This is a genomic window from Sporosarcina ureae (assembly GCF_029267015.1).
GTDB classification, from domain to species: Bacteria; Bacillota; Bacilli; order Bacillales_A; family Planococcaceae; genus Sporosarcina; species Sporosarcina ureae_D.
This window is the reverse complement of the sequence record NZ_JARIEA010000081.1, coordinates 57,672-98,260: the sequence shown is the minus strand read 5'-3', so window position 1 is coordinate 98,260 and position 40,589 is coordinate 57,672. Positions and strand designations below refer to the sequence as shown.

At 41.3% G+C, this 40,589-nt stretch carries 44 protein-coding genes and 1 rRNA gene (1 of these 45 only partly in view); 10 read left to right on the top strand and 35 right to left on the bottom strand.

All coding sequences use genetic code 11. The features are described from left to right. The 5 genes from Q7P97_RS14555 to rpmG form a co-directional block, all read right to left on the bottom strand. A 16S ribosomal RNA gene (locus tag Q7P97_RS14555) occupies positions 1–127 on the bottom strand; the annotation flags it as partial. A gap of 792 nt (positions 128–919) precedes the next feature. Then, positions 920–2,815: an LTA synthase family protein gene (locus Q7P97_RS14550; RefSeq protein ID WP_303970176.1), complete on the bottom strand. Its 1,896-nt coding sequence runs from the start codon at positions 2,813–2,815 to the stop codon at positions 920–922. Positions 2,816–2,941: 126 nt separating this feature from the next. Then, a complete protein-coding gene (locus Q7P97_RS14545) occupies positions 2,942–3,106 on the bottom strand; it encodes a YqgQ family protein (RefSeq protein ID WP_335696131.1) in 165 nt (54 codons plus the stop codon). A 13-nt stretch (positions 3,107–3,119) separates the two neighbouring features. After that, the gene (locus tag Q7P97_RS14540; protein ID WP_303970174.1) at positions 3,120–3,704 is read right to left on the bottom strand and encodes a 5-formyltetrahydrofolate cyclo-ligase; all 585 of its coding nucleotides are present in this window, start codon (positions 3,702–3,704) and stop codon (positions 3,120–3,122) included. Between the two features lie 56 nt (positions 3,705–3,760). Next, positions 3,761–3,910 carry a 50S ribosomal protein L33 gene (gene rpmG, locus Q7P97_RS14535; protein ID WP_029054517.1) on the bottom strand — a complete coding sequence of 50 codons (150 nt, stop codon included), beginning with the start codon at positions 3,908–3,910 and terminating at the stop codon, positions 3,761–3,763. A gap of 172 nt (positions 3,911–4,082) precedes the next feature. On the opposite strand from rpmG, the gene Q7P97_RS14530 reads away from it, so the two are divergent. Both Q7P97_RS14530 and Q7P97_RS14525 read left to right on the top strand, forming a co-directional pair. After that, positions 4,083–4,442 (top strand): hypothetical protein, encoded by a 360-nt coding sequence (locus Q7P97_RS14530; protein WP_303970172.1) that lies wholly within the window; start codon positions 4,083–4,085, stop codon positions 4,440–4,442. Next, complete coding sequence (locus Q7P97_RS14525) at positions 4,439–4,888, top strand: hypothetical protein (protein WP_303970170.1); 450 nt, start codon at positions 4,439–4,441, stop codon at positions 4,886–4,888. Before Q7P97_RS14530 ends, Q7P97_RS14525 begins: the two co-directional genes overlap by 4 nt. Before the next feature lie 53 nt (positions 4,889–4,941). Here Q7P97_RS14525 and Q7P97_RS14520 read toward each other — a convergent pair whose 3' ends face one another. From Q7P97_RS14520 to Q7P97_RS14505, 4 genes are all read right to left on the bottom strand, one after another. Next, positions 4,942–7,092: a peptidoglycan D,D-transpeptidase FtsI family protein gene (locus Q7P97_RS14520; protein ID WP_303970168.1), complete on the bottom strand. Its 2,151-nt coding sequence runs from the start codon at positions 7,090–7,092 to the stop codon at positions 4,942–4,944. Between the two features lie 99 nt (positions 7,093–7,191). Further along, positions 7,192–7,800, bottom strand: coding sequence for a superoxide dismutase (locus tag Q7P97_RS14515; RefSeq protein ID WP_029054514.1), 609 nt, complete (start codon positions 7,798–7,800; stop codon positions 7,192–7,194). Between the two features lie 87 nt (positions 7,801–7,887). Next, a complete protein-coding gene (locus Q7P97_RS14510) occupies positions 7,888–8,370 on the bottom strand; it encodes a DUF456 domain-containing protein (protein WP_085426051.1) in 483 nt (160 codons plus the stop codon). Between the two features lie 19 nt (positions 8,371–8,389). Continuing rightward, positions 8,390–10,021, bottom strand: coding sequence for a Na/Pi cotransporter family protein (locus Q7P97_RS14505; protein ID WP_303970165.1), 1,632 nt, complete (start codon positions 10,019–10,021; stop codon positions 8,390–8,392). 241 nt (positions 10,022–10,262) lie between these two features. Between Q7P97_RS14505 and Q7P97_RS14500 the strand changes: the two genes are divergently transcribed. The 4 genes from Q7P97_RS14500 to Q7P97_RS14485 are packed head-to-tail and all read left to right on the top strand — an operon-like array spanning position 10,263 to position 12,926. Then, complete coding sequence (locus Q7P97_RS14500) at positions 10,263–10,766, top strand: DUF1189 family protein (RefSeq protein ID WP_303970163.1); 504 nt, start codon at positions 10,263–10,265, stop codon at positions 10,764–10,766. A 43-nt stretch (positions 10,767–10,809) separates the two neighbouring features. Further along, positions 10,810–11,157: a protein YqfZ gene (gene yqfZ, locus Q7P97_RS14495; RefSeq protein WP_303970162.1), complete on the top strand. Its 348-nt coding sequence runs from the start codon at positions 10,810–10,812 to the stop codon at positions 11,155–11,157. Between the two features lie 54 nt (positions 11,158–11,211). Then, a complete protein-coding gene (ispG, locus tag Q7P97_RS14490) occupies positions 11,212–12,339 on the top strand; it encodes a flavodoxin-dependent (E)-4-hydroxy-3-methylbut-2-enyl-diphosphate synthase (protein WP_303970160.1) in 1,128 nt (375 codons plus the stop codon). After that, positions 12,336–12,926 (top strand): hypothetical protein, encoded by a 591-nt coding sequence (locus Q7P97_RS14485; RefSeq protein WP_303970158.1) that lies wholly within the window; start codon positions 12,336–12,338, stop codon positions 12,924–12,926. The genes ispG and Q7P97_RS14485 overlap by 4 nt, the downstream gene beginning before the upstream one ends. Before the next feature lie 352 nt (positions 12,927–13,278). On the opposite strand, the gene Q7P97_RS14480 is transcribed toward Q7P97_RS14485, so the two are convergent. The 3 genes from Q7P97_RS14480 to Q7P97_RS14470 are packed head-to-tail and all read right to left on the bottom strand — an operon-like array spanning position 13,279 to position 15,318. Next, entirely contained in the window at positions 13,279–13,695 is a 417-nt protein-coding gene (locus tag Q7P97_RS14480; protein ID WP_303970156.1) for a Fur family transcriptional regulator, read from the bottom strand. 25 nt (positions 13,696–13,720) lie between these two features. Then, complete coding sequence (locus Q7P97_RS14475) at positions 13,721–14,551, bottom strand: metal ABC transporter permease (RefSeq protein ID WP_303970154.1); 831 nt, start codon at positions 14,549–14,551, stop codon at positions 13,721–13,723. Further along, entirely contained in the window at positions 14,548–15,318 is a 771-nt protein-coding gene (locus Q7P97_RS14470) for a metal ABC transporter ATP-binding protein (protein WP_085426043.1), read from the bottom strand. Before Q7P97_RS14470 ends, Q7P97_RS14475 begins: the two co-directional genes overlap by 4 nt. A 99-nt stretch (positions 15,319–15,417) precedes the next feature. Here Q7P97_RS14470 and Q7P97_RS14465 point away from each other — a divergent pair, with 99 nt between their 5' ends. Then, complete coding sequence (locus Q7P97_RS14465) at positions 15,418–15,660, top strand: hypothetical protein (protein WP_303970152.1); 243 nt, start codon at positions 15,418–15,420, stop codon at positions 15,658–15,660. A 35-nt stretch (positions 15,661–15,695) separates the two neighbouring features. Here Q7P97_RS14465 and Q7P97_RS14460 read toward each other — a convergent pair whose 3' ends face one another. After that, positions 15,696–16,598: a deoxyribonuclease IV gene (locus Q7P97_RS14460; RefSeq protein WP_099693256.1), complete on the bottom strand. Its 903-nt coding sequence runs from the start codon at positions 16,596–16,598 to the stop codon at positions 15,696–15,698. Continuing rightward, complete coding sequence (locus tag Q7P97_RS14455; protein ID WP_303970149.1) at positions 16,595–17,890, bottom strand: DEAD/DEAH box helicase; 1,296 nt, start codon at positions 17,888–17,890, stop codon at positions 16,595–16,597. Before Q7P97_RS14455 ends, Q7P97_RS14460 begins: the two co-directional genes overlap by 4 nt. Before the next feature lie 110 nt (positions 17,891–18,000). Here Q7P97_RS14455 and vrrA point away from each other — a divergent pair, with 110 nt between their 5' ends. After that, positions 18,001–18,450: a VrrA/YqfQ family protein gene (gene vrrA / locus Q7P97_RS14450; RefSeq protein ID WP_303970147.1), complete on the top strand. Its 450-nt coding sequence runs from the start codon at positions 18,001–18,003 to the stop codon at positions 18,448–18,450. A 69-nt stretch (positions 18,451–18,519) separates the two neighbouring features. Beyond that, the gene (locus tag Q7P97_RS14445) at positions 18,520–19,485 is read left to right on the top strand and encodes a 4-hydroxy-3-methylbut-2-enyl diphosphate reductase (protein ID WP_303970145.1); all 966 of its coding nucleotides are present in this window, start codon (positions 18,520–18,522) and stop codon (positions 19,483–19,485) included. 43 nt (positions 19,486–19,528) lie between these two features. Here Q7P97_RS14445 and Q7P97_RS14440 read toward each other — a convergent pair whose 3' ends face one another. From Q7P97_RS14440 to ccpN, 9 genes are all read right to left on the bottom strand, one after another. After that, positions 19,529–20,650, bottom strand: a complete 1,122-nt coding sequence (locus tag Q7P97_RS14440) for a Nif3-like dinuclear metal center hexameric protein (protein ID WP_303970143.1) — start codon at positions 20,648–20,650, stop codon at positions 19,529–19,531. Beyond that, positions 20,637–21,344, bottom strand: a complete 708-nt coding sequence (locus Q7P97_RS14435) for a tRNA (adenine(22)-N(1))-methyltransferase (RefSeq protein WP_303970141.1) — start codon at positions 21,342–21,344, stop codon at positions 20,637–20,639. Before Q7P97_RS14435 ends, Q7P97_RS14440 begins: the two co-directional genes overlap by 14 nt. 117 nt (positions 21,345–21,461) lie before the next feature. Continuing rightward, on the bottom strand, positions 21,462–21,839 hold the full coding sequence (gene cccA, locus Q7P97_RS14430; RefSeq protein WP_198166190.1) for a cytochrome c550: 378 nt from the start codon (positions 21,837–21,839) through the stop codon (positions 21,462–21,464). 138 nt (positions 21,840–21,977) lie between these two features. Further along, entirely contained in the window at positions 21,978–23,117 is a 1,140-nt protein-coding gene (locus Q7P97_RS14425; protein WP_303970138.1) for an acyl-CoA dehydrogenase family protein, read from the bottom strand. Between the two features lie 126 nt (positions 23,118–23,243). Continuing rightward, complete coding sequence (locus tag Q7P97_RS14420; RefSeq protein WP_303970136.1) at positions 23,244–23,810, bottom strand: hypothetical protein; 567 nt, start codon at positions 23,808–23,810, stop codon at positions 23,244–23,246. 80 nt (positions 23,811–23,890) lie between these two features. Further along, positions 23,891–25,060, bottom strand: coding sequence for an RNA polymerase sigma factor RpoD (rpoD, locus tag Q7P97_RS14415; protein ID WP_085426033.1), 1,170 nt, complete (start codon positions 25,058–25,060; stop codon positions 23,891–23,893). Between the two features lie 15 nt (positions 25,061–25,075). Then, entirely contained in the window at positions 25,076–26,884 is a 1,809-nt protein-coding gene (gene dnaG / locus Q7P97_RS14410) for a DNA primase (protein WP_303970133.1), read from the bottom strand. 168 nt (positions 26,885–27,052) lie between these two features. Continuing rightward, on the bottom strand, positions 27,053–27,871 hold the full coding sequence (locus tag Q7P97_RS14405; RefSeq protein ID WP_303970131.1) for a pyruvate, water dikinase regulatory protein: 819 nt from the start codon (positions 27,869–27,871) through the stop codon (positions 27,053–27,055). Between the two features lie 11 nt (positions 27,872–27,882). Next, positions 27,883–28,521, bottom strand: a complete 639-nt coding sequence (ccpN, locus tag Q7P97_RS14400) for a transcriptional regulator CcpN (protein WP_303970129.1) — start codon at positions 28,519–28,521, stop codon at positions 27,883–27,885. Positions 28,522–28,837: 316 nt separating this feature from the next. Between ccpN and Q7P97_RS14395 the strand changes: the two genes are divergently transcribed. After that, positions 28,838–30,217, top strand: a complete 1,380-nt coding sequence (locus Q7P97_RS14395; RefSeq protein WP_085428927.1) for a glycine--tRNA ligase — start codon at positions 28,838–28,840, stop codon at positions 30,215–30,217. 27 nt (positions 30,218–30,244) lie between these two features. Here the strand turns inward: Q7P97_RS14395 and recO are convergent, their stop codons facing one another. The 12 genes from recO to Q7P97_RS14335 all read right to left on the bottom strand — a co-directional run. Next, positions 30,245–31,039, bottom strand: coding sequence for a DNA repair protein RecO (gene recO / locus Q7P97_RS14390; RefSeq protein ID WP_303970127.1), 795 nt, complete (start codon positions 31,037–31,039; stop codon positions 30,245–30,247). A gap of 30 nt (positions 31,040–31,069) precedes the next feature. Further along, positions 31,070–31,978, bottom strand: coding sequence for a GTPase Era (era, locus tag Q7P97_RS14385; protein WP_303970125.1), 909 nt, complete (start codon positions 31,976–31,978; stop codon positions 31,070–31,072). Further along, positions 31,959–32,372, bottom strand: a complete 414-nt coding sequence (locus Q7P97_RS14380) for a cytidine deaminase (RefSeq protein WP_303970124.1) — start codon at positions 32,370–32,372, stop codon at positions 31,959–31,961. The genes era and Q7P97_RS14380 overlap by 20 nt, the downstream gene beginning before the upstream one ends. 28 nt (positions 32,373–32,400) lie before the next feature. After that, complete coding sequence (locus tag Q7P97_RS14375) at positions 32,401–32,751, bottom strand: diacylglycerol kinase family protein (RefSeq protein WP_303970122.1); 351 nt, start codon at positions 32,749–32,751, stop codon at positions 32,401–32,403. A 4-nt stretch (positions 32,752–32,755) separates the two neighbouring features. Then, positions 32,756–33,229, bottom strand: a complete 474-nt coding sequence (gene ybeY, locus Q7P97_RS14370; protein WP_303970120.1) for an rRNA maturation RNase YbeY — start codon at positions 33,227–33,229, stop codon at positions 32,756–32,758. 18 nt (positions 33,230–33,247) lie between these two features. After that, entirely contained in the window at positions 33,248–35,362 is a 2,115-nt protein-coding gene (locus tag Q7P97_RS14365) for an HD family phosphohydrolase (RefSeq protein WP_303970118.1), read from the bottom strand. A gap of 78 nt (positions 35,363–35,440) precedes the next feature. Beyond that, on the bottom strand, positions 35,441–36,352 hold the full coding sequence (locus Q7P97_RS14360; protein WP_085429124.1) for a PhoH family protein: 912 nt from the start codon (positions 36,350–36,352) through the stop codon (positions 35,441–35,443). Positions 36,353–36,408: 56 nt separating this feature from the next. Beyond that, positions 36,409–37,500 (bottom strand): sporulation protein YqfD, encoded by a 1,092-nt coding sequence (locus Q7P97_RS14355; RefSeq protein ID WP_303970115.1) that lies wholly within the window; start codon positions 37,498–37,500, stop codon positions 36,409–36,411. Continuing rightward, the gene (locus Q7P97_RS14350) at positions 37,490–37,747 is read right to left on the bottom strand and encodes a YabP/YqfC family sporulation protein (protein ID WP_303970113.1); all 258 of its coding nucleotides are present in this window, start codon (positions 37,745–37,747) and stop codon (positions 37,490–37,492) included. Before Q7P97_RS14350 ends, Q7P97_RS14355 begins: the two co-directional genes overlap by 11 nt. Before the next feature lie 47 nt (positions 37,748–37,794). Continuing rightward, entirely contained in the window at positions 37,795–38,322 is a 528-nt protein-coding gene (locus Q7P97_RS14345; protein ID WP_303970111.1) for a YqfB family membrane protein, read from the bottom strand. Positions 38,323–38,358: 36 nt separating this feature from the next. Then, complete coding sequence (gene floA, locus Q7P97_RS14340) at positions 38,359–39,348, bottom strand: flotillin-like protein FloA (protein ID WP_303970179.1); 990 nt, start codon at positions 39,346–39,348, stop codon at positions 38,359–38,361. Further along, positions 39,348–40,589 carry the 3' portion of an NfeD family protein gene (locus tag Q7P97_RS14335; protein ID WP_303970108.1) on the bottom strand. It continues 93 nt past the right edge of the window, so 1,242 of the gene's 1,335 nt are visible here — the last part of the coding sequence; its start codon lies beyond the right edge, outside the window; its stop codon occupies positions 39,348–39,350. The genes floA and Q7P97_RS14335 overlap by 1 nt, the downstream gene beginning before the upstream one ends.

The following is a 40,589-nucleotide window of genomic DNA, read 5'->3' as shown; positions in this document are numbered from 1 at the left end:
TTGCCCACGTGTTACTCACCCGTCCGCCGCTAACTGAAGGAAGCAAGCTTCCAACAGTTCGCTCGACTTGCATGTATTAGGCATGCCGCCAGCGTTCGTCCTGAGCCAGGATCAAACTCTCCATAATACTGACCGCCGATTCGCAGCGAATTGCGTCGTCAGTTTCACTCGCTTAGTCGGTCACGTACCTAAGTACGCTCCCTTCTTCGCTCGATCACTTCCTAGCACTTCACTACTACTCGACGCTCAGTGACATGAAAATTCGATTAGCTCGAGTTTCATTTGCTGGCATCAATTAAGATACTCATTTTGTTTGTGTCACTAGCAAGCCGGGCACAAACTGTATTTCGTTAACGTTTTGCTGTTCAGTTTTCAAGGTTCATAAGGTTGGTTTCTCGTAAGAGGCAACTTTCTAATACTAACATCTGTTTGCTACGTTGTCAACACTTTCACTTAAAAAGTTTTTCTTATTAAGTTTGATGTTTTCGCAACTGCTTCGATGCGACGCTTATAAATATACCACCATGTTTAAAAGAATGCAAGTTTATTTAATGTTTTTTATAAAAGAATTAGTAATCCCCTTATCCTTGCGATAAAAGTACTCATAACATGTAGATAAAGTCACATTTATACAAACTTGCAAGCGAAATATTAAAGTGAAGTAATCACCTACTATTCTTAAACGTTAAACCTAATGCCACAAATTGCACTTTACTATTAATCTCCATTAACCAATTCTTCAACGGTTGTACAATTTTCAACAATGTGTGCATTTACGTTTCTTCTATATAGAACGGACTTTATTAGCTAACCTTTTAGATGTATCCATCATAGAGCTTCTATGAGCGCCATCTACACAATTAATTTCGCCCATAAAAAAACTGCACGGCTTAGACAGCCGTGCAGATCATCACTTAATTCATTTACTTTCTTTGATTTCTGGACTGCCATCAGGTCTTTCTTTGAAACGAAGTAAGTCCCCATTGATAATCGTATCTGAATAGTTTAATTCAGTATTGGCACGCTCGATATATGGCTCACACTGCGATTCGTCTAATGATGGTTCTCCTGTTTCGATGTCATAGCAAACTTCTTGCGCATAAATATTCTTATCTGTAACTAGGCGTCCGTCACGGAAGATGACGAATGGTTCGTGATCTGGTGAGAATAGATCGGAACCGAATTGCATATCTGCTTTTGTATCAATACCTAGTAAGTGAAGAATAGTTGGACGTAAGTCTACCTGTCCACCAAGTTCATGCATTTCTTTACCTTCGCCAGAACCTGGCATATGGATAAACAACGGAACTTTTTGAAGCTCTGCGTTGTCAAACGGCGTAATCTCTTTGTCCATATACATACCCATTGCTTTATTATGATTTTCTGAAATACCATAATGGTCTCCGTACATTATAATGATTGAATCATCATACAAACCACTTTCTTTCAAGTCATCAAAGAATTCTTTTACTGCTTCGTCCATATAACGAACGGTCTGGAAATACTTGTTCAACGTGTTCGAATTCGATGTATATTCAGGAATTAATTTATCCTGTTCATCTAAATCAAATGGGTGGTGATTGGTTAATGTAATCATTCGTGTAGCAAATGGTTGCTTTATATCTTTCATCAAATCAACTGACTGATGGAAGTATGGAATATCTTTCATTCCCCAGTTCACCGCTTCATCTTCTCCGATTGTGTAACTATCTACATCATAGAACTTCTGAACGTCGAGTGCTTTGTACATAATGTCACGGTTCCAGAAACTCTTGCTGTTAGCGTGCATGACGCTCGTAGCGTAGCCATTCTCACCTAATCGTTCAGAAAGTGAGTTATATGTGTTACCGCTATGCGTAAAGAAGACTGCACTACCGTTACGTCCATAAAGCGAGTTTTCTACTATAAACTCAGAGTCGGAAGTTTTTCCTAATCCTGTTTGCTGATAGAAGTTATCGAAGTAAAATGTATCTTTGTCTTTTGTTAGTTGATTCAAGAATGGCGTGATTTCATGTCCATCCATATCATTGTTAATGACAAAGTTCTGTAATGATTCCAGCGAGACAATAATTACGTTTTTGCCTTTAGCAGAACCGAACATCTTTGGATCCGGTTGTGCGTGATTGGCTTTTACGTAGTTTTCAATTTCCGTCAATTCCGTACCATCCGCGAATGTACGCTGTGCGTGCGATTTGGATTGAACGAACAAATCATATAGATGGTAGTTATACGTACCAATATTCTTTACAAGTAATTCACGATCAAAACTTCTCGTCAACAACTGTGGGCGTTGCGCTTCTGCAAGCGCTAAGTTAAACATCATTAACGTAGCAGCTGCTGCGAAGTACACTTTACGTCCCATTTTACGGTTTGACTCTTGAATTGGCTCCTGCTTAGAAAAACGAATAGCCAATAAAATAATCACTACGTCAGAGAAAAAGAATAGATCTAGGAAGCGTAGATTTTCCGTGATTGAAGAACTTAAATCTGCAAAGTTACTTGTCTGGAACAATAGAGGCAGTGTAATAAAGTCTGTAAAGAAACGATAAAACACAGCATTGGCGAACATGATAAATGAAGTTATTAAACTTACCGTTATAATATACCGGTTACGCGTTTTAGTCTTTTTAATAAATAAAGCTACCCCGTAAATAAACATTAGAAAAGCCAGAGGGTTAATTAATAGTATAAATTGTTGCATAGCATTATCGATTTTCATATTAAAACTGGTGAAATACCCGATGTAGGTAGTCAACCAAGTTGCGATTACTGCGATAATGAGTACGGAATGCTTAGGCCATGAAAATTTTCTCATTCCATCTCTTCCTTTCGTTTCGTATGGATAGTGCTTTTTTAGTCATCATATATTTAGACGTTTGATTTCGTGAATAGTTTCACATGAGATGAGGAATGAGTAGTTAGAATACTATCATCTACTAAATTAACTCGTTTGTTCCCTTCTCAAAACAAGCAATGCTTGAATATATGTTTGCTGGTCAATAAATTGACGGTCATACAGTTCTTTGACTTCCGACTCCATCACTAAGCTGTCTTGCATTTTGTTGCCTGTATAGATGATTACTCCAAAACGTTTTAGTAGTTTCATCACGTCATAAAACTCATTCATTCTTTTCACGTGCTTTCTGACAATCTATAATATGTTCGTCCGTATATATATAGGACACCGGAATATCATGTTCCTCTATATCTATATTATCGCGGATTTGACAATCAAATGCCAGTGATATAGTTTCAAATGGAAAATTTATCAAATATCGATCGTAGTAACCGCCACCAAATCCAATGCGGTAGCCAGTCTCTGAATAAACAACTCCAGGCACGATTTGCAAGTCTATTTCTTCCGGTTTTACAGATTCCGTCAATTCGATCTTCGGTTCTTTTAAATCCATATATACTACTTCTGTCTGGTCGAATGAATCAATTAAACGAAAATCCATTTCTCTTGTTGAATCAATACAACGTGGAATCGCAATTCGTTTTCCGGCTTGCCAAGCGACTTCTATCAAATGATGCGTATCCACTTCCGGAAATCTTGATAATGTGATCCCGATTGTCTCTGCATACTTAAATTCATCCGAAGCAAGAACTTTCTCTACTATACTAGCTGATTTCCGTTCGTGATCAGATGGAGTTAATTGATGTAATTGCTGTATAACCTGTTTTCGAAGTTTCTGCTTTTCCACTGTACTACCTCCCGTAAGAAAAAAACCAAAACCGAAGCAGGTTTTGGTTTTACTAATTATTTCGTTTCACGGTGCAAAGTTTGCTTTTTTTCACGTGAGCAATATTTCATCATTTCAATACGTTCTGGATTGTTACGCTTGTTTTTCTTAGTAATATAATTACGCTCTGCACATTCTGTACAAGCGAGTGTTACGTTTACGCGCATTACTGTCCCTCCCACTCAATAGCTATAGATATAAGTAAAACATGAGCATGATCTATACGACTAATATATTGTACCATAGATTTACACTTTGTACAGCAGAAAGTTTCAAATATCATTCATCATTCGCTTATGGTATTATGAAGGAAACTCTAGTTATTTTGGAGGGAAAAGTATGGATATCCCCTTAATTTTACTCATCATTGGTGTATTGGCTGTCATCGCTTCCTTTTTTGTTGGGAATAGAAGACACACAATGAATGATGAGCTGGAAAATGTTTCGATTAGTCTACATCAAGAAACGAGTAATCTTAAAAAAAGAGTGAGATTACTTGAAGAAGAATTGATGGTTGCGTCACCAGGTACTGAATCTATCGTACCTACACCTCAAAAAACCGTTCACGCAATTATCGTCAATCAAATTACTTCACTTCACAAACAAGGCTATACAATACCAGAGATTGCAAAGCGCGCTTCACTCAGCGAAAAGGAAGTAACGGAAGTGCTACATTCTAAAGGAGTGCGGTTGTCATGATCAAGGAAGTATTGCGTGGCATTGGAATTGGTTGTTTACTAGCTGGCGGTATTTTGTATTTTGTTCAGCAGCAAACAACTGACGGTGCTTTGCAAAAACAATTGGCCGACTCTAAAGAAGAAGTGTCGATTCTAAAAAGAGAATTGGCGATTTCTCAAACATTAACAGGAAAAGAATCGATTCGTAAACCGGAGGCTGAACAGGAAACAATTCCTGACGTAAATGAGGCAGATGAAATTATTACAAAAAGCTTCACGGTTAAAGCCGGCATTACGCCTGCTAAGTTATCACGTGAATTAGAAAATGAAGGCTTAATAAAAAATGCTGAAGAATTCGAACTGTATATAATCGAAAATGACTACACACGTAAAATCAAAACAGGTACATATGAATTGCGTTCCGATATGCGATTTCCTGAAATCGCCAAGATATTTTTACACTTATAACAAAAAGACGAAAACCATTGGGTTTTCGTCTTTTTTATATGCCTTTCTCACTGTTATTTCTGTATTTTCACATCTGGAGTTGCACCGTCTGCTTGTGAGTTTCGCTGTCTTTTCTGTTCAAAGAAAACATCCAGCGCTTCTTTCGCTATTTCACTTGCGGTGGCAGACGGATAGCGTTTCGTATTTGTCGAAATGTATGGGACGATTACGGAATACGCGACTTCCGGCTTGTCTGCAGGAGCAAATCCTACATGGGACAAGTTGATCGTAGGAATAACTGGGTTGGATTTATTACCCGTATAGTAAAACGATTCAGCTGTTCCAGTCTTCCCTGCTCCCGTATAAGGTGCGCCTGCCAGTAATCCTGACGCAGTACCATTTGCACCATAGTATACATAATGCATACCTTTCTTTACTTGATCGATTTCAACTTGAGAGTTTTTCAGGTGATTCAACACTTGTATAGGCGTTTCCTCGACCAACTCACCAAGTACTTCCCCGTCTGGAGAAGGCTCACGGATTTCTTTCAAGATTTTCGGTGCTATTCTATTCCCGTCTGCAGCAATGGTTGCAACATATTGTGCCATTTGCAGTGGCGTATACGTATCAAACTGCCCAATCGAAAAGTCGAGCAGTTTTCCTGGGATGGTTTCTGTACCGGTCACCCCCGTATATTCACCAGGTAAATCAATACCGGTCTTGACCCCTAAACCAAATGCGGCAAAGTTCTCACGGAATGTATCAAATGCTTTTACATCTATTGGCAACCCCTGTCCCGGGCGATAGTTTGCATTACCTAGCCCCATCGCAATGCGGAACATGTAGACGTTAGAGGAACGACCAATAGCAGAGATATCATTTAGCGCCACTCGACCATTAGGATTAAATAGCGACCGCTTGTATCTACCGCCAATATTGATCGGTTGGTCAATTTTCACTTCGCCGATTTTTGCAACACCTTCATTATAGCCTGTCAGCATCGTTGCTAATTTCACTGTGGAACCCATTTCATACGCTGAAGTAAATGTTCCGAACGTGTAATCCTGTATTGCCCATCGTCCTGTGGATTCATCTTTTACAACCTTCTTACCTACTAGTGATAGAATCTCACCGTTATTCGGATCTAACATGACAAGAAACGCCGATTCCAACGCGCCTGTATTCGGACCTTGTTTCAAGCGCAATAATTTATTGGATACGACATCTTCAAGTGCTGTTTGTAGATTGGTATCCGTAGTCAAGACTAGATCTTTTCCTGGTATTCCTTCTTTCACTGTCTTCGTCTCAACGACTTTTCCTGTACGGTCTTTGATGTTTTTCACGATGGTCTTTTGACCTTTCAATAAATCTTCATAATACGACTCTAAATAACTTCTTCCTACCCGATCATTACGCGAATAATCTCTTGCTAGGAAATAGTCTAAGTGGGTACGTGGAATTCCTTCTCCTGAGCTAGTTGTAGAACCGAGAATCGCACTATCTGATTTCTTCACACGATCCCAATCAGTGGTCGTATTGACACCAGGTAATTGATCTAATCTTTCAGACACAACAGCAAACTCTTTATCGGTCACACCGTCACTTTTGATGATTTGAGGTGAATAAGCATACCCTGCCATCATTTCACGATAAATTGCGAGCACTTCTAGATCTTCTGCGGATAACGTAGCTAGTTCTTCATCTGTGATTCGATCTCGTGTTAGCTGGTTAATCTGTTGTTGAATCTCTTTTTGAGATTTCTTTTCATCTTTACTTAGTGCTGTTTGCTCTTCCTTAGGTACTTTGTCAGCTGCTTTTACAGGATTCAATAAAATCCAGAAATCTCGTTTGTCGCCTGTTGTTACACGTCGAGTATCTTGATCGATCAGCTTAGCAAGTTTTCTTGCGAGCGCTAGCATCTCTTTAGTCGTTGTAGAGGATGTTTTCGTATAGGTGATGGCATTTTTCGCATCATTATCTATAAGCACTTTCCCCGCACGGTCGAAGATTCTTCCACGAGGTGTACTCGTATTAACCGCGATTTCCTCTGTTCGTTCAAGACTTCGCGTATAATCTTCTCCTTTAACGATTTGCATATAACCTAAACGGAATATAAGTAAGGAAAATAGGACAAAAATCGCTACAAATAAAAAATTCATTCGAAATGCAATATGTTGACGTTGACCGGTTTTTGGCGGCTCCGTCTTTTTCTGGTTTCTCTTCAACAGGAATCTCCTTTCTCAAGTTATATATGTAGTAGAATTATAGCACGAAAATAAAGAATGGCACACATCTAGACGAACTAGATGTGTGCCAGGTTTCAATTATTTATTGTCTTGGTAACGCTTTTCAACTTCATCCCAGTTTACTACGTTCCAGAATGCTGAAATATAGTCAGGACGACGGTTTTGATAGTTCAAGTAGTATGCATGCTCCCAAACGTCCAAACCTAGCAATGGTGTTTTACCATCCATATAAGGTGAATCTTGGTTAGGAGTTGATGTTACTTCAATTTCACCGTTGTTTACAACAAGCCAAGCCCAACCTGAACCGAAGCGAGTTGTTGCAGCTTTAGCGAACTCTTCTTTGAAAGCGTCAAAGCTACCGAACTTCTTGTCGATTGCTTCTGCAACTTCTCCAGTTGGGTTGCCGCCACCGTTTGGTGAAAGGATTGTCCAGAACAATGAGTGGTTAGAGTGCCCACCACCGTTATTGCGGACTGCTGTACGCTTGTCCTCTGGAACTTTGTCCAAGTTTGCAACTAATTCGTCAACAGGCATGTTAAGAAGTTCTTCGTGACCTTCTAGTGCGTTGTTCACGTTTGTTACATACGTGTTGTGGTGTTTCGTGTGATGGATGTTCATCGTTTCTTTGTCGATGTGTGGCTCCAACGCATCGTATGCGTATGGTAGTTCTGGTAATGTATAAGCCATTTTCCATTCCTCCTCTAAATTATCTCTGTTTTGCCCTACCACTTCACATTATCAAAATATGAGTCAGCATTCAAAGAAAATGTACTGTTAACGGAGAAAATATAGAAAAATAACAATCATAACGACCATAAGTACGCCTTTCACTGCAACCGATGTCAAAAATCCAACAACCGAGCCTACTCCTGTTCGGAAAGCCTGTTTAATTCCCGATCTGGTGAAAATTAATTCTGCAATGATCGCACCAAGAAAAGGTCCAGCCAAAATACCAACGACCGGAATAACAAAAGGACCGACAAGCAAGCCGATGGTACTTCCCCACATACCCGCTTTGCTGCCCCCGAAGCGCTTGACGCCCACTAAATTGGCGACTGTATCCGCTCCGAACAATAACACAACGAATAATATCTGAATTACCCAAAACAACCACGTTAACTCTTCAAATGAAACGAACGCGCCGTACAACAAGAAGCCTGCCAATATAAATACAACAGAAGGAATGACAGGGTAGATCAATCCAACAAACGCGATCGCGAACATGAGTATTGCCAATGTCCAACCGATCCATAACATAGCTGTCACTCCTCATTCATTATGCGTGCTTTCCTAAAATCGCTTCCGCAATATTTACTGCATGGTCACCAATTCGCTCGAGGTTCGAGACGATATCGACGAATACCATGCCGGCTTGCGCACTACAACTTCCTTCGTTTAAACGAACAATATGATTTTTACGGAAGCGACGTTCCATATTGTCAATTAAATCTTCTTTTTCAGAAACGACTCTCGCTAAATCTGTATCATCTTGATCCAGTGACTCAATCGCTTTTTGAACTGTTTCAATCGTCAATGTAAACATTTCTGCCAAATCGTCCATCGCATCATCTGTCAACTTTAATTTATTCGTTTCGCGTAAATCTATTAGCTCGATGATGTTTTCGAAATGGTCACCGATTCGCTCGATATCCCGTACACTATCCATTAATAAAACGTGACGCCCAGATTCTGCTGGTGAAACGATAACTACGGATACTTCTACTAAATAGTCCGTAATTTTGCGATCGAGATTGTTGATGGCATCTTCAATCTGATACGCAGTTTCCGCGTGTTTTTTCTGGCCAGTCTTCAAATACTCAAATGACTCTTGAAGACCACGAACACTGAAGTCACCCATGCGGATAATTTCTTCCTTGGCTTGTCCAATCGCAACAGCTGATGATTGTGCGATAAAGCGACGGTCGAGGTGTTTCGGTTTGTACTCGATCGTGACGTCCTCGCCTGGGATCATCTTCGTAACGAGATAAGCCCAAGCGCCGATGAATGGAAACTGTATGACTGTGTTCGCGATGTTGAACGAACCGTGCGCAAATGCGATTTGCATCTTACTTTCGAGATTCAAGACCGCCGCCATCCATTCGACGTAAGCCGTAAATGGTATGAGCAGGAGCATGAAAACGATAGTACCAACAATATTGAATAATACGTGTACAGCTGCCGCGCGTCTCGCAGCAACAGATGCACCGAGTGCCGCAAGTACTGCAGTAATTGTCGTACCAATGTTATCACCGAAAAGAATTGGTAGAGCGGCTTTCATCGTAACTAAGTCTTCAGCGAAAAGACCTTGCAAGATTCCGACAGTCGCACTGGAGCTTTGTACGATTAGTGTGAAAATTGTTCCTGCTACGACACCAAGCAGTGAATGTTCACTCATTGCTAGTGTGAAATCAGCAAATGCTTCTAATGAACGTAGTGGCTTCATTCCGTCGCTCATTAATTCAAGTCCTAGGAACAATCCCCCGAAACCGAAGATCACTTCACCTAGATTCTTGATTTTAGCTTTACGGACGAAGAAGATCAGGAAGGCACCGAATGCCATGATTGGTAACGCATATGCGCCGACATCCAGACCAATAATAAATGCGGTCACGGTCGTACCAATATTGGCGCCCATGATAACGCCGATCGCCTGACGGAGCGTCATGAATCCAGCACTTACCAGACCCACTGTAATAACCGTTGTTCCAGAACTTGACTGGATCAACACCGTTACGATTATACCGACAAGAACACCCATGAATGGATTGGTAGTAAAACGGTCTAGAATTGCACGAAGTCTATCCCCCGCAGCTTTCTGCAATCCATCGCCCATGTACTTAATTGCGAATAGGAAAATTCCTAATCCCCCAAGAAATTGGAACACCACTTCTTGCCAGTTCACTTCCATTGAATTGTCAACCTCCATCAAACGTTTTATGTATGATTTCTAACTACTCTTCACCCTCGATAGCTTCGTGAAGTTTCAACCTATTATGAGAGTTGTATACATCAATTGTAAAGTACTCTACTGCAATCTTTACACCACCTTAACAAAGCGGTAATGAAATGTCATAAGAATGTCGAAATTTCTGCAAAGCCTTATGATTTAAATAAATGGTAGACTATATGTAGAAAGGGAGGCCGGCTCCGTGAAATTCCATCAAATTTTCAAAGCTTCATTACATGAACCGAAAAAACTGGCGGCATTCCGCTTATTATCAATCGGTAAAGTCATTCAATACATATTTGTGTTTATTTTTCTTTACACCGGCGTATCGTTTGTACAATTTGTTTTAGGGGATCACACACTATTCGAATCCTCTCCTGAGCTCGCAGAAATCGGCGAAACCATCGGCCTTTTGATCTATCCAATCGCATTTGTGCTGCAATTGGTCATTATCACGTCGTATTTATTTATTCGCATCAGTATTTTTGCTATCATAGGAGTATTGCTATTGAAACTATTGCATCGTCGCGGCGAATTCCGTTTTATGTGGCGAACTGCGGCAATTGCAGCCACATTGCCCATCTTGCTGACAATGGCTTTTGAATTTGTTCCTTCCATGCAGTCGTATAGCTTGTGGGTCGCTTCTTTAGTACATCTACTGTATGTGTGGAGAGCGGCAGTCTATTATCCAAAACAACCGAGATGAATAGTTTACCTGTTGTCTGCATAGTGTAGAGCAGGAGGGATGTATGATGAGAATTATACTGCTTGCACTTGCTGTGTTTTGCACTGTTCACTTTGTTCGAATGGATTTAACGGAAGGGACAATCCCTCTTGCAGCCTTTTTTGAAGATGAATCGTCTTGTATAGAGGAAACGCCGAATCATTCAATTGTCATTCGAGTGGTTGAAGGTGATACAATAGAATCGTTATTCGCATTATACCCAGATCCATCTCAAAACTTTCTTGAGAGGTTGGAGCAATTTTACTCCATGAACCCTCATCTTGAACGCCAACAGTTTCTGGCTGGCGAACAAATTAAATTGCCTATCCGTGAACAAGTAGATTCTGTTTGCGAAGAAGGCGAAAAAAGATAATTCATATTCCATCTATTGATGATGGTATTTACTCATTTGAAGGAGAGAGACATAATGACTGAAATGATTCATCGTTCGAAGACCCGTCCCGTAAAAGTTGGTAACTTAACTATCGGAGGAAGCAATGAGCTGTTTATGCAAAGTATGACGACGACTAAGACACATGATGTCGAAGCGACAGTTGCAGAGATTAAACGTTTAGAAGATGCAGGCTGCCAAATTGTACGTGTAGCATGTCCCGATGAGCGCGCCGCGTATTCTATAGGTGAAATCAAAAAGCAAATCAACATTCCTTTAGTAGTAGATATACATTTCGACTATAAATTAGCATTGATTGCAATTGAACAAGGTGCAGATAAAATCCGTATCAATCCAGGAAATATCGGCCGTAAAGAGAAAGTGGAAGCTGTTGTAAATGCAGCAAAAGCAAAAGGCATTCCAATTCGTATCGGTGTCAACGCAGGTTCACTTGAGAGAAAAATTCTTGAGAAGTACGGCTACCCTACTGCAGAAGGTATGGTTGAAAGTGCATTGCATCATATCAAGATCCTAGAAGACTTGGATTTCCATGATATTATCGTGTCACTTAAAGCTTCCGACGTGAACTTGGCAATTGAAGCGTACAAGCTTGCTGCGGCAGCATTCGACTATCCATTGCACTTAGGTATTACAGAATCTGGTACTCTATTCGCTGGTTCAATCAAGAGTGCGGCAGGTCTTGGTTCCCTTCTGTCAGCAGGTATCGGTAACACGATGCGCGTATCGTTAAGTGCGGATCCGGTTCAAGAAATCAAAGTTGCGAAAGAGTTACTGAAAGTATTCGGTCTATCTTCCAACTCGGCAACATTAATTTCTTGTCCAACATGTGGCCGTATCGAAATCGACTTGATTTCCATTGCCAATGAAGTGGAAGAATACATCTCGAACATTAAAGCTCCGTTGAAAGTAGCAGTTCTTGGCTGCGCGGTAAACGGGCCAGGTGAAGCACGCGAAGCAGATATCGGTATCGCTGGTGCTCGTGGTGAAGGTTTGCTCTTCATGCATGGTAAAACCGTACGAAAAGTTCCAGAAGAGACAATGGTGGAAGAATTGAAAAAAGAAATCGACATATTGGCTGAAGAGTATTTCGAGAAGAAACGTCAAGAAGAAGCACTTGCAGCACAAGGTAGCGTTTCTGAATGAGAGACATTCGTTTCGGAATAGATATTGACGGAACGGTCACGACACCCACTGCCCTACTTCCGCATATCAATAAGCACTTCGGCTCTAATCTAACGCTCGCTGATATTAAAGAGTATGATTTGACGAAAGCCTTTGACGTGGACCCGACACAGTTCGGACAATGGTATAAAGAAACGGAAGAGCTGATTTATCAGACGTCCCCCGCTCAAGAGTTTGCAAAAGAAGTATTGACGAACTGGCAAAAAAAGTTTGAGCTGTATTATATTTCAGCACGCGGACGGAATGTACTTGAAACGACAACCAATTGGTTCCATGAACAGCAAATCCCGTATGATCACGTAGAATTGATTGGGACGCATCATAAAATTGAAGCGGCCAAGCAATTCAACGTTGACGTATTCTTCGAGGACAAGCATGATAATGCGGTAGGAATCCATGAAGAATTGGATATTCCGGTGTTCTTGTTTGATACGCCCTATAACCAAGAACCCATTCCTAAAGGAGTTATACGGGTAACGAACTGGAAACAAGCGGATCAGTACGTTAGACAGTTGTTTCATGCAACGGAAATGATAAAGAGTAAGTGATTGGTGGAGCATCGCATATTGCGGTGCTCTTTTTTACTGTGTGAATTCACTGTGTTCAAAATAGGACTCGATGTGACGAGGAAGTTAAGCGAGCGAAGGGCTATGGGGGCAGGGCTATGAGCGGTTATGAAGCTTGATAGAGCGCACAGATAGCTTCTTAGAGCGAATAACGATACATATAGAGCAGAAATCACATGCGATAGAGCGGTCACATTAGTTCTAAGAGCGCTTAACTCACATCAATGAGCAGAACACGCCCTCTATTTATGAATAACTATCTTCTACCTACATATTCTTCATAATAAAAGGCAGCACATCATAAACAAAATGATGTACTGCCTAGTTATTCAAACTATCCTATCTTACACTTTGGACATCTGCCATAGACCTCAAACTTATGTCCTTCTATTTCATATTCCGACAAATTCACCGTCACGCTATCCATTGGGCAAATTGGAATGGATTTCGTGCTACCACAAGTCATACAGATAAAATGATGGTGATGGTGATCCGTAGCGCACTGCATTCGGAAAAGTCTTTCACCATTCAGTTCTGTTTCATCCAAAATCCCAAGTTTCGAAAACACGGCAAGATTTCTGTAAATAGTATCGAAACTAATACCAGGATTATCCTGCTCCACCGCCACACGTACTTCCATCGCAGTAACATAGCGGTCCGCTTCATCAAAGAAACGCAATAAAATTTCCCGATTTTTTGTCCGTTTAAAATCATATTTCAACAGAATATCCCATGCTTCATCTATCGACATATCGTTACGCCACCTTTCCTGCTTCTCATGACCGTACCTTTTTCCCAAAAAGTACTAACAGTAAAATGAACACCGACGTGACTACAATCGTTCCTCCAGGCGCGATATCTAAGTAAAACGCAGATATCAGTCCAATGACCACGGCGATTTCTCCAAATATTACCGAGTATACTAGTGCACCTTTATAGCTTTTAGCCACTTGAATAGCCGCTGCCACAGGCAATGTCATCAACGAAGAGACTAGCAAAATTCCAACGATTCGCATCGATGCACCAATGACTAGCGCTGTGATAATCATGAACGCCGCTTGAATAACGCGTTCATTAATTCCAGACACTCTCGCATACTCTGGATCAAATGCCAATGAAAATAACTCTTTATATAAGAAATAGATAAAGGCAATCACAATAATAGCAATTAAAATGACAATGTATAAATCTTGTCGGCTCACAGCGGACACTGAACCAAATAAATAACCGACTAAATCTGTACCGAACCCTTTGGCAAGGGAAATGAATATTGCTCCAAAACCAATTCCGGCAGATAAAATGATCGGAATCGCCAGTTCTTCAAAGCTTTTATACACTCTACGCAATCGCTCAATCAACAAAGAGCCGATGACCGCTGCACCCATCCCTAAATACACCGGGTTAAGCGCTGCAAAGAACAATACTTGCTGACTTAAATACAGACTTCCTGCAATTCCCGCAAGCGCTACGTGACTGAGTGCATCTGAGATCATCGCCATACGGCGGACGACGATAAACAGTCCAAGTAACGGAGCGATTAACCCAATAATTAGTCCCGATAAAACAGCATTTTGTAAAAACTCATATGTGAAAATAGCTTCAATCATCTAACCGGCTCCGTTTCTTTTTGATGGAGCCGACGGATAGGATGACCATACCAGCCTGACAATTCAGCCTCACTCATTTTTTCATAATCTGCATGGACACCATGGAAGTGGATGGAACGATTCAAGCATGCAATATGTGTTGCGAGCTTCGTTACAACATCAATTTCATGTGTTACAAGCAAAATTGCTATTCCGTACTCACGATTCAATTCGCTTAGCATAGAATAAAAGGATTCAACATTCTGTCTATCAATTCCAACTGTCGGCTCATCCATTATTAGTAAATCTGGATGGCTTACGAGAGCTCTTGCTATAAAGACACGTTGCTGCTGACCGCCTGATAAATCACCGATGCTTTCATCTTTGCGGTCCGCCATTTTCACTACATGCAACGCATCGATCGCTTGCTGTTCATCTTCTTTATTGAAACGCTTGAACAGTCCCTTTTTACTCGTTAAGCCGCTTTTCACGACTTCCAAGACCGTCGCTGGGAATTTCGTCGTAAAAGCGTTGGACTTTTGAGAGACGTAGCCGATTCGTTGCTGTTGGTTAAAAGAATCTATCGGCCCACCAAACAGCTCAATTGTTCCTTGGGAGGGTTTCAGCAACCCTAATATGATTTTTAATAATGTAGATTTACCCGAACCGTTTGGACCAATTAGTGCCCAAAACTCCCCTTGTTTCACTTCTAAACTAACATCAGAAAGCGCAGTGGAATGGTTAAACTTATGCGTAATATGCTCTAAGTTAATAATGGAATTTGTCATATACATATCCCTTCCTTCAATTCGTAATCATTCCGATTACTTTATGAATTATATAGCAATCCACGGAGGGATACAACCAATTGAAAGGAATTGATGATAATGGATTTACTTCAGTTAATTCAGCAAATGAAACAGTTGCATGATCAGGAGGCAGTAAATTACGCATACAGTTATGGAGTTGAATTGTCCATAACAGAAGTGCAGCAATTACGTCCACTGCTGGATGAAATATCAATCGCTTGGCTTTTTACCGGCATCCCACAAAATTTTATTGAAAAAGTAGCTTCTGTCATCGGCTACGAGAAAACGATGCTGTATTTAGAACAGCATAAACTGCAATAGAAAAAAGCGTTGCGAATACGCAACGCTTAAATTTTTCAATTATGCAAGGCTTCCAGTAATTCAGGAGTAAATTGATGGTTTTTCAACATTTCAATTTCTACTGCATATGGCGCTTTTTTATTTGCTTTATCTGTTCCGATAAATGGCGTTTCCAAGATTTTCGGTACGTTCTTAAATGTCGGGTGATGAACGATATAAGCTAACGGTTCGAAGCCGATATGTCCCATGCCAATATTTTCGTGTCGATCTTTTCCAGCACCGCAAATATTCTTACTGTCGTTGACGTGAATGACGGAAATCCGGTCCAGTCCAACAATATTGTTAAATTGATCTAAGACACCAGAGAAATCATTGACGATGTCATAGCCCGCATCATGGACGTGACATGTGTCAAAACAAACGGATAGACGTTCATTATTTTTCACACCGTCCATGATCTTTGCGATCTCGTCAAAACTGCGGCCACACTCTGTTCCTTTGCCTGCCATTGTTTCAAGCGCAATGCGAACATTTGCGTCTTCGGATAGTACTTCATTCAAACCTTCAATAATCTTTTCAATACCGACGTCTGCTCCAGCACCTACATGGGCACCTGGATGAAGGACTATTTGATTGGCACCAAGCGCTTCAGTACGCTGAATTTCCTGTTGCAAAAAGTCTACACCGAGACGGAATGTTTCAGGCTTCGTAGTATTCGCAAGATTGATGATGTAGGGCGCATGAATAACAATATTGGATTGACCGTTTTCTTCCATACTCAGTGTGCCAAGCTCGATATTCAATTCTTCAATTGGTTTACGTCTTGTATTCTGAGGTGCTCCCGTGTAGATCATGAATGTGTTAGCTCCATAGCTAAGCGCTTCTTCACTTGAGCCAAGTAGCATCTTTTTACCACTCATGGATACGTGAGAACCTAGAAGGATATCATTTGTTGTCATGATTTCTTCTTAATTCTCCTTTGTCTCTTTTTAAAGTTCTCTTTTTGTTCCGCCATCTTCTTTTTATAGCCTGGCTTCACTTTATCAGGTTTACGGACAAACGAATCCGCTTTTTTATCGATTTCGTCTATTTCACGTACACGCTTCTTACGTGCTTGGCGCTCTTTCACTTCGATCCACTCGCCATTTTTGACATCTTCATGTACGAATGGAATACCGAGCTTCTCAATTAAATTGATTGCATCTTCATCAGACGGTTCATATAACGTAATGGCATGTCCTTGCATGCCGGCACGTGCAGTACGTCCTACGCGGTGAATGAAGAATTCCAGATCATCTGGTAATTCAAAGTTGATAACATGACTGACACCCGGAATATCGATCCCTCTTGCCGCCAAATCAGTTGCCACGATGTATTGATACTCTAGATCACGCACTTGCTTCATAACGCGTGTACGTTCACGTGGCGTCAAGTCACCGTGGATTTTTCCAGGCTTATGGCCGTGCTCTGCTAAATAGTTAGCCAGGCGATCAGCGTTTTGCTTCGTATTCGTGAAGATGATCGCAAGATACGGCTGAAGGGCATCCATCACGTGAAGTAGTTTCTTGTTTTTATCCATACTTCTAACAGGAACTAATGAGTAATGCATATTCTCCGTCAAAGGTTTTTTATCATCCATCCGTACATGTACAGGTGAATTCATGTATTTTGACAAGAAAGGCTTGAGCTTTTCTGGAATCGTAGCAGAAAATACATACATGCTGATCTTCTCTGGCATTCTTGAAGCAAACTTATCAATATCTTCAATGAAGCCCATATCAAATGCAAGATCCGCTTCATCAATGACAAGATGTGTAGCTGTGTGGATCGGTAACGCGCCGGTTTCCGACATATCCTGGATACGTCCTGGTGTACCAACGATGATGTGCGGTGTGCTCTTCAAACGTTCAGCAGAGCGTTTTTTATCAGTACCGCCAATCAAGATCGCACTTTTGATATCCGTTCCTTCAATTAACTTTTTCAGTTCATTATGAAGCTGAACAGCTAATTCACGTGTTGGTGCTGTAATAACCGTTTGTAGTTCGTCTTTTTCCGTATTGATTTTTTCAACAAGTGGAATTAAGAAACTATGGGATTTCCCTGTTCCTGTATGTGCTTGTCCAATTGCACTCGTGTTTTTCATAATCAACGGAATAATTTCTTTTTGTATAGGTGTCGGTTCTTCAAACCCTAATTTTTGAATGGCTTCCCTCAAAAATGGTTTGAATTGGTAATCAGTAAATTTCGACATATCGTTCCTCCTCTAGATAATTCTTATTGTACCATGATTCGGTGCCATCAGTGGTTTTTTTCGCATAGGATATAAGGGAAACAACTAAAAAAATCAGAAAGGAGTTCGTGATGAGATATCAATCATTTTATCCATTTAGCAATCAGCAACCACAGCCCAGGATGTCACCCAGTCCTCCACCTATGCAACAAAGGATGCCTATGCCCTTCTCTCAAGGCATGCAAGGTAATTCTCAGCGTCCACAAAGTGGTGGTCCTATGCCGCAACAGCAACAACCCGGCATGCAAGACACAGGTCCTTCACGGGCTGATCAATACATGCAAACCGCCAATCGTTTTTTCAATACGGCCCAGCAATTTGCACCATTAGTTCAGCAGTTTGCGCCACTTGTTCAAAATATACCCGCTATGTGGAGATTGTATAAAGGAGTACAATCCATGCCGGACGCACCGACAGCCCCTTCTGCTCCACGTCCTGGCGGTCCACAAGCGCCTGTTTCTCGATCTTCAGAAGCCATCAGTCGGCCATCTTCACCGCGTATTTTTCAACCTCCCTTCTGAACTCTTTGAATCGTCCGCGAATCTCCGCTATAATGAAAGAGAAGTTACTAGAGGAGTGGAGTGGAATAAATGAAAGTACTCAAGATATCACCTAGAGGTTATTGTTATGGTGTGGTTGATGCGATGGTCATTGCAAGAAATGCTGCGCTCGATCCAACCTTGCCGAGACCCATTTATATATTAGGCATGATCGTCCACAACAAACATGTTACGGATGCATTCGAAGAAGATGGGATCATTACATTGGACGGGGAAAACCGCTTGGACATTTTACGTAAAGTGGATAAAGGCACTGTAATTTACACAGCACACGGTGTTTCTCCTGAAGTCCGCCAGTTGGCAAAAGAAAAAGGATTGGTTGCAATTGATGCAACATGTCCTGACGTTTCTGTCACACATTATTTAATTGAAGAAAAAGTAGCTGAAGGCTATGACATTCTGTATATCGGTAAGAAGTATCACCCAGAACCTGAAGGCGCGATCGGTGTTGCACCGGATTCTGTTCATTTAATTGAACGCCTCGAGGATATTGACGATCTAAATATTACCAATGAAAAACTATTGGTGACGAATCAAACTACGATGAGTCAGTGGGACGTTGCACACTTGATGGAAGCATTGCAACAAAAATTCCCTCAAATCGAAGTACACCAGGAAATTTGTCTAGCTACACAAGTTCGACAAGAAGCGGTAGCTCAACAAGCTGGCGAAGCAGACTTACTGATTGTTGTTGGAGATCCAAAGAGTAATAACTCCAACCGCTTAACACAAGTTTCTGTTGAGATTGCAAATACACCTTCATATCGTGTCTCAGACGTCTCAGAAATCGATCCTGCTTGGTTGGAGGGTATTGAGACAGTAGCAGTAACGGCAGGTGCTTCTACGCCTACAATAATCGTCAGGGAAGTAATATCATTCCTGAATGATTATGATCCAGAAGATCCTACAACACATCATCCGGAAAGAAAGTTCAAACTCGAGAAAATCTTGCCAAAAGTCAAGAACCCAACTCCTGTTATCCGGATTGAACCTTAAACATAGAAAAGCCGTCGAATTCCATTTCGACGGCTTTTTCTATTTAATATAGGAATTGAAAAGGTTCTGTTAAGATGTTAGATTCAATGAATTCAACCGCCAATTTATTTTCTTCACAGAAGCTTGCCATTTGTTTCGCCACACCGGCAATCATAATTTTTTCGATATTATGACCCGGATCTACAACCGCTAGATTGAGAGCTTGTGCATCTTGCGCTACGTGATAATACATATCACCTGTTACCAATACATCCGCTCCCTTCCTCTTCGCCGCTGCGATATATTTATTTCCATCACCGCCAAGGACCGCCACTTTACGAATTTTCGAGTCTGGATCACCGACGAAGCGTAAAGCAGGAACACCGAATGATTCTTTTACATGTTGAGCAAACTCTTTCAACGTCATCTCTTTTGCGATTCGTCCGATACGACCAATCCCTTGCTCATTTGTTTTCTGCTCCAATTTGACTATATCAAATGCAGGTTCCTCGTATGGATGTGCTGCAAACATGGATTTGACAACCTTCGCTTGCTGACTTTCTGGGAAAACGACTTCAATTCGTTCCTCATCCACTAACGTTGGCTCTCCCACGTGTCCTATTGTTGGATTTGCACCATCAACCGGTGTGAAACGTCCGGTACCTTGTGAACTAAAACTGCATGCCTGATAATCACCGATAGCACCCGCGCCTGCACTAGCTAATTTCTGACGTAGTGCATCAGCATCTGCTAACGGACAAAATACCGCCAATTTAATCAAATGTTCAGAGTCCGTAATATCAATCGGCTCCGTCTCTTGTATACCGAGACGTTCCGCTAACATATCATTGACCCCGCCTTCTGCAATGTCCAGATTCGTATGTGCAGCGTAGACCGCGATATCATGCTTAATACACTTCTCAATCATTTTTCCTTGAGGGGTATCCGTCAGAATGGATTTCACGGGACGGAACAACGGAGGATGGTGTGCAATCACTAAAGTTGCACCTTTTTCGATAGCTTCATCAATCACTTGTTCATTGACATCAAGTGTAACGAGAACTTTATCTACTGGACGATTCAATTGACCGATATGCAGTCCGATTGGATCTCCTTCAAAAGCGAGTCTTTTCGGTGACCACTTTTCAAATAGTTCAATGATCTGGTGTCCATTACTTTTCTTCATGTGCTAGCACCTTCCTGACTAATTCGATATTTTCTTGCACGTTTACTCTTTTCTGCTTGATTTCTTGCGTTTGCTCTGCTTTTTCTAGGGCTTTTATGACTCGCTCCCATTCTTGCAATTCCCGCTCCCACTTTGCTTGGAATACGTTAGATCGTTTGTGACGTAATACAGGGCCGACAAGTAAATCTGCTTTTGAGTATTCAGCTGCTCCTCTTTCGAGTACGAGTACTTCATAGATTTTACTATCTTCAAGTAAAATTTCTTCGTCGACAATACAAAATCCATTCTTCACTGCCCATTCTCGAATTGCAATGGCATGTAGATTGGGCTGTACGATGATTCGTTGTACATGCGTTAAACGATCCTTGCCCGCTTCTAGGATCGAAGTAATTAAAGTCCCTCCCATTCCTGCAATTGTCACAGTTTCAACGTGGTCGATTTCTTTTATCGCTTGCAAGCCATTTGCCAGTCGAACTTCAATTCGGTCCGTAAAGCCATTTAGAGCTACATTGCGCGTAGCGGCTTCAAAAGGACCTTTCACCACTTCTCCTGCAATGGCTCGATGAATTTTACCTGTATTCATTAAATAACACGGTAGATAGGCATGATCGCTACCGATATCCGCAAGTACAGTATCTTTCGGAACAAAACTGGCTACCATCGACAGCCGTTCCGATAATTGGTTGGTATTCATAGTCCCCCGCCTTTCATTCTTATCTATTGTATAATCGGTACACTTTTCATGCAATGCAAAAGAGCCAGTAAACCAAGAGTTACTCTGGTTTACTGGCTCTTTAAATTAAGTAGACAATCAGTCTAATGATAAAATGTAATCAACCATTTCATCTATGTTTTCATCTGGAACAAGTCCAGCCGGCATTGCAGTTCCAGCAACACCGTTTTTGATTGCATCATGTACTTCGTCAGCGTCAAGTGAGCTATTTAGAGCTGGCCCCATTCCGCCAGTTAAGCCATCACCGTGACAACTGATACACTTCTGCTGAGCAACAGCTTCTGCGTCAAATTCGCCAGTGTTTGCACTTTCTTCTTCAGTTCCTTGCTCAGTGCCTTCTTCGTTAGCTCCAGCAATTTCTTTTTTCTGATCCAGACCATAAAGTGACATGAAGAAAACAAGTCCAATTCCAAGTGCGAAAATCAAAAGAAATGGTACAACAGGATTTTTATTCATTGGATTACCCTCCTTCATCAGAATCTATTCTGTAAAAGATACAGTATACACTTAACATTGTACTGTATCTATAAGAAAACTGAAAGTGTTATTGGGCGACTTTTCGTCTTTTGTGACAGAATCGCCATAATTCGCAGGTCAGCAACCTAGTTGTCTCGCAATGACCATCCGTTGTACTTCTGAAGTGCCTTCTCCAATTTCCAGAAGCTTGGCATCACGTAAGTAACGTTCGACTTCATATTCACGCATATAACCATAGCCACCGTGGATTTGGATCGCTTCATTGGCCACTTCCATAGCGATTTCAGAAGCATATAATTTACACATGGAAGCTTCTTTCGTGAACTTTCTTCCTTGATCTTTCAGCCATGCTGCTTTATACACCATCGTCCGTGCAAGTTCGATCTTCATTGCCATATCAGCCAACTTGAACTGTGTAATCTGGAATGAAGATAACGTTTTACCGAATTGTTTACGTTCCTTTGAATATGTTAAGGCTCGCTCATAAGCTGCCTGTGCAATCCCTACTGCCATAGCGCCAATTCCAATACGGCCACCGTCGAGTGTTACGAGAAACTGCTGGAATCCTTTACCGCTTTCACCAAGTAGATTCTCTTCAGGCACTACAACGTCTTCAAGCAATAATTCAGTTGTGTTGGAAGCGTGCAAGCCCATCTTTTCATAGTTGTCTATAATTTTAAAGCCTTTGGAATCCGTTGGTACGATAATGGCGCTGATCTCTTTCTTGCCATCCGTACGACCCGTCACAGCAGTCAATGCCAAGTGCTTTGCGTAGCTAGCATTTGTTATATACACTTTGGATCCATTGATCGTATACTTCCCATCAGCTAGCACTGCAGATGTCTCTGTACCACCTGCATCGGAACCTGCATTTGGCTCTGTCAGACCGAACGCACCAAATGATTCTCCTGTACAGATCGGCGTTAAATACTTCTCTTTTTGCTCTTCCGTTCCAAATAGATTTAGCGGTGCTCCGCCAAGTGAAATATGCGCGGAATACGTAATGCCCGTCGATGCACAAGCACGGCTTAATTCTTCAGTGACAATAGCAAAACTGATTGTATCGGCTCCACCGCCACCATATTTCTCGGGAAATGGCAAACCCATCATGCCCATTTCTGATAGCTTTTTAAAAATCTCTACTGGAAATTCTCCAGAGCGATCCCTATCCACTGCACCTGGTGCTACTTCCTCGTTCGCGAAATCTCTCATCAATTTCTTCACCATTTGCTGTTCTTGAGTTAAATCAAAATTCATTAGGATCATCCTCTCTTCACATATACTACTCTATTTCCGAAAACTTGTAAGCCCTTACATAACAGTATATAGAAAAAGGACGGAAATTAGCAATACATTCATTGCATTCCGTCCGATTCTTGATAATTATATCGATAATAGTAAAAATGCGACTACTGTCAATAAACCAAGTGAACCTGAAATCGTAAAATAGAGTAACTTTAATACTCTTCCCGTGAATAACCACAAACCGCAATTCAAAACAAGTAGACCAATCAATACTGTCGTATCTCCATCAAAAAATGCAGTCCAAATCTTCAATGACATCATCAATAAAAGAAATGCCATCGATATGTAGAGGAAAGGCGCAAAACCTTTCTTTGTGAAGGTTTTTCCTGAAACGAGTAATAGGAAAATTAAAGCCAATACTGCTGCAACGACCAAGGTAGCAGTTGGATATTCCGTCAATACGAACATTGCAACAGACACAACACTTGCAAGCAATAAACTAATGAGCAACATCAAGATTTGTTTAGACCGCAACTTTCTGCGTTCGATTTGAAGTGTGGAAGACTCTTTCTCTGCCACTTCATCCGGATCTTCACCTTGTGCATATAATGTAATGAGGAAATCACAATAATGTTCAGGAAGAAGTTTATTTGTTTTCCAATACCGGATTTCAGAAATGATGATCTGTTTCTTATCTATAGCCATCCTTTCTCCTCCAATAGTATCAATCTTCTTTTTTTTGATACAGAATAAAAAGCATCGGCTATATCAAGCCGATGCACCTATTATTCTAAGAAGTCTTTCAGTCGCTTGCTACGTGATGGGTGGCGTAACTTTCTAAGTGCTTTTGCTTCGATTTGGCGAATACGTTCACGTGTTACACCGAATACTTTGCCCACTTCCTCGAGTGTTCGCGTGCGTCCGTCATCTAGACCAAAACGAAGACGTAGTACGTTTTCTTCACGATCAGTTAATGTATCTAGGACATCTTCAAGCTGTTCCTTCAATAATTCATAAGCAGCATGATCTGAAGGAGACTGCGCTTCTGAGTCTTCGATGAAATCTCCTAAGTGGGAATCATCTTCTTCACCGATTGGTGTTTCCAATGAAACAGGCTCTTGAGCAATCTTCAAAATTTCTCGCACTTTTTCCGGTGTCAAGTCCATTTCTTCTCCAATTTCTTCAGGAGAAGGTTCTCGTCCTAGATCTTGGAGCAATTGACGCTGGACGCGAATCAATTTGTTGATTGTTTCTACCATATGCACAGGAATACGGATCGTACGTGCCTGATCCGCAATCGCGCGTGTAATCGCCTGACGGATCCACCAAGTGGCATACGTACTGAATTTAAAGCCTTTTGTATGGTCGAATTTCTCTACGGCTTTAATAAGACCCATATTTCCTTCTTGAATCAAGTCTAAGAACAGCATACCACGACCGACATAACGCTTCGCGATACTGACAACTAGACGTAAATTCGCTTCTGCCAATTTCTTTTTGGCATTTTCACCACGAATAATATCTGCATCTATTTTAGGCGTCATTTTCCCTGTTTCTTCGAGCTCCGCTTCAGCTGCCAAGCCATCGATAATACGAATCGCCAAGTCTACCTCTTCTTTACCTGTCAATAAATCCACACGGCCGATTTCCTTTAAATACATACGGACTGGATCGTTGATTCTGACACCTGGCGGTACACTTAAGTCATTTAAATCGAATTGTTCTTCTTTTTCAGCTTTGGGATCAGCTTCTTCTTTTCTATCCATTTCGATTTCTTGCGCTTCTATCTGATCAAGAAACTCTTCGAATTGCTCAGGTTCCATTTCAAAAGATGCTAATTTTTCCGTTACATCCTCTAGAGTTAGTTCACCCGTCTTTTTACCCGCTTCAATAATAGCCGCTTTTGCTTCTTCTAGGGTCAATTCTACTTCACCCGTTTGTTCTTCTTTTGTCATAGTGACTATACCTCCTTACAGAACCTTTAATGATCTCACCAGCTGGATTACTTCCGAAGCCAACTCCATTGCTTTTAGTAAGTCGTTTCTTTTTTCTGCTTCTTTTGAATCATGTCGTTTTTGATCAATTAGGCGTTTAATTTGATTTCGTTTTAAATGACGAATACAGTCATTTACTTCTTGTGTGGTATGCTCCTGTGAACGTTCAGTCAAGATGGCTTCCATGACGACTTTCTTCAGTTGCCGATCTTCTAACGTTTCTGCAAACCGCTGATAGTTTGGCAAATCATATTGTTCATAAAACGCTGCCAACTTAAAGAAGATTTTGATGACATCTTCTCTGACAAATAAATCTTGAAGTTCCAGCCTTTTTTCTTCAAACAGATCTGCGTCCATCAGTAGGTGCGCAAGAAGTAATTGTTCGGCACGGTCTGTTTCAGCACGATTCGCCGGAGCTTTCGTGACCTGTACTGGCCGGCTTTCTTCACGATCTGTATCTCGCGATTGTTTTGCTTTTTTTGCTATTGACTTGGTGAATTCCTGACCAAGTGATTCTTTTGAAGCATGTGTTTCACTGTGGAGTTGCTGGATCAATAAGTCTTTCTCAATTGGAGAACAACGGTGAGCCAGTTCATCAAATACTTCATGTACATATTGCTTAATATCATGATCAACGGATAAATTTTTATCTCTTCTATAGTAGGCCGCTACGAAAGAAATATAGGATAACGCTTGATCAAGCACTTTTTCTGAAAATACTTCTGCACCATGTTGACTAATATAGTCATCAGGATCCATTTTATCTGGTAATGTAGCAACCAGTACGTCCATTCCGCTATCCATTAAATGATCAGCAAAGCGTTTGGCAGCCTCCCAACCAGCTGAATCACCATCACAGCAAATGACTACTTTTTTCGCCATTCGCTTCAATTTCACGATATGATGTCCAGATAACGCAGTACCCATGACAGCTACTGTGTTTCCTATCCCACCACGATCTGCTGCGATAGTGTCCATGAAACCTTCGAATAGTACTACTTTACCCGTTTTCCGAACATTAAGACGTGCTCGATGAAAATTAAACAAAATCTTGCTCTTTTCAAAGACGGGTGTTTCCGGACTATTGATATATTTAGCGTCAGAAGAAGAATCCTCCAGCCTTCTGCCGGAGAATGCGATGGTTGCGCCATTATCATCCTGGATCGGAAACATAATTCTTCCTCTAAAGCGGTCATAATAACCTGTGCCATCTTCTTTATGAAAACAAAGGCCAGCCGTTTCCATTTCCTTCATATCAAAACCTTGTCTCATGAGCAGGGCAGATAAGGCATCTGACTGAACAGGAGACCATCCTATTTCATACTGTTCTATTTCGTCACGCGTAAATCCTCTTTTTTCTAGGTATTCTAATGCTTTTTCGCCTTCTATGGTGTTTAAGAGCAGATGACTATAAAAATTAGCAGCTAGTGTGTAGGCTTTCAGCATTTTTTGATTAGATGAGGATTTTGACGCTTGGTTGTCAGTTTGGGAACTTTCCAATTCCATTCCCATTCGGCTACCCAGTTTGACGATCGAATCAATGAATGACCGATTTTCCATATCCATCATGAACGTGATCGCATTACCGCTTGCTCCGCAACCAAAACAATGGAATAATTGTTTGTCTTCAGAAACGGAAAAAGACGGACTACCTTCTTCATGAAATGGACACAGTCCAAACCAGTTCTTCCCTCTTTTCGCTAATTGAACATATTCACTGATCAGATCGACAATGTCGGTTCCTGAACGGATTTCCTCAATTGTGTCATCAGATATTCTTGTCATTCTATCACCATTTCCACTCTATATACATAAATTCTAGACGTTTTACAAAAATCCTTCTTTATCAACAACATTCGCTAGTACTTTTTTTAGTATCTACATTCATGCCTTTTTTATGACATATTGAACTAACAGAAGACGCACAGAAAAAAGAAGACCCAACTGGTTTGTTCAGTTGGCCTTCCTTGCTGAAAGTGTTTTGAGAATGGTATTGGCTGTTTCTTCTACCGCACGATTTGTCACATCTATGACGTCGCAACCAATGCGTGTAGTGATTTCATTGAAATAATCTATCTCTTGTTGAATACGTGTTATTTTCGCATAGTTTGCGTCATCTTTCAAGCCTAATGTTTCTAGACGTGATTTCCGAATTGAATTCAATTGCTCAACAGAAATACACAAACCAAAACATTTCATTGGATCAATGGAAAATAGTTCTGACGGTGGATCCACTTCTGGGACAAGCGGCACATTTGCTACTTTAAACCCTTTATTTGCAAGGAATTGAGACAATGGCGTTTTAGAAGTCCGTGAAACACCTAGTAATATGATATCCGCTTCCAACATACCTCGTGTATCTCTTCCATCATCGTAACGAACCGCAAATTCGATCGCTTCAATTTTTTTGAAATACACATCATCCAACTGTCTGACCAGTCCAGGTTCTTCAAATGGTTCTTGTTTCAACTGCTGACCTATTGTCTCTATCAATGGACCGAGTAGATCCACTGAAGGTACATTCAACTCTTCGCAAAGTAAATGAAGTTGCTCCCTCATTTCACTTTTAACCAATGTAAAGACAATCAATGCTTGTTGTTGTTTTGCCAAGAACACAATTTCCTCTAACTGCGAGTTCTCCTCTATATAAGAAAACCTTTTTATCGAAATCGTCTCCAAATCATGACGGAACTGGCTAGCAGCTGCTTTTGTCACAAGACCTGCAGTTTCTCCGACAGAATCCGAAACGATGAATAATGTGAATTTTGTCATGCAGTCACTCCTCATACATCTTGATCTTCCACTAAGGAAAGAAAAGCGGCAGTAATATTTGTTTTTGTCACTCGCCCCATTACTTCAAGTCCATTATCGCGTTCTTGAATTATAGGTAATGAATCAATTTGGCTGTCCATCATTTTTTTGGCAACCGAGATAAGTGTATCTTCCTTTTTGCAATATGTAACATTCGGCATTCTTGTCATAATGACATGAACAGGAATCTTTTCCAATCCTGTTCTTCCGATGCTTGTCCTCAGCAAATCTTTGCGTGACACAACCCCTGTCAATAACGACTGCTGATCCACTACGAATAGTGTACCCACATCTTCTAAGAACAGCTGGCAAATCGCGTCATATACAGATAGATTTTCAGTGATGACAACTGGTCTAGATTGATAATTGGCTACAATCATGTCTACCATGCCATCCGCGACGGATTTAATAGGCTTCTTGCCAGAATAGAAATATCCTACACGAGGTCGTGCATCCAAAAAACCAGCCATCGTCAAGATCGCTAAATCCGGCCGGATCGTAGCGCGCGCCAAATTCAAACGTTCAGCTATTTGTTCTCCTGTAATCGGACCATTTCCTTTGACGATGTCGAGGATTTCATTCTGACGTGTATTTAATTCCAAACATGTCACCGCCTTCAGACTTCAAAGTTGTATTTACTTACTAATTATATATCAATGTGCTCGCTATTGCGAAGAAAGGAGAACCATGCTAAACTAATTTTGAATGAAGTAAACGAAGAACGGTCAATAAGTAGTGTAAACTTTGAGCGAACAGGGATAGTGAAAGCCTGTAACTACACGAAAACGGCAGCCGGGAGTTGAAATGTTCATTGTGAAAGTGGGTTGAAAAACCAATCGGGGTGGAACCGCGGGTTATCATGCACTCGTCCCCGGACATGATTTTATGTCCGGAGACGTGTGCTTATTTTAATTGGAGGCGTTTAGAATGTTATCTATGGAACAAGTAGTCAATCTTTCAAAACAACGAGGATTTGTATTTCCAGGGTCTGATATTTACGGTGGTTTGGCGAACACTTGGGATTACGGTCCACTAGGTGTCGAACTAAAAAATAACATCAAGCGCGCTTGGTGGCAAAAATTCATTCAGGAATCACCTTATAACGTAGGTCTTGATTCCGCTATTCTGATGAACCCGAAAGTTTGGGAAGCATCCGGTCATATTGGAAACTTCAATGATCCGATGATCGACTGTAAAAAATGTAATACCCGTCACCGTGCAGATAAATTAATTGAAGAAGCATTGGATGCAAAAGGAATCGAAATGGTCGTTGACGGCCTACCGTTTGATAAAATGTTCGATTTGATTCAAGAACATGAAATCAAATGTCCTACATGTGGCGCGTTGGATTATACAGAAATCCGTCAATTCAACTTGATGTTCAAAACAAGTCAAGGTGTAACAGACTCATCAGCAAACGAAATCTTCCTTCGTCCGGAAACGGCACAAGGGATCTTCGTGAACTTCAAAAATGTTCAACGCTCTATGAGAAAGAAAGTACCTTTTGGCATTGCACAAGTAGGGAAAAGTTTCCGTAATGAAATCACACCGGGTAACTTCACATTCCGTACGCGTGAATTCGAACAAATGGAACTTGAATTTTTCTGTAAGCCTGGTGAAGATGAGCAATGGTATAAGTACTGGATTGACCAGTCAGAAGGATTGTTATTGAATCTTGGTTTGAAGAAAGATAATATCCGTCTTCGCGAGCACAATGAAGATGAACTATCCCACTACTCTAAAGGAACTGTGGATATCGAATACAAATTCCCATTTGGTTGGGGAGAGCTTTGGGGAATCGCGAACCGTACGGACTTCGATTTGAAGCGTCATATGGAATATTCAGGCGAAGATTTCCACTACCAAGATCCAATCACGAATGAAAAATACGTACCGTACTGTATCGAACCTTCCGTTGGTGCGGACCGCGTAACGTTGGCATTCCTATGTGACGCATTTGATACAGAGGAACTTGAAGACGGTGATACACGTACTGTACTTCGTTTCCACCCAGCACTTGCACCGATCAAAGCTGCTGTACTTCCATTGTCTAAGAAACTTGCAGACGATGCACAAAAAGTATACGCAGAGCTTTCGAAGCACTTCCCTGTACAATATGATGATTCCCAATCCATCGGACGTCGTTACCGTCGTCAAGATGAAATCGGAACGCCATTCTGTATCACATTCGACTTTGATTCATTAGAAGATCAGCAAGTGACGGTTCGTCATCGTGATTCTATGGAACAAGAGCGTATGCCAATCGCAGACGTTACAGCATACATCCAAAAACACCTATTATTCTAATCATAAAAAGCCCAGGAGAAGTCGGCATCAGCCTTCCTCTTCTGGGCTTTCTTTTGGTTGGTCTTTCGTTTTCTGCAATTCAGGTGTACGTTCGAGTTGTTCAATGAATTTTCTAGATTTCAAAAAGATCCCTGTTTGTTCCTGATAAATCGTTGAAATAAGCTTCGCCATAAAGGTCTTCGTCGTTTTTTTCAACGTTAACTTACCAATCTGATCAAGGGGTACATTATAAAACATACGAATCAACTTGATCTGTGTAGGTGACAGACGAATGATGTACGGATCGACGTTAAAGCAGCGATGACAGAGAAAACCGATCTGTTGGAAAGAAAAAGCGAATTCTCCTTCAGTTGCACCACAGTTTGCACATTCGTGAAGAATAGGATGTATACCTGCTACCGGCAACATTTTCCACTGAACAAACAGTGATATTGCTTCTGCATCATAGCCTTCTTCCATCGCATTAAAGGATTCGTCAAGCAAACGGAATATACTAGCATTCGGCTGCTCTGCTTCCGTTAGGCGATCGAGTAATTCTACAATTAAACCCGCATATGCCGTCGTCTCTAGATCTGAGCGAATATGACGTACACTGCTGATCAGCTCACCTTGTTCAAGCGACCCCATACCTCGGCTTGCACGGACAAGAAAATAGCCGTGAGTAAAGGTTTGCGTAATAGCAGCCAAACGACTCGCCGGTTTTTTTGCACCTCTGGCCATCGTCGTAATTTTTCCTGCTTCTTTCGTATAAATCGTTACAATTTTATTGGATTCCCCGTAAGGGATACTTTTGATAATAAAGCCTTCCAATTTATTCAGCAACGCGCTCTCTCCTTCAACAAGAAAGACCGCTTAATAGTCTTCCTCGTTAAATCCGAATTCTTTCAAACGACTAGGACGATTACGCCAGTCTTTTTGGACTTTTACCCATAGCTCTAAATAGACTTTCTCACCGAGTAACATTTCAATGTCTTTTCTCGCTTTCACGCCGACTTCCTTCAACAACTTGCCGCCTTTGCCGATGACAATTCCTTTTTGCGAATCGCGCTCCACAATAACGGTCGCACGGATATGCATTTTGTGTGTTTCCGGGTCTTGCTCCATACTCTCAATGGCTACCGCAATGGAGTGTGGTATTTCTTCGCGTGTCGTATGCAATACTTTTTCTCGGATCATTTCAGAAACGATGAAACGTTCAGGGTGATCCGTCACTTGTTCTGCATCATAAAACTGAGGTCCTTCATTCAAATAGCTTTCAATTACTTCCACTAGACGTTCGATATTATTACCGTTCAGTGCAGAAATAGGTATCACTTCAGTGAACTTCATTTCGTTTGTATACGACGTTATAATCTCAAATAACGTGTCGGGATGCACAAGGTCAATTTTATTGATGACCAAAAATACTGGCGTTTCGGATTTAGCGAGCCATTCCATAATGAAACGATCTCCTGTACCGATTTTCTCATCCGCATTGACCATGAACATGATCACGTCCACTTCACTTAATGTACTACGTGTCACTTTCAACATGAAGTCACCTAGACGGTGTTTCGGTTTGTGAACACCTGGTGTATCGATAAAAATCATCTGAGACGTATCCGTTGTAACAATTCCTTGTACTTTGTTTCGTGTAGTTTGTGGCTTGTCACTCATAATGGCAATTTTTTGCCCAACCATACGGTTAATGAATGTGGATTTCCCTACATTTGGACGTCCAATAATGGATATAAAGCCTGACTTAAAGTTGTTTTTCTGCATAATCTAAATCCTCCTTGGTAAAAGCACCAGGTAATAACTGTTCTACCGTAGTTTCTTGCACATCGCCATTCAAGTTCGTCAAGTACACAGGCATCTGTGGAGCACAAAATTCCGCAATGACTTGACGGCAAGCGCCACATGGAGAGATTGGACCTTCAGTATCGCCAATGACTGTAATGGATTTGAACGACTTGACACCTTCAGATACAGCTTTGAAGATAGCTGTTCGCTCTGCACAGTTAGTTAATCCGTACGACGAATTTTCAATATTACATCCGTGATAAATGATGCCATCTTCCGTTTCTAATGCAGCACCTACTGGAAATTTTGAATACGGAACATATGCCGTATTCATGGCCTGTTTTGCTTCGTTCACTAATTGTTCTACACGCATCTAGTTCTCTCCTCTTCATTCAATCATATTATCCAAACCATTTTGGAAAGAAAATTATACAGCCGACAATCGCACTTGCTATAGCGTACACAAGAACCGATCCCGCTGCGATATCTTTAGCTTTTTTAGCTAGCGGATGAAAATCCGTTGTCACAAGATCTACAACGTATTCCACTGCTGTATTCATTAATTCGAGCGCTACCATACCTGCAATGACGATGAAAATGATTATCCATTCTATTTGTGAAAGACCAGTAAACAAGCCGGCAATTACTACAATCATTGCTGATAAACCATGAAATTTCATATTACGTCCATGCGCAAAGCCATCCAAAATCCCTTCCCATGCATAGACGAATGATTTCAAGAATGTCTTCATATACTCACTGACGCTCCAGCCCGAATGCAGTCAAAATCTCCGTCTGTCTGCTGAACATCTCACGTTCTTGTTTTTCATCTAGATGATCATATCCGAGCAAATGCAAGAATCCATGCAATGCAAGAAACCCAAGTTCACGCTCGAACGTATGATTATATTCCGCTGCTTGGCGCTTTGCAGTATCGATGGAAATAATGATATCCCCGAGCACAACCGGCATGTCGCTTTCGTGAATAATCGCCACTTCCCCTTCAGACAATTCTTCAAGCGCAAATGAAATGACATCAGTTGGACGATCTTTTCCTCTGTACTCGGCATTCACGGCCTGAATAGATTCATCATCCATAAATGTAATGGACAACTCATATAAGCCTTCCATTTCTTCCATTGTGGATGCATGAGTCAACAAGTCCTTGATCAATGTCTCTGAATTCGGTTCCACGCTTTCTGTTTCATCTTCGAAATAAAAATCTATCATAGTTGCTTTGCTCCTTTGTTATTCGGGATATTCAATCCGGTTATGGAATATTCCATTCAATGTTTCATTAATTGAGATTTTTACTTGTTTAATTTCTTTTAATGACAAATCACATTCATCAAATTGATCGTCTTCTACTTTTCCTTTCACAATGCCTTTGACCAATGCGGCAATTTTCTCCGGTGTCGGTTCTTTCATGGATCGCACCGCTGCTTCTACACTGTCGGCAATCATTATGACGGCGTTTTCTTTCGTTTGTGGTTTCGGACCTGGATAGCGGAAGTCATTTTCATTTACATCGGGATTCGATTCTTTCGCTTTCATATAAAAGAATCTGACACTACTCGTCCCGTGATGCTGTCTCGCGATGGCGACAAGCTCTTTTGGCATATGATGCGCTTCCAACATTTTCGCTCCGTCTTCCGCGTGGGCTATAATCATATCACGACTTTTCTCAGGTGTCAGTGCATCGTGCAAATTCCGGCCATTATGCTGGTTTTCAATGAAAAAACCAGGATGAATAGTTTTTCCGATATCATGGTAATAGCTACCGACACGCGCGAGCAATCCATTCGCACCAATCGCTTCACATGCTGCATCAGCTAGATTTGCAACCATAATACTGTGATGATATGTCCCTGGTGTCTCAACTAATATTTTTTTCAATAATGGGTGATTAGGATTGGAAAGTTCTACTAAACGCATATTGGAAAGCAAACCGAAACTCGACTCGAAAAATGGTAATAATTCCATTGTCAATGCTCCCGACAATAAACCTGAAGAGATCGCTGCGACAGCATAGAAAATCAGCTCTGGTGTCGTATAGCTAGTTTGTGTCATCAATAAATAAAATATGATAAACATAATATTCGATACCGCGACACCGAGACTTGTCTGCAGTATTGTCGACCGCCTACCATGTTCGCTAAGTAAATAAATACTAACAATACCGCCAAATAAAATATACAGTGCGACTTCCATTTGCATGATGGCGGCCAGACCTTCTTGCAACATGATACCTGCTGTTGCCGAAGTAATAATCGTGGCGAGTACTGCTGATCGTTCATTGATTAATAACTTGATCAACATGGGCACTAGCGCTGTCGGGAATAAAAATGCAATTAAGACATCAAACTCATAGTCGATATAACTGACGATCTTCATCAAAACGACCGCAAGCAATAAGATGATATAGAAGATAACGAGTGCTTTCTTTTTGAATGTTTCTTCCCTTTTCGATTTGCCAAAGTGTATAGTAATCAATCCTGAAACAAATAATACAAACAGCATAATTCCAAGTGTCGGTTTGAGTGAAGATTGATTAGTGAGAACACCTGACAGTTGTAGTTGATGGTATACATCACGGTCAATCAACTGTCCTTCACGAACGATGACCTGTCCTTGTAAAATACGGATGGATTCAACCGCGTCCCGTGCATCCGCTTGGTTCTTCGCTGTTAAAGCTTCATCAATCACTTCGGTCTCCACGACCGCCATACGTCCCAGTGATAGTGCTACGTCGAACAAATCTCTTGGCAATGTATTGGTCTGTCGTATTCTCCGCTCCACTTCATAGCGATGCATGGGTACTTGTTCGACTTTAAATGGAATGGCTAATTCTCTTCCCACTACAAGCGTCAACAGTTCCTGTAAATTGTTCAAGTCATTTTGTTCGGCTGCCAGTAACTGTTTAAGTTGATCATCTGTAACAGGTAAGAACGTTTCTTCATTTTCAAGCCCTTGTAATTTCTTTTGAAGCAACTTCATTTGCTTACCCGAAGTCAAGTCCGGATCATCTATTGTTTCTACTTTGACATCACTAACTGCATTAAAGATCGAGCCAAGAATAGCTTGGCGGTTTTTCATAATATCCTCTGAGAAGCGATAGGAATTTGGGACTGCTTGTTCCGCCCGCACACGTTCTAGTTCGGTTTTCTCGGTGTCTTCTATTGTTTTAGGAGAACGAATGGTTTTTGGCGAAATCTCAAAAACAGAAATTTCATACGTTTCGTTCTGGGTGCTCCCGTACATAAGAAAAAACAACAGCACACTGGAAAGGGAGACGACAAGAAGCAAAAGAAATGTAAATTTCACTTTTCTTAAGTGTGAAAGTAGTTCCTTTAAAACTGTCATATAGTTGCCTCCTTTTCAGCAAATGATTGGTACATGATGGATGGACTATGTATCTTCCGCATTCAAAAAAGCAGTCAATTAATTAGTTGACTGCTCGTTTTCATATGCATCGATGATCTTCGCTACAATCGGATGTCGGACTACATCACCTTGTTCTAAATACATAAATTGAATATCTTGTACATTTTTTAAAATACTTTCTGCCACAATTAATCCTGATTCCGCACCACGCGGTAGATCAATCTGTGTTTTATCACCTGTGATGACCATCTTGGATCCAAAGCCGAGACGTGTTAAAAACATCTTCATCTGTGCTTTAGTTGTATTTTGTGCTTCGTCCAAAATTACGAATGCGTCGTCAAGTGTTCTTCCACGCATATAAGCTAATGGTGCAATTTCGATCACGCCACGTTCCATCAACCGTTCTGTATGTTCAGCTCCCAGCACGTCGTGGAGCGCGTCATAAAGTGGTCGAAGGTATGGGTCCACTTTTTCTTTTAAGTCGCCTGGAAGGAAGCCTAGACTCTCTCCAGCTTCAACAGCCGGACGAGTCAATACTATTCGTTTGACAGAACCCGTTTTCATAGCTTGAACCGCCATCACGACAGCCAAATAGGTCTTTCCTGTTCCCGCAGGTCCAATACAGAATACTAAATCTCTCGAACGAATCGCTTGAACATACTCTCTTTGTCCAATGGTCTTCGCACGGATGACTTTTCCTTTTGTATTGCGAGCAATTTCTTCTTCATAGAGAGAAGAGAAATATTCAATCGTACCGTTCTTTGCCATTTCAATGGCCGTTGCCACATCACGTAGATTGATGTTGATCCCTTTACGGATGACTTTCAGTAACTGTTCCAGCAATACTTTAGCTGCTTCTGCTTGTTCTTGCTCTCCACTGATCGAGATCGTTTCCCCTCTAGTGTGGATCGAAATTTTTAATTCTTCTTCGATCAGGTTCATGTTCTGATCGGAAATGCCAAGAAGCATAATCGCTTCGTTAGGTTCTTCGATATGAAGTTGAAGTACATTTTCGCTCAATATATTCAGTCTCCTTGAGTTATAGGTCGTTTTTCAGCAATATTTTCGTTAAGTAAAAATAGTATAGTCCCACTCACTTTATCATTAGTGAAGGACACATGTAAAATGTTTTCTTCTTTAATTATGCGCTCATTCGTCTTCTTTGACAATAAATCATACTTGATTAAGGGAAGGATGATCGTCTTTTCCATTCCTTTTTCTAAAAACACTTCTTGTATGTGATTCTCTTTCTTCTTATCAAGAATAACAGGATTTCTAAAACCTATATTTTTTATCTGATTACCTATCCACGGCTTTTGCCAACTGATAGTAAGATTTTCTTCTCCTTGAATCGAATAACTAATCTTTCTAGGTAATTCAAAATGACATTCTAACCAGTAGTCAGCAAATACTTCCCCATCCGCCCCTACTACAGTCGTCTTTTCACCTTGTTCGAGAATACCCGTTGCTAGCATATCGCCCTTTTTAACAGTTTGATGAATAACACTTGCTCTTTCTCCCCGTGTTAGTGCAAAGTGTGTGATGACACCTCCTGTTTTCGCTACGAGATGTGATGGCTTTTCATTCACTTCTTCTTTAATTTCCGTAGACAATGGCGCAAGCATCGGTGAAACAATCAACGAAGTACCTGTTTGAGAGAATCGAATCCATGACAATGAAGGTTCATCCTGCATCAGCAGTCGGCGAATTTCGTCTTCTTCTGGTAATTTAGATAATAAAGAGGGCGCGATAATTTGTGCTTTCTCCATCTTCTTCTCCATTCGTTGTGCAATTTCAGGCACATCACTCTCTACTGTAATGTCCCATAGAAATAGTGAAGCAATGAATGGAATAAAACAAACTATCAAGAACAATAAAGATGCGAATAACCGGTGCTGGACAGTATCTAAACCTTTACGTCTAATCCGGACTTTCACACGATAATTTCTTCTGAAACGGCGAATGACTTTAATTCCCTTCGTGTCCGTTTCAAAAAATACAGCACTTCCAGAGACGTACAAGCTGCTGATTTTGACACGCTCTCGCTGTAATTTGCCAAGGAACTTAGAACCGTTGCGCACATCTGTCACCTGAACTTCGAATCGTTTAGGACTCATAGCCGTTTCCCTCTTCAGGTGTGAAACGCACCGTCACTTCTTGCAATTCATCAATTGATATGTGGGCGTGTTGTTCAGTCAGCAGTAGAACGGTTACATCTTCTCCTTTGATGGTCATGACATAGTCATTCGTTTGAAAGGACACGGATTGTTCGCTTAAAGCGAGTAAGCGATAATTGCCGGTAATCCGCAATGAGTTGAATTCATCTAGGATAATGGATGGATGAAGTGCGAATAATTTTTTCATGGAAAAACCCCCTGTCTCATCCTATGAAAAGACAGGGGGTGGCATGATTACCGTTTTGATTTTGGCGGACCTAAAATTTCAGCATAGACAATCCCTTGCATGATTTGCTGGGACGTTCTAGGGATCAAGTCTTCCTGCAAGATTTGTTCATCTTCCTGCATGATCATTTGATCTTTAAGCCTTCCTCTGCTCATTTGACGCTCTGGACGTGGCGTTGAAGCCGGCTTAACTGGTTTCTTTGGCTCCGCATAGAAGATTTCAGACTGGGGCGCTTGTGACTTTACAGGGCGCTCAGGTTCTTTAACCTCTTGCTGAATATCCTGAAATTCTTTTTGAATATCTTCAAAGAGACTTCTGGATAATTCCTTCAGCGAACGCGGCTTCTCTACTGGAGCCGCATTCGTACGCTGAGGTTCTCTTTGTTTCATTTCACTTTGTGTCGGTTGGGCAGGCCATTGCTGGCTGGGCGGACGTTTCGGTTGTTGTTTTTGTTGATTCTGTTGATCTTTATCTTTCTTCTTACCGAATATCGATCCCAGCGCCAACATGATACCCAAAATAATCAGTTGTTCCATTATGCATCCCCTTCCCGGGAATTCATCTTGTTAGTATTAATCTTTCTTTGGTTGTTGATCCGAACCTGTTTTACTGATTGAATCTCGCATGCTTGTATCTGCTTGGATATTTTTGTAATTCATATAATCCATGATTCCAATATTTCCTGAACGTAAAGCTTCGGCCATAGCTAAAGGTACTTCAGCTTCTGCACCCACAACTTTCGAGCGCATCTCCTGAGTTTTCGCCTTCATCTCTTGCTCATTAGCAACAGCCATTGCGCGACGTTCTTCGGCTTTTGCCTGTGCAATGTTTTTATCTGCCATCGCTTGTTCAGTCTGAAGTTCCGCACCGATGTTTTTACCGATATCCACGTCAGCAATATCAATCGAGAGAATTTCAAACGCTGTACCTGAGTCCAATCCTTTTTTCAGGACTGTTTGAGAAATCAAATCAGGATTTTCTAGTACTTTCGCGTGACTGATCGAAGAACCGATTGTGGATACGATACCTTCACCAACACGGGCAACAACTGTTTCTTCACCCGCACCACCGACGAGACGGTCGATGTTTGCACGAACTGTAATACGCGCTTTTGCTTTTACTTCGATACCATTCATTGCAACACCTGCGATAAATGGTGTTTCAATCACTTTCGGGTTAACGGACATTTGAACCGCTTCTAATACGTCACGTCCCGCTAAGTCGATTGCTTGTGCTCTTTCGAACGACAGCTCGATATTCGCACGTTGCGCAGCGATTAACGCATTAACAACGCGGTCTACGTTACCACCCGCTAAGTAATGACTTTCCAGCTGGTTGATCGACACTGTCAGACCCGCTTTATGTGCTTTGATCAACGGATTCACTACTCTGCTTGGAATTACTCGGCGTAAACGCATACCGATTAATGTGAAGATACTTACACGAACGCCTGCCGCAATAGCGGAAATCCATAGCGTTACTGGAACGAATGTAAAGAATATCGCCAGTACGATGATGATAATAAAGACTGCTGCTACCAGCCCGATTGTTCCTAGTCCCATCATAAGCCTTGTTCCTCCTCTTTCTTCTCTCTTACTACGATTCTAAAACCTTCTACTTCTACAATCACTACTTTTTTGCCACTTTCGATGTAACGACCTTCTGATACTACATCGATGCGTTCGCCATCTACTTCAGCGACACCAGATGGATAAAGTGGAGTAATTGTTGTTGCCACCTTCTGCAATAACTCATTACGATTTTTGTTGGAAACGTAACCGCTTTCCGTATCCATCGTATCCATTAAAATGATTTTATTCAATAGGTGAAGTTTTTTACCGAAGAATTTCATAATAACCACTGCTCCTATCAATGCTACGGCTATCGCAATTAGCACCGAAACTGCCATGAATGCCAAGTTTGTGCCTGCCAGTAAAATACTTCCTATGATAGCCAAGACCCCGAAGATACCAGCTATCCCTCCTGCAACAAAGAATTCGGCAATAATAAGTGCTACACCGAGCAGGAATAATAACAATGTCTCATAACCTGCTAGACCTGCTACTGTGTGTCCGTAGAAGAATAAGAATAGAGCTGTAAGGCCCATGCTTCCTGGTACACCAAAGCCTGGTGAATATAATTCTACAATCAGTCCAAGACTTGCAACGGAAAGTAAAATCGGTACAACGACTGGGTTGGTGATGAATCGAGCCATTTTCTCTGTAAACGTTTCCGCTGTAGAGATGACTTGTGCATCTTCCAAGTCCAGCTTCTTCAGTAACTCGTCAAATGAAGCCACTGTCCCTTCACTGTACCCTACCTTTTCGGCTTCGTCAGCAGTGAGTGTCAGAAGTTCTCCTTTTTGTGCACGTAAGTCCGGCAGATCAATTTCTGGATTAGCCATCGCCAATGCATATTGCGGATCACGACCATTGTGCTTTGCGGCATTTTTCATTTGTGCCAACCAGTAACTGTTGGCTTTCGTCTCTGCTGCATTTCCAGAACCGTCAATGACTTGTGCAGCCCCGATGGAACCGTTTGGTGTCATGTAGATTTCATCTGCATAAAGTGCAAGAAACGCACCTGCGGATAGCGCACGATCGTTGATAAATGCGACGATTTTGACATCGTCAGTTGTTTTCATCAGCTTTGCGATTTGATCAGCAGCATCTACAAAGCCTCCAGGAGTGTCTATATCCAACACAATCGTCTCTGCACCTTCTGCCTTAGCTTCTTTAAATGAACGCTGCAGGAAGGCATGCAGCCCCTTTTCTACTTCTTGATGAAGGGGTACTTGATATAC

Coding starts and splice junctions, on each gene's coding strand:
- Q7P97_RS14550 (WP_303970176.1), bottom strand. CDS start 2,815: ATGAGAAAATTTTCATGGCCTAAGCATTCCGTACTCATTATCGCAGTA.
- Q7P97_RS14545 (WP_335696131.1), bottom strand. CDS start 3,106: ATGAAACTACTAAAACGTTTTGGAGTAATCATCTATACAGGCAACAAA.
- rpmG (WP_029054517.1), bottom strand. CDS start 3,910: ATGCGCGTAAACGTAACACTCGCTTGTACAGAATGTGCAGAGCGTAAT.
- Q7P97_RS14530 (WP_303970172.1), top strand. CDS start 4,083: ATGGATATCCCCTTAATTTTACTCATCATTGGTGTATTGGCTGTCATC.
- Q7P97_RS14525 (WP_303970170.1), top strand. CDS start 4,439: ATGATCAAGGAAGTATTGCGTGGCATTGGAATTGGTTGTTTACTAGCT.
- Q7P97_RS14515 (WP_029054514.1), bottom strand. CDS start 7,800: ATGGCTTATACATTACCAGAACTACCATACGCATACGATGCGTTGGAG.
- Q7P97_RS14510 (WP_085426051.1), bottom strand. CDS start 8,370: ATGTTATGGATCGGTTGGACATTGGCAATACTCATGTTCGCGATCGCG.
- Q7P97_RS14505 (WP_303970165.1), bottom strand. CDS start 10,021: ATGGAAGTGAACTGGCAAGAAGTGGTGTTCCAATTTCTTGGGGGATTA.
- yqfZ (WP_303970162.1), top strand. CDS start 10,810: ATGATGAGAATTATACTGCTTGCACTTGCTGTGTTTTGCACTGTTCAC.
- ispG (WP_303970160.1), top strand. CDS start 11,212: ATGACTGAAATGATTCATCGTTCGAAGACCCGTCCCGTAAAAGTTGGT.
- Q7P97_RS14485 (WP_303970158.1), top strand. CDS start 12,336: ATGAGAGACATTCGTTTCGGAATAGATATTGACGGAACGGTCACGACA.
- Q7P97_RS14480 (WP_303970156.1), bottom strand. CDS start 13,695: ATGTCGATAGATGAAGCATGGGATATTCTGTTGAAATATGATTTTAAA.
- Q7P97_RS14475 (WP_303970154.1), bottom strand. CDS start 14,551: ATGATTGAAGCTATTTTCACATATGAGTTTTTACAAAATGCTGTTTTA.
- Q7P97_RS14470 (WP_085426043.1), bottom strand. CDS start 15,318: ATGACAAATTCCATTATTAACTTAGAGCATATTACGCATAAGTTTAAC.
- Q7P97_RS14465 (WP_303970152.1), top strand. CDS start 15,418: ATGGATTTACTTCAGTTAATTCAGCAAATGAAACAGTTGCATGATCAG.
- Q7P97_RS14460 (WP_099693256.1), bottom strand. CDS start 16,598: ATGACAACAAATGATATCCTTCTAGGTTCTCACGTATCCATGAGTGGT.
- Q7P97_RS14455 (WP_303970149.1), bottom strand. CDS start 17,890: ATGTCGAAATTTACTGATTACCAATTCAAACCATTTTTGAGGGAAGCC.
- vrrA (WP_303970147.1), top strand. CDS start 18,001: ATGAGATATCAATCATTTTATCCATTTAGCAATCAGCAACCACAGCCC.
- Q7P97_RS14445 (WP_303970145.1), top strand. CDS start 18,520: ATGAAAGTACTCAAGATATCACCTAGAGGTTATTGTTATGGTGTGGTT.
- Q7P97_RS14440 (WP_303970143.1), bottom strand. CDS start 20,650: ATGAAGAAAAGTAATGGACACCAGATCATTGAACTATTTGAAAAGTGG.
- Q7P97_RS14435 (WP_303970141.1), bottom strand. CDS start 21,344: ATGAATACCAACCAATTATCGGAACGGCTGTCGATGGTAGCCAGTTTT.
- cccA (WP_198166190.1), bottom strand. CDS start 21,839: ATGAATAAAAATCCTGTTGTACCATTTCTTTTGATTTTCGCACTTGGA.
- Q7P97_RS14425 (WP_303970138.1), bottom strand. CDS start 23,117: ATGAATTTTGATTTAACTCAAGAACAGCAAATGGTGAAGAAATTGATG.
- Q7P97_RS14420 (WP_303970136.1), bottom strand. CDS start 23,810: ATGGCTATAGATAAGAAACAGATCATCATTTCTGAAATCCGGTATTGG.
- rpoD (WP_085426033.1), bottom strand. CDS start 25,060: ATGACAAAAGAAGAACAAACGGGTGAAGTAGAATTGACCCTAGAAGAA.
- dnaG (WP_303970133.1), bottom strand. CDS start 26,884: ATGACAAGAATATCTGATGACACAATTGAGGAAATCCGTTCAGGAACC.
- Q7P97_RS14405 (WP_303970131.1), bottom strand. CDS start 27,871: ATGACAAAATTCACATTATTCATCGTTTCGGATTCTGTCGGAGAAACT.
- Q7P97_RS14395 (WP_085428927.1), top strand. CDS start 28,838: ATGTTATCTATGGAACAAGTAGTCAATCTTTCAAAACAACGAGGATTT.
- era (WP_303970125.1), bottom strand. CDS start 31,978: ATGCAGAAAAACAACTTTAAGTCAGGCTTTATATCCATTATTGGACGT.
- Q7P97_RS14380 (WP_303970124.1), bottom strand. CDS start 32,372: ATGCGTGTAGAACAATTAGTGAACGAAGCAAAACAGGCCATGAATACG.
- Q7P97_RS14375 (WP_303970122.1), bottom strand. CDS start 32,751: ATGAAGACATTCTTGAAATCATTCGTCTATGCATGGGAAGGGATTTTG.
- ybeY (WP_303970120.1), bottom strand. CDS start 33,229: ATGATAGATTTTTATTTCGAAGATGAAACAGAAAGCGTGGAACCGAAT.
- Q7P97_RS14365 (WP_303970118.1), bottom strand. CDS start 35,362: ATGACAGTTTTAAAGGAACTACTTTCACACTTAAGAAAAGTGAAATTT.
- Q7P97_RS14360 (WP_085429124.1), bottom strand. CDS start 36,352: ATGCTTCTTGGCATTTCCGATCAGAACATGAACCTGATCGAAGAAGAA.
- Q7P97_RS14355 (WP_303970115.1), bottom strand. CDS start 37,500: ATGAGTCCTAAACGATTCGAAGTTCAGGTGACAGATGTGCGCAACGGT.
- Q7P97_RS14350 (WP_303970113.1), bottom strand. CDS start 37,747: ATGAAAAAATTATTCGCACTTCATCCATCCATTATCCTAGATGAATTC.
- Q7P97_RS14345 (WP_303970111.1), bottom strand. CDS start 38,322: ATGGAACAACTGATTATTTTGGGTATCATGTTGGCGCTGGGATCGATA.
- floA (WP_303970179.1), bottom strand. CDS start 39,348: ATGGGACTAGGAACAATCGGGCTGGTAGCAGCAGTCTTTATTATCATC.